Here is a 55,543-nt window from a genome sequence, read left to right as displayed (position 1 = left end):
CCGGACCATGACAGGCAGATTTGCAGGAGACAAAAGATGACCGAAACGGTTCGGGTGGCGCTGGGTGCGCGGTCCTATGATGTGCGGATCGCTGCGGGCCTGATCGCCCGCGCGGGCGCCGAAATCGCGCCGCTGCTGCGTCGCCCGAAGGTGGCGGTGCTGACCGATGAAACGGTCGCGGCGCTGCATCTTGATGCTTTGCGGGCGGGTCTGGCCGAAAGCGGTATCTCGATGGAGGCTCTGGCCCTGCCGCCCGGCGAATCGACCAAATGCTGGGAACAACTGTCCCGTGCCGTTGACTGGCTTTTGGCGGCGCAGGTCGAACGGGGCGATGTCGTGGTGGCCTTTGGCGGCGGCGTGATCGGCGATCTGGCGGGGTTTGCTGCGGCGATCCTGCGGCGCGGCGTGCGGTTTGTGCAGATCCCGACATCTTTGCTGGCGCAGGTTGACAGTTCGGTCGGCGGCAAGACCGGGATAAATGCGGGCGCGGGCAAGAACCTGATAGGTGCGTTTCACCAGCCCTCGCTGGTTCTGGCCGACATTTCAGTGCTCGACACACTGACGGGGCGCGAATTCCTGTCTGGCTATGGCGAGGTGGTGAAATACGGACTGCTGGGGGATGAGGCATTTTTCAGCTGGCTTGAACAGAACGGACCTGCGCTGGCCCGGGGCGATACGGCTCTGCGCGCCGAGGCGGTGCGCCGGTCGGTGCAGATGAAGGCCGATATCGTTGCCCGTGACGAAACCGAACAGGGCGAGCGTGCGCTGTTGAACCTTGGCCACACCTTTTGTCACGCGCTGGAAACCGCCACCGGGTATTCCGACCGGCTGCTGCACGGTGAAGGTGTGGCGATTGGCTGTGCGCTGGCTTTTGACGTGTCGGCGCGGCTGGGGTTGTGCCCGCAAGAGGATCCGGGCCGGGTGCGCGCGCATCTGCGCGGCATGGGGATGAAAACCGATCTGTCGGACATCCCCGGCGATCTGGCGGACAGTGATGCTTTGATCGCGCTGATGGCGCAGGACAAAAAGGTCGTGGACGGGCAGTTGCGCTTTGTGATGGCGCGCCGCATCGGGGACAGTTTCGTCACCGGTGACGTTCCGGCAGATGTGGTGCGGGCCGCACTGGACGACGCGCGCAACTGATCCGTCCTTCCGACACCGTTTCAGGTGACCCGCTGGCCCTGACAACCGGCCCGTCTGTCGATTGCACTTGGCAAGACGGGGGGTGTTCGGCCTAGTATCGGGCAACAGGGGGGGCACGGATGGCGGTTCTGAAATCACAGGTGTCGCCACGCTCCGAAACGTTTGCCGCCAATATGGCCGCCCATACGGCCGGGCTGGATGAGGTGGCCAAGGCCGCCGGAGACGCCATGGCAGGCGGTGGCGATACCTCCCGAGCACGGCATCTGGCGCGCGGCAAGCTGTTGCCCCGCGACCGGGTGGCGGCATTGCTTGACCCCGGATCGCCGTTTCTTGAGATCGGAATGTTCGCGGCGCACGGGCTGTACGACGGCGCCGCACCAGGGGCGGGATTGATCGCGGGAGTGGGCCGCGTCACGGGGCGCGAGGTTATGGTGGTCTGTAATGATGCCACCGTGAAGGGCGGCACATATTACCCGATGACCGTCAAGAAACACTTGCGCGCACAGGAAATAGCACAGGCGAACCGGCTGTCCTGCGTCTATCTTGTCGACAGCGGCGGCGCGAACCTGCCCAATCAGGATGAAGTATTTCCTGACCGCGATCACTTCGGGCGGATTTTTTACAATCAGGCGCAGATGTCGGCGGCAGGGATTGCGCAGATTGCCGTGGTCATGGGGTCGTGCACCGCCGGGGGGGCCTATGTGCCCGCAATGTCGGATGTGACGATCATCGTTCGCGGTCAGGGCACGATCTTTCTCGCCGGTCCGCCCTTGGTCAAGGCGGCAACCGGCGAAGTGGTCAGCGCCGAGGATCTGGGTGGCGGCGATGTGCACACCCGTCTTTCGGGCGTGGCGGATCATCTGGCCGAATCCGACAGTCACGCGCTGGCGCTTGCACGGCAGGCGGTGGCGTCTTTGGGTCGGGGCGGGGCGATGCCCGCGCCGGATGGCGGCGACCCACCGCTTTACGATCCGTGCGAAATTCCCGGCGTCGTGCCTACCGATCTGAAGACCCCCTATGACATCCGCGAGGTGATCGCGCGCACCGTCGACGGCAGTCGGTTTGATGAATTCAAGGCGCGCTATGGTGCCACGCTTGTCTGTGGCTTTGCCCATGTGATGGGGATGCCGGTGGGCATCGTCGCCAACAATGGCGTGTTGTTCTCGGAATCCGCACTGAAGGGGGCGCATTTCGTCGAATTGTGCAGTCAGCGCAAAATCCCGCTGGTGTTCCTGCAAAACATCACCGGTTTCATGGTGGGCCGGAAATACGAGGCAGGCGGCATCGCGAAGGACGGGGCCAAGCTGGTGACGGCGGTGGCGACAACCTCGGTGCCGAAAATCACGCTGTTGGTGGGCGGATCGTTTGGTGCGGGCAATTACGGCATGTGCGGACGAGCGTTTTCACCGCGGTTCCTGTGGACCTGGCCTAATTCGCGGATCTCGGTGATGGGCGGCGAACAGGCGGCAGGGGTTTTGGCCTCGGTGCGCCGAGACGGGATCGAACGCAAAGGCGGAACATGGTCAGCGGAGGAGGAAGCGGCGTTCAAAGAGCCCACAACCCGGATGTTCGAGGAACAGTCGCATCCGCTCTATGCCAGCGCGCGGCTGTGGGACGACGGGATCATTGATCCGCGCAAGACCCGCGACGTGCTGGCGCTGTCGCTGGCCACGACGCGCAATGCGCCGATCGCGGACACGCGGTTTGGCGTGTTCCGGATGTGAGGGCGGTGATGAAACAGGGCGCGATGAAACCGGGTGAAGTAAACCACGGGAATAAAACAGCGGCGGGGCGCAGATGATGTTCCACACCATCCTTGTTGCCAACCGGGGCGAAATCGCCTGTCGCGTGATTGCCACGGCACGGGCCATGGGGATTCGCACCGTGGCGGTGTATTCCGATGCCGATGCAGGCGCGCTGCATGTCACCATGGCGGATCTGTCGCTCAGAATCGGCCCGGCGCCCGTGGCCGAAAGCTACCTGCGGGGTGATGCGATCATCGCCGCGGCTTTGGCAACCGGCGCACAGGCGATCCATCCGGGATACGGGTTCCTGTCGGAAAACCCCGATTTTGTCGCGGCGGTTGCGGCGGCGGGTCTGGTGTTTGTCGGGCCACCTGAAGCGGCCATCCGGGCGATGGGGCTGAAGGATGCGGCAAAGGCGCTGATGGAAAAGGCCGGCGTGCCGGTGGTGCCGGGGTATCACGGGGCCGGGCAGGGTGACGATCTGTTGGCGCAAGAGGCCGAACAGATCGGATATCCCGTGCTGATCAAGGCGCGGGCAGGCGGCGGCGGCAAGGGTATGCGGCTGGTCGAGAAGCCCGGCGATTTCAAGGCGTCGCTGGACAGTGCCCGACGCGAGGCGCTGGCAAGTTTCGGTGATCCGGCGGTTCTGATCGAACGCTATGTCACCACGCCGCGCCACGTCGAGATTCAGATTTTCGCCGACTCTCACGGCAATGTCGTACATCTGTTTGAACGCGACTGTTCCCTGCAACGCCGCCACCAGAAGGTGATCGAGGAAGCTCCGGCGCCAGGTATGCCCGAAGAGGTCCGTGCTGCCATGGGCGCCGCTGCGGTCGAGGCGGCGCGTGCAGCGGGGTACGTCGGTGCCGGAACGGTTGAGTTCATTGCCGACGGATCACGCGGGCTGCGTGCTGACGGGTTCTGGTTCATGGAGATGAACACGCGGCTGCAGGTGGAACATCCGGTGTCCGAAGCGATCACCGGGCTTGATTTCGTCGAGCTGCAATTCAGGATCGCGGCGGGAGAACCCCTGCCATTTGCGCAGGGTGATCTGCGCATCGACGGCCATGCGATCGAAGCTCGGGTCTATGCCGAAGATGTGCCAAAGGGGTTTCTGCCCGCCACAGGAACGCTCCACCATCTGGCCTTTCCGCCGGCATCTGCCTTTCAACGCGGCCCGGTGCGGATCGACAGCGGAGTGCGGCAGGGCGATGTCATCAGCCCGTGGTATGACCCGATGATCGCCAAGGTGATCGTGCATGCACCGACCCGCACCGAGGCGCTGAACCGGCTGGCGCAGGCGCTGGGCGGGTGCCATGTGGCGGGGGCAGTCACCAATCTGGAATTTCTCGGCGCCTTGGCGCGGGATAGCGATTTTGCGGCCGGGCGCGTCGATACCGGGCTGATCGCGCGCAATCTTGAAACACTCACGGCTGGCGTTGAACCTAACGGCGCGGAAACTGTCATTGCCGCTCTGGCGGCTCTGGGGCTATTGACAGCGCGGACCGGGGGCGACCCATGGGATCTGTTGACCGGCTGGCGGCAATGGGGCGAGGCGCGGCAATCTGTGGTCCTGATCCGGGGGGATGAGCGGATTGAGGTTTCGGTCGCGATTGCCGGGCAGGGACGGTTCACCAGTGATATCAACGGCGAAACCTGCGACCTTCATGTGGTGACAGGTGACGGAACCCGGGTTGTGATGACCTGCGGTGGTATGACCCGGACGTTGGATGTGGTGCGCATGGGCGAACGGGTGACGGTTTTTACCGGGGCGCGCAGCCATGTCTTTATGGTGCCAGACGATCTGGAGCATTCCGCAGGCCCCGAGTCGGGGGGCGACCAGATTTCCGCGCCGATGCCGGGGTTGGTAAAGTTGATCATGGCCGAACCGGGGCAGATGGTGCGCCGGGGCGACCCTCTGCTGGTGCTTGAAGCGATGAAGATGGAACACACCCTGACTGCCCCGCGCGATGGCAGGGTGGAAGCGGTGCTGGCCCGTCCCGGCGATCAGGTGGATGACGGAACGATGTTGCTTACTCTGGTGCCCGAGGATGGTTGAGCGGGGGGCGTTATGCAATGTCGGCCCGCGCGACAGGTTGCGAAACACCCCACCCGCTGGATTATCGACAGGATTGCGCTGCTTGATACGCGGTCGGACTGCGCGGGCACCGGGGTGACGGCTTTCACCAGCGCGAAATCGGTGTCGCAGATGGCCGAAGTGGCACAGGTGCTGGCCGTCCGGTTCGCCTTGGATTTGAAGGGGATGGTATGAATTATGAAACTCTGGCGGTCAGCGTCGATAGGCGCGGTGTGGCCGAGGTGGTTCTGAACCTGCCGGAAAAGCGCAATGCGATGTCGGCAGCGATGATCGCCGAACTGACCGACGTGGCGCAAACCCTCGGCGCTGCAACGGATACTCGCGCCATCGTGCTGTCGGGGGCGGGCAAGCTGTTCTGCGCCGGGGGTGATCTGTTGTGGATGCGCGAACAGATCGCCGCCGACCGGGCCGGGCGGATGGCCGCGGCGCGCAGGCTGGCGATGATGCTCAACGCGCTGAACGAAATGCCAACGCCGTTGATCGGGCGGATTCACGGCGGCGCTTATGGTGGCGGTGTCGGGCTCGCCGCGGTTTGTGACGTCGTGGTGGCCGAGGAAGGCGCGATGTTCGGTCTGACGGAAACCCGGCTGGGGCTGATTCCCGCCACCATCGGCCCCTATGTCCTTGCCCGCATGGGCGAGGGGCGGGCGCGCCGCGTGTTCATGTCGGCGCGGCTGTTCGATGCGACCGAGGCGCGCGATCTGGGGCTGGTGGCGCGGATCGGTGCGCTGGACGAACTCGAAGCGCTGGTCGAGGCCGAGGTTGCGCCCTATCTTTGCGTCGCGCCCGGTGCTGTGGGCCGGGCCAAGGCGCTGGCGCGGGCGCTGGGCCCACGAATCGACGCGAGCGTGATCGAGGACACCATCATCCGTCTGGCCGACACATGGGAAGCCGAAGAGGCGGCCCATGGGATCGCTGCATTTCTGGATCGCACGACACCTCGCTGGGGCTGAATCCGGCCGGTCATGAGGCAAGCCATTTTTGCGCCAAGGCCGCGATTTGCGATTTTGCCCTAGAACACCCATTTTTTCTTTGTTACGAGAGCCCGAGTTTGCGCCCGCGCGTACCGCTGGCGTCGTGGAATGATTCCGGCTGAATGCAGCCCGGTCGCACCGACCGGATGTCATACATGTCCGGACCCAGAGAGGAATTGCAATGCAGGTCACTGAAACCCTGAACGAAGGCCTGAAGCGCGCGTATCAGATCACCGTTCCGGCGTCTGAACTGGACGCCAAGGTGAACGAAAAGCTGGAAGAGTCACGCGGCGAGGTCCAGATGAAGGGATTTCGCAAGGGCAAAGTGCCCCTGGCGCTGCTGAAAAAGCAATTCGGTCCCAAGCTTCTGGGCGAGGCGATGCAGGAAACTGTCGATGGCGCCATGTCGAAGCATTTTGAAGACAGCGGCGATCGCCCTGCCATGCAGCCGAAGGTCGAGATGACCAACGCGAACTGGAAAGAGGGCGACGATATTCAGGTCGACATGTCCTATGAGGCATTGCCTGAGATCCCCGATTTCGACGCCTCGGGCCTGAAGCTGGAAAAGATGGTCGTCACACCCGATGACGCCGCCGTCGACGAAGCGCTGGGCCAACTGGCCGAAAGCCGCAAAAGCTATGAGGCACGCGGCCCCAAGGGCAAGGCAAAGAACGACGATCAGGTCGTGATCGATTTTGTCGGCTCGATCGACGGTGAGAAATTCGAAGGCGGAGCAGCCGAAGATTATCCTCTGGTGCTTGGCTCGAATTCTTTCATCCCGGGCTTCGAGGAGCAGCTGGTCGGCGTCAAGACCGCTGACGAGATCGAGGTCAAGGTCAACTTTCCCGACGATTATCAGGCCGAAAACCTGGCGGGCAAAGAGGCAAGCTTTGCTGTCACCGTGAAAGAGGTCAAAAAGCCTGCGGAAACCGTGATCGATGACGAGTTGGCCAAAGGTTTCGGCGCCGAAAGCCTGGATGCGTTGAAAGAGCAGATCCGCGAACGTCTGACGGCGGAATATTCCGGCGCGGCCCGCGCGGTGATGAAACGTGCTTTGCTGGACAGCCTGGACGAGCAGGTCAGCTTTGATTTGCCCCCGAGCCTGGTCGAAGCCGAGGCGAACCAGATCGCGCATCAGCTGTGGCACGAAGACAACCCCGAGGTTCAGGGCCACGATCACCCGGAAGTCACTCCGACCGACGAACACAACAAACTGGCCGAGCGTCGCGTGCGCCTTGGTCTGCTGTTGGCTGAACTGGGCCGCAAGAACGAGATTTCGGTATCTGACGCCGAACTGACCCAAGCGGTGCTGACACAGGCACGGCAGTATCCCGGGCAGGAACGGCAGTTCTTTGAATTTGTTCAGAACAATCCGCAGATGCGCCAGCAGCTTCAGGCGCCAATCTTTGAGGACAAAGTCGTCGACTATGTCTTCGAACTGGCGACTGTGACCGAAAAGTCCGTCACCAAGGACGAACTTCAGGCCGCCGTTGCGGCGCTGGAAGACGAAGAAGCGGAAGCCGTAAACGTCACGGACGCCACGGACGCCTGATTTTCAGGACCGCACCGCAGAAAACAAGGGTCGCCCATAACCGGGCGGCCCTTTTGCGTTTTCCACCCGGGTAATTTCGGGGCGATTTCAACGCCCAAGTCCGCCGCACCCGGCCTGCTGTCTGTGGACCGGTGCAGTTGCGCATGTGGGGCGGCCCGGTCTAGGATCAGGGGTGGTAGCGCAACCGCCCATACCCTTAGGAGCCCTGAGCGACATGTCCCTGGCCTGTGTCCTTGTGTCAGACGTGACCGGCAGCACCCGGTTGTACGAAGCCCTGGGCAGTGGTCCTGCGCTGGCGCGGATCGATGCGGTTCTGATGCGGATGCGTGTGCTGATCGAAGCGGCGGGCGGGCATTGCGTCAAGGCGCGGGGTGATGACATCCTGTCGTTCTTTGATCACCCTGACCGGGCGTTTCAGGCGGCCTGGGCGATGATCAACGAACCCTGGCCTGACAATCTTGCCATTCACGCAGGGGGATATTTTGGCGATATCCTCAGCCATGCTGACGACATCTATGGCAATGCGGTGAACACCGCCGCGCGTCTGGCCGGGCTGGCGAAGCCCGGAGAGATCCTGTTCGGGGATCACTGTCACGACGATCTTTCAGCCGACCACCGGGCGCGGTTCGTCGCGGTCGGAGCGCTGCCGCTGCGTGGGAAAGAAGCGCCGACAGCTGTGTTTTCCTGTTCCGTGACCAGCCTTGCCGCGCAGACGGTTGTGTCGGGCGGGGCGCAGGATACGGTTGCGGTGCTGGCGGCGATTTCGCTGGGAACGCGGCACTGGCAGTTGGTCGAGGGCGGGCGGCTGAGCATCGGGCGGGCCGAAGACTGTGACATCGTCGCGGCGCACCCGTCGGTTTCGCGCGATCACGGGTCGCTGGCCATCCGCAGCGGTCAGTTGGAATACTCGGATCACAGCACGGTGGGGTCGGTGGTGCGTATGGGGGACGGACCGGATATGGCGGTCCATCGACGTCGGACGCTTTTGTCCGGCAACGGCGCGATCAGGCTGGGCGCCCCGGGCGAGGACCTGACCGAGTTGTCATTCACCCTAGGCAGGCTGGACGGGCGCTGAGCCATCAACGCAAACGGGCCGCATCATTGTGATGCGGCCCGCAGCTTTTCACATTTGCGAGGATCAGTTGTTGTCGTCGCCGTCGTTGTCGCTGTCCGCACGGGGTGCGGGGCGTTCGTCGTCGCCGAAATCTTCGTTGGCGGCGCCACCGATATCGTCGAACAACTCCTGAATCTCGAACTCAGCCGCTGCTTCTTCTTCGGCGGCCAGTTCTTGAATCGATTTGCCCGATGCCTGAAGCTCGGCTTCTTCGACCGAACGTGCGACGTTCAGCTGAATGGTTGCCTGAACTTCGGGGTGGAGCGTGAACACAACGTCGTGCAGACCCAGATACTTGATCGGGGCAATCAGCGCGACCTGCTTGCGGTCCACGGTAAAGCCCGATTCCTGTGCGGCGTCGGCGGCGTCACGGGTTGTGACGGAGCCATAGAGCGCACCCGAATCGGATGCCGAACGGATCACGACAAACTTTTGCCCGTTCAGCTTTTTGGCCATAGATTCGGCCTCTTTTTTGGACTCGAGGTTATTGGCCTCAAGTTGAGCCTTCTGCTGTTCGAAAGCGGCCAGGTTTGCGGGGGATGCCCACAAGGCTTTTTTCTGTGGCAGCAAGAAGTTGCGCGCATAGCCGGACTTGACGTTCACGACTTCGCCCATCTGGCCAAGTTTGGCCACGCGCTCAAGAAGGATGACTTGCATGGTGTCTCTCCTCAGTTCACTGCATAGGGCAGCAGGGCGAGAAAACGCGCGCGCTTGATGGCGCGGGCCAGTTCACGCTGCTTTTTCGCCGACACGGCGGTGATGCGCGAAGGAACGATCTTGCCGCGCTCGGAGATATACCGTTGCAGCAGACGCGTGTCCTTATAGTCGATCTTTGGTGCATTGTCGCCCGAGAACGGGCAGACCTTGCGGCGGCGGAAAAATGGTTTCGTTGCCATGGTTTATGTCCTTTCCCGGGGCTCAGCGGCGTTCGCGGCGATCGCCGCGGTCACGTTCGTCACGCTTTTGCATCTGGATCGAGGGGCCTTCGGCGTGCTCATCCATCTTGATCGTCAGAACGCGCATCACGTCGTCGTGCAGGCGCATCAGACGCTCCATTTCCTGAACGGCAGGAGCGGGGGCGTCGGTGCGCAAAAAGGCATAGTGCCCCTTGCGGTTCTTGTTGATCTTATAGGCCATCGTCTTGACGCCCCAGTATTCATTCTCGACCACTTTGCCACCGTTGTCGGCAATGACGGTGCTGAAGTGTTCGATCAATCCCTCGGCCTGAGTGTTGCTCAGATCCTGCCGGGAAATGAAGACATGCTCGTAAAGCGGCATGCGGTATCCAGTTCTGTTTACAGGCGCATTTCATAGACCAGCAAGTTACCTTCCGCTGCCGGTCACGAGAGGCTGCGCGGTTTGCAAGACTCTGCGGAAGGATGGGCGCTTTTACGGAGGGGGGCCCGGCGATGCAAGGGCAAGATGCGCGCCTTGTCCTGCCGTTCTGCCTTTATTCCGGCCTATTCGGACCCAAACACCGACAATTTCCCTGCCTAGGGTCGATGCATAGAAAACCCAATGATGAGTTTTGCCATGACCCTAGTTGCCGCCATGACCAAGACAGACACCGCACGGGCCGCCGCCGCAACGCTGTCGATGTTCGACGCTTATGACGGGTATGTCCTGACACAGGGGCGACGGACGCTGGCCCGCGTGGTGGCATGGGAGCGTTCGATGCGCGCTCTGGCAATGCTGATTCTGACCGGGCTTGCGGTGCTCTGGATCAAATCGGATGCGCAAAACTCTGCCGATGTCGTTCTGATCAAACTGGTGCTCAGCGCGGTTTTGGTCGGGTTGGCGACGCGGCTGTTGTGGGTGACGCGGGCCCAGCCGCATTATGAGGCGCGCATAGATCTGATTCACGGACGTCTGCGGCAGGTCGTGCGTACAAATGCGGGGCGCGAACAGGTTCTGTTGTCGGTGCCGTTCGAAAAGATCGACAGCCTGATCATCCGGCACAACCGCGGGACCTGCGATACATCCTGTCTGTATCTGCGGCTGCGCGAGGTTGATGGCGATATCCTTGTCGGTGTTGGCAGCGCAGAGGCGTTGGAACCGATGCGCCGCCGGATCAGTCAGGACATGATCCGCGCGCGCGGATTTGCCCTGAGGGTACAGTCCGGCCCGGCATCCGTCAGTGCTGTGTCCGAGCCGGACAGTGGTGCGATGGGCGAATTGCTGGGCGCCTGAACCCCGCCCGATGCCAGTGCTGTACCGGCGGATAGATCGCTATGGGTTGCGCGAATTGGGCCGTGGAAGCTTCGGTTGCCGCAACTGCCTCGCCCCTTGATCGCACCAAACTGCAATCAAACCTTACGAGACATCGTGACAAACCGCCAAGACGTGCCACGATCAAGCCGGGCCGGGTTTTGGCAAAAATCGCTGGATCAGTCATCGGTCGAGCTGGTCTGTGGCAACCTATCCCAAAGAGATAAGAGCGGGTCCAACCCGATATAAGCGGGCATCTGCGCATCTGCGCGACGCTCGCGTCCCGCAACTCTGCGGGGCTGCCCGGCTGTTGCGCAGGGCTGGTTGGCGCGTTAACGAATGCGCAGGCCCGTCGTCGGGCCCACGATCGAGAGTGACAGAAGAGGTCCGATATGAGCCGCGCATTCGTGTTTCCCGGGCAGGGTGCCCAGACCATCGGCATGGGGCGCGCCCTGGCCGAAACCTGGCCCGAGGCCCGCGCCGTCTTTGACGAGGTGGATGACGCCTTGGGCGAAAAACTCTCGGCGCTGATCTGGGAGGGGACGGCGGATGATCTGACGCTGACCGCCAATGCGCAACCGGCGCTGATGGCAACCTCGATGGCGGCCATGCGGGCGCTTGCCGCCGAAGGTATCACGGTGGACAGCGCGGCCTTTGTGGCGGGGCATTCTCTGGGCGAATATTCGGCACTGGCCGCGACGGGGGCGTTCAGCATCGCCGACGCGGCGCGGCTGTTGCGGCGGCGCGGGCTGGCCATGCAGGCGGCGGTTCCGGTTGGTCAGGGCGCCATGGCGGCGATCCTCGGGCTGGATTTTGCGGCGGTGCAGGCGCTGGCGGCGGATGCCTCTGAGGGTCAGGTGTGTCAGGCCGCCAACGACAATGATCCGGCGCAGGTCGTGATTTCGGGCGATGCGGCGGCCGTGGGCCGCGCGGTGGACCGGGCCAAGGCGGCGGGCGCGAAGCGGGCGCTGATGCTGCCGGTTTCGGCGCCCTTCCATTGTGCCCTGATGGAGCCTGCAGCGCGCGAAATGGCCGAGGCCTTGGCCGATGTGACGATCAACGTGCCCGTGGTGCCGGTGATCAGCAATGTCACCGCCTTGCCGGTGAGCGATCCGGACACGATCCGCGATCTTCTGGTGCGCCAGATCACTGGCGTGGTCCGCTGGCGTGAGAGCGTGGCAGTGATGGAAACCGCAGGGGTCAGCGAATTTTGGGAAATCGGCGCAGGCAAGGCGCTGTCGGGCATGATCCGGCGGATCGCCCGCGAGGCGGACATTGCGGCGGTCGGCACGCCAGACGATGTGCGGGCACGTCTCTGACCGCAGGGAGGCGGGGGTTTCGGACTCCCCTTCGACCGCAAGAGATTAGACGACCAGATTTGCCGTTGGCGCGGCGCAGGATGGCGCAAAGGGCGCCGGAACAACGCAAACAAGGGAGATCGCATGTTCGATCTGACAGGAAAAACGGCATTGATTACGGGCGCATCGGGCGGGCTGGGCGGTGCGATTGCCCGCGCGCTGCATGGTGCGGGGGCGACGGTCGGGCTGTCTGGCACGCGCGAAGCGCCATTGCAGGCGCTGGCCGATGAGCTGGGCGAGCGAGCCTATGTCTTGCCGTGCAATCTGTCTGACCGGGCGGCGGTCGAGGCGCTGCCGAAGCAGGCAGTGGATGCCATGGGTTCGGTCGATATTCTGGTCAACAACGCGGGTATCACCGCCGACGGCCTGATGCTGCGTATGAGTGATGATCAGTGGGACCGCGTGTTGGAGGTCAACCTGACGGCGGTGATGAAACTGTCCAAGGGCGTGTTGCGCGGCATGATGAAGGCGCGGTGGGGGCGGATCGTCAACATCTCGTCGATCGTCGGTTCTGCCGGCAATCCGGGGCAGGCAAATTATGCGGCGAGCAAGGCCGGAATGGTCGGATTTTCGAAATCCCTCGCGCTGGAAGTGGCCAGCCGGGGAATCACCGTGAATTCGGTGGCACCGGGCTTCATCGTGTCGGACATGACGGCAGGACTGAACGACGACCAGAAAACCGCACTGCTGGGTCAGGTGCCGATTGGCCGTATGGGCGAGGCGGATGAAATCGCCGCCGCCGTCCTGTATCTGGCAAGTAAAGAGAGCGGCTATGTCACCGGCGCAACCTTGCACGTGAACGGCGGAATGGCGATGCTTTGACGGGCTGGCGGTGACGCGGTAAGACCTGCCGCTCGCCCTCCACAGCATGGCGAAACCGTTTGCACGGCAACGGCGATATGCTATAGGCGGCGCACAAATTTCGGGGGAGCCTTGGCGAACCCGCAATTGCCTGTCATATGAACAGGACGAGTGGCCCAAGTGGTCGTATAGACAACGGGGGCCATACCCCGAGAACCTGAGAGGGAAAGATATGAGCGACATCGCACCGCGCGTGAAGAAGATCGTCGTCGAGCATCTGGGCGTTGAAGAAGCAAAGGTCACCGAGAACGCTTCGTTCATCGATGATCTGGGCGCCGACAGCCTGGACACGGTCGAATTGGTGATGGCGTTCGAGGAAGAGTTCGGGATCGAGATCCCCGACGACGCCGCCGAAACCATCCAGACATTTGGCGACGCGGTGAAGTTCATTACCGAAGCGTCCTGATTCCTGAACCCTCAGGGGTAGGAATAACTACATGAGAGCAGGCGGTGTTTCCGGTCGGATGCGCCGCTTTTTCCTTTTTCGGGGCCGGGTTCGGGCGGAACCATGCCAGCCCGATACGGGTTGCACTTTGCGCCCGGGTACCGAGAGTGTATCAGGCCCCTGAAACCATCGAGAGGATGAACATGCGGCGAGTTGTTGTCACCGGTCTTGGAATGGTCACTCCGTTGGCCGCGGGGGTCGAGGAAACCTGGAAGCGTTTGCTGGACGGGCAATCCGGTGCGGGCACGATCACCCGGTTCGATGCATCGCATCTGGCCACCGGATATGCCTGTGAAGTTCCGCGCGGCGATGGCAGCGACGGCACGTTCAATCCCAATCTGTTCATGGAACCCAAGGAACAGCGCAAGGTCGACGACTTTATTCTGTATGGTATGGCGGCTGCGAAAATGGCGGTCGAGGATTCGGGATGGATGCCCGAGGACGAAGAAGACCGCCTGCGCACCGGCGTGATGATCGGCAGCGGGATCGGCGGTTTGCAAAGTATCGCTGAAACCGCCGTTTTGCTGAAAGAGCGCGGGCCGCGCAGGGTTTCACCGTTCTTCATCCCCGGCGCTCTGATCAATCTGGTCAGCGGTCAGGTGTCGATCCGGTATGGCTTCAAAGGTCCGAACCATGCGGTTGTCACCGCCTGTTCAACCGGCGCCCATGCCATCGGTGATGCCGCCCGGCTGATTCAGTGGGGCGACGCCGAGGTGATGATCGCCGGGGGGACCGAGAGCCCGATTTGCGAAATCGGCATTGCCGGATTCAACGCTTGCAAGGCGCTGAGCACCCAGCGGGCCGATGATCCGACCAAGGCTTCACGCCCCTATGACGTTGACCGGGATGGGTTTGTCATGGGCGAGGGCGCAGGTGTCGTCGTGCTGGAGGAATACGAACATGCTATGGCGCGTGGGGCAAAGATCTATGCCGAGGTGATCGGTTACGGACTGTCCGGCGATGCCTATCACATTACTGCTCCTTCTGAGGACGGCAATGGTGGGTTTCGGGCCATGAAGGCGGCGTTGGACAGGGCCGGGTTGGAACCTGCCGATATCGACTATATCAACGCTCACGGCACCAGCACCATGGCCGACACCATCGAGTTGGGCGCGGTCGAGCGGTTGCTTGGCGATGCGGCGGGCAATGCGGTGATGTCTTCGACGAAATCAAGCATTGGGCACCTTTTGGGGGCGGCCGGCGCTGTCGAGGCCATATTCTGTATCCTGGCGATGCGTGACAATGTGGCGCCGCCAACGATCAATCTGGACAACCCGGCGGTGACGCCAAAGCTGAACCTTGCTGCGAACGCAAAAGTTGAACGGAAGATTGATGTGGCCCTGAGCAACTCGTTCGGATTTGGCGGCACCAATGCTTCACTGGTCCTGCGACGGGTTCAAAGCTGATGTGGCGGCATATTGCCTCGAATTTTCTGACCATTTCCGTCCTGATACTGGCGGCAGCGGGGGGAATCGTGGCTTGGGGCAAGGCGCAGTATTCGGCCGAGGGACCCTTGGCTCAGGCGATCTGTGTGCAGGTCGAAGCAGGTTCGAACATGAACCGGGTTTCCGCTGATCTGGCCGGTCAGGGTGCGATTTCCAGCCCGCAGATCTTTCGCATCGGTGCCGATTATTCCGACAAGGCAGAGGCGCTGAAGGCAGGAAGCTTTCTGGTGCCAGAACGCGCGTCGATGGCCGAAATTGTGGATATCGTCACACGCGGCGGGGCGAGCACCTGCGGCACGGCGGTGGTTCTGAACATCGGCGTAACTGCGCTGAACCTGCGGGTGCGCGAATTGGACCCGGCGACCAACCGGTTTGAAAACAAGGCAGAATTCGATCCCACCACCGATGAGGGACCGGAAGAATACCTTGCGGTGCGCGACAAGGCCGATACGCGGTTCTCGATCGCGATGGCGGAAGGTGTGACCAGCTGGCAGGTGATCGAAGGGTTGAAGGCTGCCGAATTTCTGACCGGTGAGGTGTCAGAGATTCCGGTAGAAGGATCGCTTGCGCCCGACAATTACGAGGTAAAGCCGGGCGCCGACCGAGGTGCGCTGGTGGCCCTGATGCAGACCGCGCAGCAGGATCGGGTGGCCGAAATCTGGCGCAACCGGGCCGATGATCTGCCGGTGACAACGCCTGAGGAGGCGCTGATCCTTGCCTCGCTGATCGAAAAGGAAACCGGCGTTCCTGAGGAACGTGGAGAGGTGGCGGCAGTGTTCGTCAACCGTCTGCGTCAGGGGATGCGGTTGCAGACCGACCCGGCGGTTATCTATGGCGTCACCAATGGGCAGGGCGTGTTGGGCCGGGGTCTGCGGCGCAGCGAGTTGGACCGCGAAACGCCTTATAATACCTATCGCATTGACGGGTTGCCGCCGACGCCGATTGCCAACCCCGGGTTGGCCAGTTTGCAGGCGGCGGTGAACCCCGTGGACAGTGAATTTCTGTTCTTCGTGGCCGATGGTACGGGTGGTCACGCCTTTGCCAAAACCCTTGCCGAGCATAACGACAACGTTGCCAAATGGCGCCGGATCGAGGCAGAGCGGGCGAACCCCTGAAACGGGGCCATTAGGATTTTGTTAATGGTACCGGGCGGTTACATGGCAGAACCGGGCGGGATTTCTTGACTTTCCCTCGGTTCTGAGTTACCGTCAAGTCACAGCAGGAATGCAATCGAGAGCGACCAGGGCCATTGGCCTTTGGTCGCTTTTTTTGTGTTCGAAGGGCGGAGGGGTCCATCTGGCGGCAGCGGAGTTTCCGGTGAATGACAAAGAACGACATAGCCGACAAGGTCGGCAGTGCAACGCTTTTGGGCGAGGCAGAGCAGCATTATGCCGGCGCATTGGAAGACATGATGGTGATGCGTCGATATTTCCGGGACCGGACTGATATTTCCGAGGCCGAGATCAAGCGGGTATCGGGAAACTATATCCGCGCGACGCAGACCCTTTTTGACGAAAGGAAAAAGGTTGAAGAGCTTAGCAGGCGCAATGCCGGTATCCACCATGATCACGCCATCGACTTTGACAGCGTGCGGAGTGAAATCGGGGGCCTCCTTGATCGCCTCCGCGCCGTCCGAGGTCCAGTGTGAGTTTCTGGAATCGCTCAGCCCCGAGGCGGTGGTCGGGCTGCCCTATCTGTTCGATTTCTGGGCGATGCCGCACCAGTTGCCCCCAGTGGGCGACTGGCGGACATGGGTGATCATGGGCGGGCGCGGTGCCGGTAAAACACGCGCGGGGGCTGAATGGGTGCGATCCGAGGTTGAAGGCGCGCGACCACTGGACAGGGGGCGGTCGCAGCGCGTCGCGCTGGTTGGCGAAACCTTCGATCAGGTGCGCGAGGTGATGATTTTTGGCGACTCGGGGATATTGGCCTGTTGCCCGCCTGATCGCCGTCCGGCATGGGAGTCGACGCGCAGGCGGCTGGTCTGGCCAAACGGTGCGGTGGCGCAGGCGTTTTCCGCGCACGAGCCCGAAGCGCTGCGCGGGCCGCAGTTCGATGCCGCATGGGTGGACGAGTTGGCCAAGTGGAAGCGCGGCGAAGAGGCCTGGGACATGTTGCAATTTGCGCTGAGGCTGGGTGAACATCCGCGCCAATGCGTGACAACGACGCCGAAAAATGTGGCGGTTCTGAAATCGGTTCTGGCCAATCCCTCGACGGTGCAAACCCATGCGTCGACAAGTGCAAACCGGGCCAATCTGGCGCGCTCGTTCTTGGACGAAGTGATCGCACGCTATAAAAACACGCGGCTGGGCCGACAAGAGTTGGACGGGTTGTTGCTCGAGGATGCCGAGGGCGCATTGTGGTCGATGCAGGCGCTGGAGGCGGCGCGGGTGGCCGAACCCGGCCCACTGAGCCGGATTGTCGTTGCGGTCGATCCGCCGGTGAGCGGCACGAAAACCTCGGATGAATGCGGGATCCTGGTGGTCGGCGCAGTGATGGAGGGCGATCCGCGGGATTGGCGCGCAGTGGTTCTGGAGGATGCGAGCGTCGCCGCGGCGTCGCCCCATAAATGGGCAACAGCGGCGGTGGCGGCGATGGAGCGTTGGGGCGCTGACCGGTTGGTGGCCGAGGTGAATCAGGGCGGCGATCTGGTGGAGTCCGTGGTGCGGCAGGTCGATCCTCTGGTGTCCTATCGCGGGGTCCATGCGTCGCGCGGCAAGATCGCCCGCGCCGAACCCGTGGCGGCACTGTACGAACAGGGGCGGGTGGCGCATCTGCCGGGCCTTGGCGTGCTTGAGGAGCAGATGTGCCGCATGACCACCGCCGGATACGCGGGCGGACGCAGCCCAGACCGCGTCGATGCATTGGTCTGGGCGATCCATGATCTGATTCTGGAGCCAAGGGCGTTGCGCGCCGCGCCCAAGGTGCGTTCGCTGAGGTAGCCGCATGTTACCGGGTTCGTGGCAAAGTGTTTCCATCGACCCAGCGGCGCCCCCCGTCTCCTGACGTCGCCCGAAAGTGGGCTGGACGGGATCGGACGGGGGGCAAGGGAAAATGAGGCAGAGTAACGGCTTTTTCCGGTGCGTCCCATGGGCGGCCAACGGGAAAGACGTGCCTGCCGGACGGAATGAAGGAGCGGCATGGTGTTCGATTTTCTGAAACGCAGTGCAACGGCGCCCGAGGTGAAGGCCAGCGCCAGCGGCCCGGTCATCGCTTGGGGCGGCACGGGGCGGATCGCTTGGACGCCGCGCGACACGGCATCTCTGGTGAGGAACGGATTTACCGGCAATCCGGTGGGGTTTCGCTGTGTGAAACTGATCGCCGAGGCGGCGGCGGCAGTGCCTTTGGTGTTGCAGGATGCTGAACGCCGGTATGACGTGCATCCCCTGTTGTCGCTGATTGCGCGACCCAATGGCGGGCAGGGCCGGGCCGAAATGTTCGAGGCGCTGTTCGGGCAGATCCTGCTGACCGGCAATGGATATGTCGAGGCGGTGGGCGAGGGTGGTTTGCCGGGCGAACTGCATATCCTGCGCTCAGACCGGATGAGCCTGGTGCCGGGTGCTGATGGCTGGCCTGTTGGCTATGACTATTCCGTTGGCGGCAAGACGCATCGGTTTCATGTGGATGGCGGGCTTTCACCGGTGCTGCATGTGAAATCCTTTCACCCGCAGGACGATCATTATGGCCTGTCGCCGATGCAGGCGGCGGCGCAGGCGCTGGACGTTCATACCTCGGCATCGCGTTGGTCAAAGGCGCTGTTGGACAATGCCGCGCGGCCCTCGGGCGCCATCGTATATGGGGGGGCGGATGGTGCCGCACTGACCGCCGATCAGTACGACCGGTTGGTGAATGAGATGGAGATGCATCACCAGGGCGCACGCAATGCCGGGCGACCGATGCTGCTGGAAGGCGGGCTTGACTGGAAACCGATGGGGTTTTCGCCGTCGGACATGGAATTCCAGAAAACCAAGGAGTCCGCGGCGCGGGAAATCGCGCTGGCCTTCGGGGTGCCGCCGATGCTGTTGGGCATTCCCGGAGACGCAACCTATGCCAATTATGCCGAGGCGCACCGGGCGTTTTACCGCCTGACCGTGCTGCCTCTTGCCGGGCGGGTCGTGGCGGCAGTGTCGCATTGGCTGGCCGGATTTACCGGCGAAGCGGTGGAGCTGAAATGCGATCCCGATCAGGTGCCGGCGCTTGCGGGTGAACGGGATCAGCAATGGGCGCGGGTCACGGCGGCGACATTCCTGTCGGATGGAGAAAAGCGCGCATTGTTGGGGTTGCCGAAACTGGAGAGCGGGGAATGACCATGGACACCCACAAGCAAGACGGCTTTGGAAACGGATTCGGTCTGGAACACAAATTCTGCCGTCTGGGCGGTGATGTTGCGGTGATCGACGGCTCGGTGATCGAAGGCTACGCCAGTCTGTTTGGCGCCAAGGATCAGGGCGGCGACGTGGTTTCGGCGGGTGCTTACGGCGCGTCTCTGGCGGCGCTTTCGGCCCGGGGCGGCAAGGTCAAGATGTTGTGGCAGCACGATCCGACCCAACCGATCGGGGTCTGGGACGAAGTCCGCGAGGATGCGCGCGGGCTTTTCGTCAAGGGTCGTATTCTGGCGGATGTCACAAAAGGCCGCGAGGCGATTGCGCTGATCGGTGCGGGCGCCATCGACGGGCTGTCGATCGGATATCGCACCAAAAAGGCGGCAAAGGATGGCAGGGGCCAGAGATTGTTGCACGAGCTGGAGCTGTGGGAGGTGTCTTTGGTCACGTTCCCAATGCTTTCCGAAGCGCGGGTCGGGGCCAAGGGCAATGCGCCCGCGGATGACGCCATGCGCAGTTTGGCGGCGGCCATTGAGGGCGCGCGCGGACTGCTGAACCGGGGCTGACCCCGGAAGAGCACGAACACTCACGAAAAAGGACGGGCGATGAGCAAGACCGAGACGATGTCCGGTGCCGGGGAAGATCTGCCGCAAGCGCAGGTGTCCCGGGCATTGAGCGGGCTGGTGGGCGACCTGAAGCGGTTTCAGGACGGCATCGAGACGAAATTGAAACACACTGAGGAGCGCATGAACATGCTGGATCGCAAGACACTGATGGTGGGCCGTCCGGCCCTGGCCCGCACGACCGAGACCGAAGCGCCGCATCAAAAGGCGTTTGAGGCCTATGTGCGTTCGGGCGATGACGACGCCCTACGCGGGCTGGAGCTGGACAGCAAGGCGCTGAGCACCGCGGTGGCGGGTGACGGGGGATATCTGGTGGATCACCAGACCAGTGCGATGGTGCATTCCGTCCTGCGTTCGGCCGCGTCGATCCGAGCCATTGCCAGCGTGGTGAACGTCGAGGCGACCTCGTATGACGTGCTGGTCGACACCACTGATATCGGCGCTGGCTGGGCGAGCGAGGTGGGTCCGCAGGCAGAAACCGGGACGCCGACCGTTGATCGGATCGTCATACCCCTGCACGAGCTGAGCGCGCTGCCAAAGGCATCGCAGCGGCTTTTGGACGATGCCGCGTTCGATATCGAAACCTGGCTGGCGACCCGCATCGCCGACAAATTCGCCCGCAGTGAGGCGGCGGCATTCGTCAGTGGCAACGGCGTGGACAAGCCCAAGGGGTTCCTGACCAAGCCTGTCATCGCCAACGGGGTCTGGGCCTGGGGATCGCTGGGGTATGTCCCCACCGGTTCGGCGGGTGCGTTCAACGGGCCGGATTCTCTGGTCGATCTGGTGTATGGGCTGGGCGCAAGATACCGCGCCAACGGCAGCTTTGTGATGAACTCCAAGACTGCGGGCGTTGTGCGCAAGATGAAGGATGCGGACGGGCGGTTCCTTTGGTCTGACGGGTTGGCTGCGGGTGAACCAGCGCGCCTGCTGGGCTATTCCGTGCTGATCGCCGAGGACATGCCCGATATCGCGGCCAATGCCTTTGCCATCGCGTTCGGTGACTTCGCAGCCGGATACACAATTGCCGAACGTCCCGATCTGCGCATCCTGCGCGATCCGTTCAGCGCCAAGCCGCATGTGCTGTTCTATGCGACCAAGCGTGTCGGGGGCGATGTCAGCGACTTTGCGGCGATCAAGCTGCTCAAGTTCTCGGCCACGTAAGGGCCGGGACAGGTCGGCGGGCAATCCGCCGGCCTGAACGGGCGCGCGTCAGATCACCCGCGGTGACCGGCTGATCCCCTCCGTCTGTGTTTCGCGGGGGCGTGCGCCCACCTGTCGGGTCATGGGTGCTGAATTTTCGGAGATATTTGATGGAACTGATAGAGACCGCCCCGATTGCGACGGCTGCGCTTCCCTTGGCCGCGTTCCGCGATCACCTGCGGCTGGGCACCGGGTTTGGCGATGACACGCTTCAGGACGGGGTGCTGGAGACCTGTCTTCGCGCGGCGATTGCACGGGTCGAGGGGCATTGCGGCAAGGCAGTTCTGGCGCGCCCTTACCGCCTGACGCTGGGGGAATGGCGCGATCTGTCACGGCTGGTGTTGCCGCTGGCGCCGGTTGCGGCGGTGACGCGGCTGGCGATTTTCGACCGGGCCGGCGCTGAAACGGTGATCGCCCCGGCCCAATACCGGCTGATCTGCGACGACCACCGGCCATTGCTGATTTCCTCGGGATACAACCTGCCGCAGATTCCACTGACCGGTCGCGCAGAGGTCAATTTTGACGCCGGATTTGCCGGTTGGGCAGTGGTTCCGGGCGACATGGCGCAAGCTGTACTGCTGTTGGCGGCGGGTATTTATGAAGACCGCGATGGTCAGGCGGGCGGCGGAATGCCGGTGCTGGTTTCTGGGCTTTTAGCGCGGTTCCGGGTGTTGCGCATCGGCGGGGGATTTTCGGAATGAGCGGTGTGCAGCTGAGCCGCCGTCTGGTGCTGGAGGGTGCGGTTCGGATCGCCGACGGGGCCGGGGGTTTTACCGAGACATGGACACCGCTTGGCGTGTTGTGGGCCGATCTGCGGCCCGGCACGGGGCGCGAGAAGACCGGACAAGACGTCGCGCTGTCGCGGCTGACCTACCGGATCACGGTGCGAGGCGCGCCGCAGGGTGCGGCATCGCGTCCGTCGCCGGGTCAGCGATTTCGAGACGGCGCCCGGGTATTCACGATCCATGGGGTGACCGAGGTGGTGCCGGGCGGAACCTATCTGACCTGTTTCGCGGACGAAGAGGTGGCGCTGTGAGTTATGGTGTTACGGCGGCTCTGCAGGCAGCTATTTTTCAGCGTTTGCAGGCAGATACGGCTTTGAAGGCCGTCGTGGGCGATGCGATCTATGACGCGGTGCCGTCGGGAAGCCTGCCCGCCACATATGTGACCTTGGGCGAAGAAACGACGCGCGACCGATCCGACCAAGACGGCGGCGGTGCCTGGCACGACCTGATCATCAGCGTGATTTCTGAAAGCTCTGGTTTTGCCATCGCCAAGGCAGCGGCGGTGGCGGTGTCGGACGCAATGCTGGACACGCCTCCGGTTCTGACACGCGGACGCATTGTCGGGCTGTGGTTTCAGCGGGCACAGGCGCGGCGTGTGGGCAGTGGCGATCAACGGCGGATCGACCTGCGGTTTCGGGCGCAGACGGAAGACAACTGAACACCAACGACGGAGTGACGGATATGGCGGCACAGAACGGTAAGGACCTGTTGATCAAGATCGACCTGACGGGCGCGGGACAATTCGAAACCATCGCGGGGCTGCGTGCCACGCGGATTTCGTTCAACGCCGAAAGTGTCGATGTCACATCGCTGGAATCACAGGGCGGTTGGCGCGAGTTGCTGAGCGGGGCGGGCGTGAAATCGGCCAGCATTTCCGGCTCGGGGATCTTCAAGGATGCCAATACGGACGAAAGGGCACGGGCGATCTTTTTTGACGGGCTGACACCGCGGTTTCAGGTGATCATCCCCGATTTCGGCATCGTCGCGGGGCCGTTTCAGGTGACATCGCTGGAATATGCCGGGTCGCACAATGGTGAGGCGAACTATGAGATCTCGCTTTCGTCGGCGGGTGCTCTGGACTTCACCGCGCTGTGAGGGGGGCTGAAATGGGGCCGGAGATCGGGGCAGGGTTGGGCAACCCCTGGGCGGGCGAAGTCGTGTTGATGCTGAATGGTGAGCCGCAGGTGGCCAAGCTGACGCTGGGCGCACTGGCCGAACTGGAGGCTTCAATGGGCACCGACACTCTGGTCGCGCTGGTCGAGCGGTTCGAGCAGGGACAATTCTCGACCCGCGATGTGCTCGCGCTGGTCGTTGCGGGGCTGCGTGGCGGGGGCTGGCGTGGCTCGATGGGTGACCTGCTGTCGGCGGATATTGGCGGCGGTCCTGTCGGTGCGGCGCGGGTGGCCGGTGCGCTGCTTGCGCGGGCCTTCGCGTTGCCGGGGGATGCCGATGCCCGCACCTGAGCGGTCTTTCGACTGGCCGGGGCTGATGCGGGCCGGGATCAACGGGCGTGGGCTGTGCCCGACTGAATTCTGGGCGCTGACACCCGCCGAACTGATGCTGATGCTGGGGCGCGGCAGTGCTGCGCCCCTGAGCCGGGCGGGTCTGGCTGCCCTGGCGGCAGCGTGGCCCGATGAACAGGAGATTGGTGATGGAAAGTCAGCAGATCGAGGCGCTTGAGGATCAAATCCTGACGCTGGAACAGACCCTTGGCGGTGCGGGGGCAATGGCCGCCGCGTTTGACAGCGAGTTGCGGCGGATGCAATCGACCATCGCCGACACAGGTCGCGAGGTGAACGTGCTGAGCAGCGGAATTACCCGTGGGCTGCGCCGGTCGTTCGACGGGTTGATCTTTGATGGGATGAAGCTGTCGGATGCGTTGAAAGGCGTGGCGCAAAGCATGGTCGATGCCGCCTATAGCGCCGCGATCCGGCCTGTGGCGGGGCATTTCGGCGGCCTGCTGGCGTCGGGGGTCGAAGGGTTGGTGAATGGGTTAATGCCGTTCGAAAAGGGCGGTGCGATGTCCCAGGGCCGGGTGATGCCCTTTGCCCGGGGCGGTGTCGTGTCTTCGCCCACCACCTTTCCCATGCGCGGCGGCACCGGTCTGATGGGCGAGGCGGGCCCCGAGGCGATCATGCCGCTGGCCCGCGGCGCCGATGGACGGCTGGGCGTGCGTGCCGCCGGTCAGGGGCCGGTGACGGTGGTGATGAATATCCAGACCCCCGATGTGCAGGGATTCCAGAGATCCCAGAGCCAGATCGCCGCCCGTATGGGGCGCGCTCTGGGGCAGGGACAGCGCAACCGCTGAGGAGCGAGACATGGCATTTCACGACATACGTTTTCCCGCCAACCTGTCCTTTGGATCAATTGGCGGTCCCGAACGGCGGACCGAGATCGTCACGCTGGCCAACGGGTTTGAGGAACGCAACACCCCCTGGGCGCATTCCCGGCGCCGGTACGATGCGGGGCTTGGGCTGCGGTCACTGGATGATGTGGAACTATTGCTGGCCTTCTTCGAGGCGCGGCGTGGGCAGTTGCATGGGTTCCGTTGGAAGGACTGGGCCGATTTCAAATCCTGCGCTGCGTCGCGCCTGCCCGATTTCAACGATCAGGTGATTGCCCATGGTGATGGGACTTCGGCGGTTTTCCAATTGTTGAAAAGCTATGACGCGGGGGTGAATCCCTATCACCGCCCGGTGGTCAAGCCAGTTGCAGGCACTGTCACACTGGGGCTTGAGGGCGATCTTCTGCGCGAGGGTGTGCATTTCGATCTGGCGACCGGGACCGGTTTGGTCACGCTGTACGAGGTGCCGCCAAAAGGCGCGGAAATTACCGCCGGATATGAATTCGATGTTCCAGTGCGGTTCGACACCGATTTGATTCAGGTCTCTGTTGCCAGCTTCAAGGCCGGTGACGTGCCCAATGTCCCGATTATCGAGGTGCGGATCTGATGGGTATTTCCGAAGAGTTTCAAAGTCATCTGGACAGTGGTTCAACCACTCTGTGTCGGTGCTGGCGCGTCCTGCGCCGCGACGGCGTGGCGTTCGGGTTCACCGACCATGACGAACCCGTTCGGTTCGAGAGCATGGTGTTTCTGGCGTCCGAAGGCATGTCGGCGCGGGCGCTGGAGCAGACGACCGGGCTGGCCGTGGACAATTCCGAGGCCATCGGCGCGCTGTCGGACGAGAGCGTGACCGAAGCCGATATTCTTGCCGGGCGGTTCGATGGGGCCGGGGTGCTGGCCTGGCTGGTCAACTGGGCCGCGCCGGAACAGCGGGTGTTGCAGTTTCGTGGAACGCTGGGCGAAATTCAACGCTCGGCGGGGGCATTCCGGGCCGAATTGCGCGGTATGACCGAGGCGCTGAACCAGCCGCAGGGGCGGGTGTTTCAGGCACCGTGTTCGGCGGTTCTGGGGGATTCCCTGTGCCGGTTCGATCTGTCCTTGCCGGGGTACGCCACCGAACTGGCGGTCGAGAGCGTCGAGGGGCACAAATTCTTTCGCTTTGCCGCGCTGGATGGGTTCGATGACCGGTGGTTTGAGCGCGGGCGGCTGATTGTTCTGAGCGGCGCTTCGGCTGGTATCGTTTCGGTGATCAAGAATGACCGTCTGTCCGGCGCGGGCCGGGTGATCGAAACATGGGAGGCTCTGCGGGGTGGGATCGTGCCCGGCGACGTGATCAGGCTGGAGGCCGGATGCGACAAGCGGGTGGCAACATGCCGGTTGAAGTTCGACAACATCCTGAACTTTCGCGGCTTTCCCGATATCCCGGGCGAGGATTGGCTAATGGCCTATCCCAGTTCGAAGAACGACAATTCGGGCGGGTCGCTGCGCGCCCGTGACGGCGGATGACTGGCTTGCGGATTGCGGATCTGGCGCGGGGCTGGATCGGCACGCCTTATCTGCATCAGGCATCGGTGCGCGGAGCTGGGGCGGATTGTCTGGGCCTGATCCGCGGTGTGTGGCGCGAGTTGCACGGAACCGAGCCTGAACCGGTGCCCGCCTATACCGCCGACTGGTCAGAGGTTCAGCGCGACGAACGGCTGTGGCGCGCGGCAGAAAGGCATCTGCGCCATTTGCCGCCGGGAGAGCCTTCGGTGGGCGACGTCGTGCTGTTTCGGATGCGGGACGGCAGCGTGGCCAAGCACCTTGGTATTGTTGGTCAGGGTGAGGGCGAAATGACGTTCATCCATGCCTATACCGGCCACGGTGTGGTCGAAAGCCCACTGAGCGCGCCATGGCGGCGGCGCATCGTGGCGCGGTTTGAATTTCCTGACAGGAGGCTTTGATGGCCACTATCGTTCTTTCAGCGGTTGGCGCGGCGATCGGCGGATCGGTGGGCGGCGGCATTCTTGGCCTGTCGTCCGTGGTGATCGGACGTGCGGTGGGGGCCACCCTTGGCCGTGTGATCGACCAGAGCATTCTGGGTGCGGGCAGTCAGGCAGTTGAGACCGGCAAGGTCGAACGCTTTCGCCTGACCGGCGCCAGCGAAGGATCGCCGGTCAATCAGGTGTTCGGACGCACACGGATTTCCGGGCAGGTGATCTGGGCGACGCGGTTCCGCGAAACTACCACGACCACGGACGGCTCGGGCAAGGGGGTTGGCAAAGGGCCGAAGACCACCGGCTATTCCTATTCCGTCAGTCTGGCGATTGCGCTTTGCGAGGGTGAGATCTCGAGGGTCGGTCGGGTGTGGATCGATGGGACCGAGGCGGTGCTGGATGATCTGAATCTGCGTATCTATCCCGGGTCGGAAGACCAGTTGCCCGATCCTAAGATCTCTGCTGTCGAAGGGGCAGGATTGGCCCCTGCCTATCGCGGAATCGCCTATGTGGTGATCGAGGATCTGGAACTTGGGCCATTCGGCAACCGGGTGCCGCAGTTCAGTTTCGAAGTCATGCGCCCTGAACCGCTGATCGCTGGTCAAGCGCCGCAGGATCTGGCGCGATCTGTGCAGGGCGTGGCGATGATGCCGGGCACGGGGGAATATGCGCTGGCAACGACGCCGGTCCGGTTTCAGCAGGAGCCGGGGGTGTCGCAATTCATCAACATAAATTCGCCTCTCGGAAAGACCGATTTCGCGGCTTCTCTGGACGCGTTGACCGGGGAATTGCCCAACTGCGGTGCGACATCTCTGGTCGTGTCATGGTTTGGCGATGATCTGCGCTGTGGTTCGTGCAGGATCGCGCCCAAGGTCGAGCAGCGTGAATTCGAGGGCGTGGAGATGCCTTGGACTGTGACCGGGCTGGGCCGGGCGAGCGCGGAAGTGCACCCCGAGGTCGACGGCAAGGTGGTCTATGGCGGCACCCCGACGGATCAGTCGGTGAAAGAAGCCATCGTCGCTTTGCGTGACGCAGGGCAGGCGGTGATGTTCTATCCGTTTATCCTGATGGAACAGTTGATCGGCAACGGGTTGCCAGACCCTTATTCCGAGGCCACCGACCAGCCGGTTCTGCCATGGCGCGGGCGCATCACGTTGAGCCGCGCACCGGGTCATGCGGGGTCGCCCGACGGAACAGCGGTGGCCGGGGCCGAGGTGGCGGCATTTTTTGGCCAGGCTGCCGTGGGCGATTTCAAAGTGACGGCAGATGGGGTCGGGTATTCGGGCCCTGACGAATTTTCGTACCGGCGGTTCATTCTGCACTATGCACATCTGTGCGCGGCGGCGGGGGGTGTTTCATCCTTTTGTATCGGATCGGAAATGCGCGGGCTGACGCAGATACGCGGGGCCAGCAACAGCTTTCCTGCGGTTGCGGCAATGCGTGCGCTGGCGTCTGATGTGCGCCTGATCCTTGGGCCGGATGTAAAGATCGGCTATGCGGCCGACTGGACCGAATACTTTGGCTTTCACCCGCAAGATGGATCGGGAGACGTGTTCTTTCACCTCGATCCGCTGTGGGCCGATCCGGCGATCGATTTCATCGGTATTGACAACTATATGCCGATTGCAGACTGGCGCCCGGGATTCGATCACGCGGATTCCGACTGGGGTTCAGTGTACCGGTTGGAGTATCTCAAGGCCAATATCATGGGCGGCGAGGGGTATGAGTGGTATTATCACGCCCCTGAGGCCGAGGCGATCCAACTGCGCACGCCGATCACCGACGGAGCTTATGGGGAACCATGGGTGTTTCGGTACAAGGATCTGAAAAACTGGTGGTCGCACAGCCATTTCAACCGGTTGGGTGGCGTCCGTCAGGAGGTTCCGACTGAATGGGAGCCACAAAGCAAGCCCATATGGTTTACCGAGTACGGCTGTGCCGCCATCGATAAGGGTGCCAACGAGCCGAACAAGTTTCTTGACCCGAAGTCGAGCGAATCCAGCATCCCCAAACACTCGACCGGACGCCGCGACGACCTGATGCAGTTGCAGTATCTCAAGGCAGTGTCCGAGTTCTGGAGCGACCCTGTCAACAATCCGGTGTCGCTGGAATATGATGCGCCCATGATCGATATGTCGCGGGCCCATGTCTGGGCCTGGGATGCGCGGCCCTATCCGTTTTTCCCGGGCAACCGCGAATTGTGGACTGACGGCGACAATTATGCGCGCGGGCACTGGATCACCGGGCGGGCCACGTCGCGGGCTCTGGCATCGGTGGTGGCCGAAATTTGTGCCGGTTCAGGGGTGCCGGACGTGGATGTATCGCGGCTGTACGATGTCGTGCGCGGCTATGTTCTGGGTGAAATCAGCGGGGCGCGGGCGAAATTGCAGCCGCTGATGATGGCTTATGGCTTTGACGCGTTGGAACGCGACGGGCGGCTGATCTTTCAAACCCGGGATGGGCGAAGCATCGGGATCATTGACCCGGCGCAAGTGGCGGTCAGTGAAGATCTGTCCGGGGACATTGACATGGTCCGCAGCCCCGAAGCGGAAACGGTCGGACGGTTGCGGCTGAACTTTGTCGGCGCGGACGGTGATTTCGACATTCAGGCGGCCGAAGCGATCTTTCCCGATGAACGCTCGTTTGCCGTGTCCCAGTCTGAGTTTCCGCTGGTTCTGACCCGGTCCGAAGCAACGGGGATCGTCGAACGCTGGCTGGCCGAGGCCCGTGTGGCGCGCGACCGGGTGCGGCTGTCATTGCCACTGTCGCGGTTGTCGCTTGGGGCAGGCGACGTGGTTGAGGTGAGGGACGGGTTGTACCGGATCGATCACGTGGAGCAATCCGGTCAACAGTTGATCGAGGCGGTGCGCATCGAGCGCGAATTGTATCAGCCGAGCGACTCTGTGGAAACCGCCGTGCGTCTGGCACCCTTCGTGGCGCCGGTGCCTGTCCTGCCGGTGTTTTTGGACCTGCCGCTTTTGACCGGTGGCGAAGTGAGCCATGCACCCCATGTCGCGGTGACTGCGCGGCCATGGCCCGGATCGGTTGCCGTATATGATTCGGCTTCGGACGAAGGCTATGAGTTGAACCGGCTGTTGTCATCGGCGGCAGTGATCGGCACGACCGAATCCGTTTTGTTTCCGGCCAGTCCGGGGCTGATCGACAGCGGACCACCCTTGCGGGTGCGACTTTTGGGCGGAGCACTGGAGTCGATTACCCCGGCACGCTTGCTGGCCGGGGCCAATGCGATGGCAATTGGCAGTGGGCACGATGACATCTGGGAAGTGTTTCAGTTTGGCCAGGCAGATCTGGTGGCTAACGGTATCTATGATCTGACCCGGCGGTTGCGCGGTCAGCTGGGAACCGATGCCCTGATCCCGGCGGAATGGCCGATTGGCAGCCGGGTTGTCCTGTTAAACGCAGCCGTCGAACAGATCGAGCTTGCTTCGTCCAATCGTGGATTGGCGCGATATTATCGCATCGGGCCGGGTGGGCGGGCTGTCGACGATCCGGTCTTTGCCGAAACGCAGCGCGCATTTGATGGAGTTGGTCTGCGCCCCTATGCGCCGGTGCATCTGCGGCTGGCCAAGGGGCCAGGCGGAATTGCGGCCAGTTGGGTGCGCCGGACCCGGATCGACGGCGATCTCTGGGGCGACGTCGATGTGCCTTTGGGTGAGACGGGAGAGGTGTATTCCGTTCGTGTGATGCAGAACGGGATGGTCTTGCGACAGGTAAATGTGGCGACGGCGAACTGGATCTATTCGCCCGCTCAGCAAGCGGCGGATGGGGCGGTTGCGCCCTTTGCGGTCGAGGTCGCGCAGGTGTCGGACCGGTTCGGACCCGGGCCATACCGGCGGGCGGTTCATGGTGGCTGACATCTGGCTTGGCGACGCTTCGGCCATGGCGCGGGTATTGATGCGCTGCCCGCCCGCCCGTCGACAATGGGTGCTGTGCCGGATGCTGACCGAGGCCAAGCGCGCCGCTGCATACCGCATCCGGCGGGGCACGGCACACCCGATCTGGGGCAACGGCAGTGTCATGGCGGTGGCCCTGCGCCGTCCTCGTGCGCCTGAACCGTCTTTGGGCAGCCCCGAATTCACGGGATGTCTGATGATGGTTCTGCAAGGGATCTCCGGGCCTTGCCGCCCATGACACGGATTTGACCGGTTTCACATTGGCCATTGCGCCCCAAATGTTGTAATTTGGTGATCAGCCAAAAGGACGCCCCATGCGAGAACCGAAAGACAAGTTGGTCCAGATCGATCCGGTCTGGTCACAAATCCGGGAAGAAGCGCATAAAGCAGTGCGCGACGAGCCGTTGTTGGGCGGCCTGATCCATTCCAGCATCCTGCATCACAAAACGCTCGAGCGCGCGCTTGCTTATCGCATATCTCTGAAACTGGCGTCGGCTGAAATGTCGGAACAGTTCTTGCGTGAGATCGCAGACGAGGGATTTTTGGTCGATCCAAGCCTCGGAGAAGCGGCGCGCGCCGATATGGTGGCCATTCTTGACCGTGATCCGGCCTCCCAGAGATTGTTGCAACCATTGCTGTATTTCAAGGGATTTCAAGCAGTTCAGGCTTACCGGCTGGGGCATTGGCTGTGGCACCAAGGGCGTCGCGATCTGGCGTATTTCATGCAGATGCGGGTGTCAGAAGTGTTCGGGATCGACATTCATCCGGCAGCGCGATTGGGACGTGGCATTATGATTGACCACGCCCATTCCATCGTGATCGGTGAAACTGCGGTGGTTGGTGACAACGTTTCGATGCTCCATTCCGTGACATTGGGTGGAACGGGCAAGGCGGACGGCGACCGGCATCCGAAAATCGGTGACGGCGTGCTGATCGGTGCAGGTGCCAAGGTTCTGGGCAACATCAGTGTCGGTCGCTGTTCGCGGATCGCGGCCGGGTCGGTCGTGTTGGAGGACGTGCCACCGATGAAGACGGTGGCCGGTGTTCCGGCGCGCATCGTGGGCGAAGCGGGATGTGCGCAACCCTCGCTCACCATGGATCATTTGCTGGCCCGGGGGGTATGACCGCCGCACGAATCGGTGCGGTGGCCTGTCTGGGGCGTTATAACTTGCCACGTCAGACCGGTTTCGGATTGCGCTGTCCCTTGGTGATGTTCGGACAGGTTTTACAATAGGCTGTGTTGCGGCTCAAATTCGAATGGTTCAAGCAAGCATGGCCATCGGCGATTCCAGATTGTCCTTGATTGCGTTCAATAATTCGGCGCCAAGCGTGCCGTCTATCACGCGATGATCAACCGATAGGGTCACCGACATCATCGTTGCCACGACGATTGCGCCATCGTCGTCGACCACGGGTTTCCTAGAGCCTGCACCGACGGCCAGAATGGCGCCATGGGGCGGGTTGATGACCGCATCGAAATTGTCGATTCCGAACATTCCAAGGTTCGAGATGGCAAAACTGCCGCCCTGATATTCGCCGGGCGCCAATTTCCGGGCGCGTGCGCGTGTTGCAAGGTCTTTCATTTCGCCTGACAACTGGCCAAGTGTCTTGGTGTCGGCGTCGCGGATCACCGGGGTGAACAACCCGCCCTCAACGGCCACGGCGACGGCCACGTCCGATGGTTTGAGTTGCAGGATGCGGTCACCGGCCCAGACGGCATTGGCGGCGGGCACCTGTTGCAACGCCAGCGCACAGGCTTTGATGATAAAATCGTTGACCGAGAGTTTGATGCCGCGCCTCTCCAACTGCCGGTTGAGGTCGGCACGGAATTTCATCAGCGGATCCAGACAGATGTCACGCCTGAGATAGAAATGCGGGATCGTCTGTTTCGCCTCGGTCAGACGGGCAGCGATGGTCTTGCGCATCCCGTCCAGCGGAATTTCAATAGTTTCTCGGTCGGCATAAAGTGCGGCGATCCTTTCGGCGGAAACCGCAGGCGGGGCCTTTTTGGGTCCGTCTGTATCCAAGGATTGCGCGGCGGGCCGGGCGGATTCAACATCAACCCTGACGATCCGCCCACGCGGGCCGCTGCCGCTGATCGTTGCAAGATCCAGACCGCGTTCGGCTGCGATCCGGCGGGCGAGGGGGGATGCAAAAATCCGTTCGGTTTCAGAAGGCTTCGGCTGCTTCGCGGGATCCGTGGGGGTGGTTTCAATCGGTTTGGTTGACGGGGCATCGATTAACTCTGCCTTCGCAGGGGCCACCAGGCGTTCCGCCACATCACCGATCGATTCACCATCGACAAGAAGTATGGCGATCGGGCTGTTCACTTTGACGCCCGTGCTGCCCTCGGCCACCAGAAGTTTGCCGATCACGCCTTCGTCTACAGCCTCGAACTCCATGATCACCTTGTCGGTTTCGATCTCGGCGATCAGATCGCCAGAGCTTACTGTGTCGCCTTCCTTGACCAGCCAGCGGGCAAGAGTGCCGTCCTCCATCGTCGGGGACAGGGCAGGCATCAGAATTTCGGTCGGCATGTCAGTCTCCCGTGTTCAGGGGTGGCCCGGGCGTCGGGGCGGTCGCGCAGAACTGCGGCCACCGGTCCGCACGCTCAGCGATAAGTCACCGCTCGCGCCGCTTCGACCACTTCGGCGGTCGTCACCAATGCGAGTTTTTCCAGATTTGCCGCATAGGGCATCGGCACGTCCTTGCCGGTGCAATTGATCACCGGGGCATCGAGATAGTCGAACGCCTGCTGCATCAGCACCGAACTGATGTAGCTACCGACCGATCCCTGCGGAAACCCTTCTTCGATTGTCACGCAACGGTTGGTCTTTTTCACGCTTTCGATGATTGCCTCGGTGTCCATCGGGCGCAGGGTGCGCAGGTCGATCACTTCGGCCTCGATCCCGTCTTTGGCAAGTATTTCAGCGGCCTCCAAGGCGTAAGTCATGCCGATGCCAAAACTGACAAGGGTCACATCGGTCCCGGTACGCCAGATCCGCGCCTTGCCGAAAGGGACCGTGTGATCCTCAATATCGGGGACATCGAAACTCCGGCCATAGAGGATCTCGTTTTCCAGAAAAATCACCGGATTGGGATCGCGGATCGCCGTTTTCAACAGACCCAGCGCATCATCGGCGGCATAGGGCATCACGACTTTCAACCCCGGAATCTGGGAATACCACGCGGCAAAGTCGTTCGAATGCTGCGCTCCGACCCGCGCCGCCGCGCCGTTGGGGCCGCGAAATACGATAGGGCAGCCCATCTGGCCGCCGGACATATACAGGGTCTTGGCCGCAGAGTTTACAATCTGATCCATCGCTTGCATGGCAAAGTTGAACGTCATGAACTCGACAATCGGGTTCAGCCCGCCAAAGGCCGCGCCGACGCCAATGCCGGCAAATCCGTGTTCCGTGATCGGCGTGTCGATCACCCGGCGGGCGCCAAATTCCTCAAGCAGACCTTGGCTGATCTTATAGGCGCCCTGATATTCGCCCACTTCTTCACCCATAAGGAACACCCGGTCGTTGCGGCGCATTTCCTCGGCCATGGCATCGCGCAGAGCCTCGCGGACGGTCATTTTTTTCGTCTTGGTGCCTTTGGGCAGATCGGATTGTGCCGGAGTTGCCGGGGCAGGGTGCTCGCGCGTTTCGGCGGGCGTTTCCTCGGAACTGGGCGGTGTGCCCTTCAGCGGTGGCTGGGCCGAGCTGTCAACCTCGGCGCTTTCGCCCTCGCCGATCAGGATCGCGATGGGGGTGTTGACGGCGATGCCTTCGGTCCCTTCGGCAACCAGCAGCCTGCCCATGGTGCCGTCGTCAATCGCCTCGAATTCCATCGTTGCCTTGTCGGTTTCGATCTCGGCCAGAATATCGCCTGATTTGACGGTATCGCCTTCCTTGACCAGCCATTTGGCCAGTGTTCCCTGCTCCATTGTGGGCGACAGGGCGGGCATCAGCAGTTCGGTGGCCATCGCTCAGACCTCGGCGTAAATGTCGGTGAAAAGTTCGTCTGCCGAAGGCTCGGGGCTTTCCTTGGCGAACTCTGCGCTGGCGTTGACGATCTCTTTGATTTCCTTGTCGATCGTCTTTAACTCGGCTTCGGATGCGTGCTCTCCGGTCAGCAGCAACTGGCGGACGTGTTCGATGGCGTCGCGTTCGTCGCGCATCTTTTGCACTTCGTCGCGGGTGCGGTATTTTGCCGGATCGCTCATGGAATGGCCGCGATACCGGTATGTCTTGATCTCAAGGATATAGGGGCCGTTGCCCGCGCGGCAGTGCGCCACCGCCTTGTCGCCAGCGGCTTTGACGGCCAGCACATCCATGCCGTCCACCTCTTCGCCGGGGATGCCATAGGCGGCGCCGCGTTCCCAGTAAGATGGCGATTTGGTGGATCGCGCGGTCGAAGTGCCCATGGCGTATTGGTTGTTCTCGATCACGAAGATCACCGGCAGATCCCAGAGTTCGGCCATGTTGTAAGTCTCGTAAACCTGGCCCTGATTTGCGGCGCCATCGCCGAAATAGGCGAATGTCACGCGGTCGTTGCCCAGATATTTGTCGGCAAAAGCCAGCCCGGCACCGATTGGCACCTGCGCCCCGACGATCCCGTGACCGCCATAGAAATGGCGCTCTTTCGAGAACATGTGCATGCTGCCACCCTTGCCGCGCGAATACCCGCCCGCGCGTCCGGTCAGTTCGGCCATCACGCCGTTCGGGTCCATCCCACTGGCCAGCATGTGCCCGTGATCGCGGTAACTGGTGACGCGTTTGTCGCCCTCGGCAGCTGCCGCCTCAAGCCCGACAACCACGGCCTCCTGACCGATGTAGAGATGGCAGAAACCACCGATCAGCCCCATTCCATAAAGCTGTCCTGCCTTCTCTTCGAAGCGGCGGATCAGCAGCATTTCACGATAGAAATGCAGCAAGAGTTCGCGGTCGACATTGGATGCGGCAGGCGATTTTCGGGTGGCCATCGGCGCGGTCCCTCCCAAGGATGCGGAGCTTTTGCCGACTATTCCACGGCACTGCGCAAAGGCAAAGCGAAAATGCCGCGGGACTCAGCGCAGGACAATTTCGTCCGCCCGCACAAGACCCAGCACGTCGCGCGCCTGTTCGTCCAGCAGATCGAGATCGAGATAGGCGTCGGACAGCCGGTGCGTCTTGTTGCGCAGGCCGGCAAGTTCGTGGTCCAGTTCGGCAAGATCTTCGGTCAGGGTTCGCGCCTCGGCATCGATCTGAATCCGGCGGAATAACCCATAGTCACCCTGAACACTGGCAAAGGTGAAATACATGCCAAGAACAAACGTCAGGGAAAAATAGACGACAACGCCGATGGCGGGCCGGGTGCGCGGGTGGGACATGCTGTGCCTCTCGGTGGCCCTCTGACGGGGCGTTTGACGCAATATGGCATGGCGCGGGGGCGTTGTGAATCCCCCGCGTGTGCTTGCCCGCCGGAAAATCCCGGCCCTTGAGTGGCGTTATATGGTGGCTATTCAGTTCCCTTATAGATCGCGACCAGCTTGTTCAGCATGGCAAGCGCGTCTTCGCGGCTGCGCTGGAACGAGTTGCGGCCAATGATCGATCCGTTGCCCCCACCGTCGCGGATCGCGCGGGCATCGTCGTAGACCGAGTTCTCGCCCTTCTTGGCACCGCCGGAAAAGACGATGATCCGCCGCCCGTCAAACGCAGACTGAACGCAATGTTTCACCCGCGCGGCCTGTGTGGCGATGTCGATCTTCTGATCTTCATACACCTTCTTCGCTTCGGGGAGCATCAGGTGGTCGGTGCCCAGCTTGATCTTGATGATATGTGCACCCAGCAGGGCGGCCATATGGGCGGCATAGGCGGCCACGTCGATGGCGGTCTCACCGTCCTTGGTGATGCCCTCACCGCGCGGATAGGACCAGATCACGGTCGCGATCCCCTTGGATGCCGCCTCTTTGCGCATCGCCACGATTTCTTCCATCATATCGATGCCGTTGTCTGACCCCGGATAGATCGTGAAGCCGATCGCCGAACATCCCAGACGCAGTGCATCGTCCACCGACGCGGTCACCGCCTGATTCTTGCCTGATGTCCCGCTCATCAGCGAATTGGCGCTGTTGACCTTGAGGATTGTCGGGATCTGGCCGGCGAACGTGTCGGCACCTGCCTCAAGCGGCCCAAGCGGAGCGGCATAGGCGTTCAGCCCGGCGTCGATGGCCAGACGATAGTGATAGTGCGGATCATAGGCTTCGGCGTTCACCGCAAAACTGCGGGCGGGGCCATGTTCAAAGCCCTGATCGACCGGCAGGATGATCATTTTGCCGGTTCCGCGCAGCTTGCCGTGCATCAGCATCTGGCACAGCTTGCCTTTTACACCGGGCGTTTCGCCTTCGTAGCGGGCAAGAATGTTCTGGACAATGCGCGAGCTTTTCATGGTGGTTCCCTGCAAATGACAATTGACGTTATGGCAGTGCATTAGGGGGCAGTGCGCGGCCTTGCAATGTTGATGGCGCTAACAAGCGGAAACGGAACGCAAATCGCTTTTTATCCCCGCTACAGACACAGATTTGTCACCGGCGGCGGGGAAAGGACCCATTACCCGGCAAACCGCGCGGGCAGATTCTGTCCGGTCCAGGCCTTCGTGGCCAGTTCGCTGGCCGCCGTTTCGATCTGGGACCATGCGGCCTGACCCTCGGGGCCGGTTATCCGGACGCGTTCGTCGACAGGATATTAGCACTTTCAGCATCACCCGCCGCCGCACCCCCATCAAGGTCCAGAGTGCCGCAACAGAATCCTCACCCGCCTGACACCAGAAATCCGCCCCATCGCTACGTCTCGGATCAGCGCGCCAAGCAGATATTCGGTATCGCCGACCACCCGGGTCTGAATCTCGAGCACTTCGGCAAAGGGTAGCGCACGTTCCAGCCAATCCAGCCGCACCCGTCTGATTTGCCGCCCCCGCCAACAGCGGCCAGCCGCTGCATGTCAGGTGGGGCGCGCCTGACCTCGCCCGGAAACCGCCTGACTATACCATCAGCGCCGCGACTCCGGGCAGGGTCTTGCCCTCCATCCACTCGAGAAATGCGCCGCCTGCGGTCGAGATATAGGTGAAATCATCGGCCACGCCCGCCTTGTTCAGGGCCGCAACAGTATCGCCGCCGCCCGCAACCGAGATCAGATTGCCCGCGCTTGTCTGATCCGCCGCAACCCGCGCCGCGGCATTCGTGGCCATGTCGAAAGGCGGAATTTCGAAGGCACCCAAGGGGCCGTTCCAGATCAGCGTGCGGCACTCTGCAAAGATCTCGGCGATCCGCGCGACGGTTTCGGGACCGGCGTCCAGAATCATCGCATCGGCGGGGCAGGCGTCGGCGGGCACGGTTTCGCTGTCGGCTCCGGCGCGGAATTCACGGGCGACCACCACATCGGTGGGCAGGTGGATGGCACAGGCGACTTCTTCGGCCTTTGCGATGATTTCGCGGGCCGTTTCGGTCATGTCATGTTCAGCCAGCGATTTGCCCACATCGATGCCCTGGGCGGCGAGAAACGTGTTTGCCATGCCGCCACCGATCACCAGATGATCGACCTTGCGCACCAGATTGCCCAACAGTTCAAGCTTGGTTGAAACCTTGGCGCCCCCCACCACGGCGACCACCGGGCGTTTGGGCTGACCCAGCGCCTTGTCCAGCGCCGACAATTCCATCTCCATCAAACGCCCCGCGCAGGACGGCAGCAGTTTGGCGATGCCCTCTGTCGATCCATGAGCGCGGTGGGCGGCGGAAAACGCATCGTTGCAATAGATTTCGCCCAAGGCAGCCAGCGAGGCGGCGAACATCGGTGCGTTTGCTTCTTCGCCCGCATGAAAACGGGTGTTCTCGAGCAACAGAACCTCTCCATCGGGCAGGGCGGCCACGGCTGTCTTGGCGGCAAGACCGATACAATCCGTCGCAAAGCGTACGGGCACGCCGAACGCGGTTTCCAATGCGCCGGTCAGCGGCTCAAGCGACAGTTCGGGCACGACCTCGCCCTTGGGCCGTCCATAATGGGCCAACAGAACCGGCTTGCCACCCCGGGCGAGAATGTCGCGTACGGTGGGCACGATACGGTCAATCCGTGTGGCATCAGTGACGCGTCCGTCCTGCATGGGCACATTGATGTCCACCCGGGTCAGCACGATCTTTCCGGCAATGTCGAGGTCGTCGAGGGTTTTCCAGGCCATGGAGCGGCTCCTGATGAGGTTTGCAGCTCTTGTCGCGTCCTGTCAGGCAATCGTCAACTGCAACCGAGGGAATTACCCTTTTGCTTGAGCCTCCCGCGCACTACATAGATTCGGGAAAACGTATGAAGGAACCTGATATGGCCGAGATCAAAGACCCCGAAAACACGATCCTGATGGAGCTGAAGGGTGGCACCGTCACAATCGAGCTGTTGCCCGACGTGGCACCGAAACATTGCGAGCGGATGAAGGAACTGGCGCGTTCCGGCGCCTATGACAACGTTGTATTCCACCGGGTGATCGACGGTTTCATGGCCCAGACCGGCGATGTGTCGCACGGCAATGCCGAATCCGATTTCAACATCCGGCTTGCGGGGACAGGCGGTTCGGACATGCCGGATCTGCCAGCTGAATTCTCCAAGCTGCCCCATGACCGCGGATCCATCGGCGCTGCCCGCTCCTCGAACCCGAACAGCGCAAATTCGCAGTTCTTCGTCAATTTCAAGGACAACAGCTTTCTGAACGGGCAATATACCGTTTATGGCCGGGTGATTTCCGGGATGGAACATGTCGATGCTCTTGGCCGGGGCGAGCCGCCTGCAAACCCTGACCGGATGATCAGCGTGAAAGTGGCCGCAGATGCGTAAGTACTTGTTGGCCCTGATGGTTCTGGCGGCATCGCCCGCTGCCGCGACCGGGCTGAAAATCGAGGTTGGCGGTCAAGCGAATGGCACCGTCACCATCGACCTGTTCGAAGACGTCGCCCCCGCCCATGTGGCGCGGATCACCGAACTGGCGCGTTCCGGAGCCTATGATAACGTGGTGTTTCACCGGGTGATCGAAGGCTTCATGGCCCAGACCGGCGATGTGCAGTTCGGCAAGGTCGACGGCGATCTGCGCCGTGCGGGCACCGGCGGGTCGGACAAACCCGACCTCCCATCCGAGTTCTCGTCGCAGGACTTTGAACGGGGTGTGCTTGGCATGGCACGTTCGGCCGATCCGAACAGCGCAAATTCGCAGTTCTTCATCATGTTCGCCCCGGCGACGCATCTGAACGGCCAATACACTGTCGTCGGCAAGGTCACGGATGGCATGGATGTGGTCGACCAGATCAAACGCGGCTCGGGGCAGTCGGGCGCGGTTTCGGGCAAGCCCGATGTGATGAGCAAGGTTACCGTCACCCCTTGAAACACCGATTCCCCCCTCCGTCACGGCGGGGGGAACCACGCAGGCTGGGCTTTCGCCCGCACAACATTCTGATAGGTGCCCGGGGCCGACCTATGCGCGTTGCCGTGGGTGCCGAACCGGATGACACCGGCGCAGCGCTGTTCCGGGCGGGGAGACTGCTTTGTACCGGCGAAGAGCGCTGGATATTCCGGGGCGGCGGCGCTGACCGGCTTGCTTTTCTCATTGCGTTCAATCAAGTGGCGATCAAGATCGGCAACGATGGGTTACAACTGGTGTTTGCCGCCGCCCTTGGCTTCGGCCCTGTGGGGCGATCCGGTGCGGCCACCATTGCTGTTTGCGCTGGCGTTGACTGCGGCCGGGCTGTTGCTGATGAACCGCCCGGCGAACGGGTTCAGGTTCCGCAGAAGGTCTGTTTGATGCGCTGACCCTCGGTCGGCGGGCTGGCCAGATCAGGATGTTCGGCAAATGGCGTCTGCAAAGCCTCGGTCAGGGTATGGAACGGCGCGAGATCGCCGGTAAGTCCTGCCTGAATCGCCTCCTCAACCCGATGATTGCGGGGAATGATCGCCGGATTGACTGCCTGCATCGCGGCGCGCCGGGTATCGGGTGTGGCATCTTCGCGTGCCAACCGGGCAATCCAGACCTCGGCCCAGGTGTCATAACCGGCGGGATCGGCGAACTGTTCGCGCGCCGATTGCGTGCCAAGGGCGCGGAACGTGTTGGTGAAATCCGCCTGACCATGGGCCATCCGGTCAAGCAGCGACTGGATCAGGTCGGGGTCGTCCCGCTCGGACGTCACCAGCCCCAGTTTGGCGCGATAGCGGGCCAACCAATGATCGGCGTAAACTTGCGGAAAGCGGTTCACTGCCTCGGTCGCGGCTTCGATGGCGGCATCCCTTTCGCCCATCAGCGGCAACAGAGAAGTGGCCAGTTGCGCCAGATTCCAAACCGCAATTTCTGGTTGTCGCGCAAAGGCATAGCGCCCAAAGCTGTCAATTGAGCTGAACACCCTGTCGGGGTGGTAGTCATCCATAAAGGCGCAGGGGCCATAGTCGATGGTTTCACCTGCCACCGACATGTTGTCAGTGTTCATCACCCCGTGGATAAACCCGACCGACATCCAGCCGGCAATCAAGGCAGCCTGCGCATCGATCACCGCATTCAACAGGCCAAGTGCACCGTCCACTCCGGGATAATGCCGCGCGATTACGTGATCGGTCAGCACCTGCAACGCTTCGCTGTCGCCTCGCGAGACGAAGTATTGAAACGTACCGACGCGGATATGGCTTTTCGCAATCCGGGTCAGCACCGCACCGGGGTATCTCCGTTCGCGGATCACGGTTTCGCCGGTCGTCACGGCCGCCAAAGCGCGCGTCGTGGGCAGGCCAAGGGCATACATTGCTTCGGACAGAAGATATTCCCGCAAAACCGGCCCGAGCCATGCACGTCCATCGCCCATACGGGAATAGGGCGTGGGGCCTGATCCCTTTAACTGCATGTCGTAGCGCCCTGAAGGGGCTTTGATTTCCCCGATCAGTAGCGCGCGCCCATCGCCCAGTTGCGGCGACCATCCACCGAATTGGTGCCCGGCATACACTTGCGCCAGCGGAGCCGCCCCGTCGGGCACCGCGTTGCCCGCCAAGACGGACAATCCGTCTGGAGAGGCTAGGGCGGCGGGGTCGATCCCAAGCTCGCGGGCCAGCGTTTCGTTGATGCGGATCAGGCCGGGCTGTGCGACAGGCGTCGGCTCCATCGGGCTGAAGAACCGGTCGGGCAGTCGGGCATAGCTGTTGTCGAAGGTGATGTTCAGGGTCATTTTGTGTCCTTTGACCCTATTTGGGGGTGCAGAGCGGATGGTTAAAGGGTGCGGGTCAGCAGCTTGGTGTCCGTGCGTTCATCAAATCCCAACCGGCGACAGAATACCTTGGCGCGCGGATTGGCGTCAGAGGCTTCCATATGCAGCGCGCACACGCCATGGCCGTGCAGCGCATGCGCCAGCGTCGCCACCGCGTCGCTTCCCATACCGCGACCGCGCACGGCGGCCCGGATGTATAATTCGCCAATGGTGGCGGTGACTCCGCCCGCGCTCAGGTCGAAACCGAACGCGATCAGCATATAACCAACCGGCGATTTGGGCGGCCCGATCAGATAGAGCGTGGCGGCGGGCAGCCCGTCAAGCAACCGGTCCAGCGCCGCGGTGCGGGTGGCATCAGCGCCATCCTCTGCGTGCGACATCTGTTCTGCGCAAAAGGCCGTGAGCATCGGCAGGACAAGGGGCCGGTCAACGGCGGCGGCGATGCGCAGGGAAACTGTCACAACCGGCCAAGACGCTCGGTCAGCAACTTGAAAAATCCATCGGCGTCGAGATCACCGATGAACAGCGCATTTTCAGGCCGGTCGGTCACGCCCCACCAGTCGGCGACGGTCATTCCCAGCGTCAGATCAGACATCGTTTCGATCTCAACGTTGATCCGGCGCCCGGTGAACAGATCTGGCGCGATAAGATAGGCGGTGACGCAGGGATCGTGCAGTGGTGCGCCTTCGCCGCCGTATTTCTCTTTGTCGAAACGCTCAAAGAAATCGGTCATCTCGGCGACCGCGATGCCCACCGGCGTGCCCAGAGCGCGAAACGCGGCGGTGCGCTGTGCGGTGACCAGTGCCTTATGCGTGACGTCGAGCGGAACGGCAACTATATCCATTCCGGATTTAAACACGATATCAGCGGCTTCTGGGTCGACATAAATGTTGAATTCGGCAGTGGGCGTGATGTTTCCCACTTCGAAATAGGCACCACCCATAAGGACGATCTGCTGCACACGTTCGGCAATGTCGGGCGCACGTTGCAAGGCGGTGGCGATGTTGGTCAACGGCCCCAGCGCGCAGAGCGTTACCGTGCCTGAGGGTTCGGCGCGCAGGGTGTCGATGATGAAATCGACTGCGTGCCCGTCCTGTAATGGCATCGTGGGCTCGGGCAGGACGGGTCCGTCCAGCCCGGTCTTGCCATGCACATGTTCGGCCGTCACCAATCGGCGGGCAAGCGGCGCATCACATCCGGCAAAGACCGGAATGTCACGCCGCCCGGCCAATTCGCAGATCATCCGCGCGTTTTTTTCGGTCAGCGCCAGCGGCACGTTGCCGGCGACGGCGGTCAGCCCCAGAACCACAAGCTCGGGCGAAGCGAGAGCCAGCAGGATCGCGACGGCGTCGTCCTGTCCGGGGTCGGTGTCGATGATGATCTTGCGCGCCATGGTTTCTCCTGGCTGGGGCTCCTCGCTTCCTTGCGGTCGCTCCTCGCGAGGAGCGACGTCAGGACCGAGGAGCGTCGGTCAGCGTGAAAGAGCCTGAAGAATTCGCGCCCAGCTGCGGATGCCCCGGTGAAAGCTGATCAGGTCATATTTCTCGTTCGGTGAGTGGATCTGGTCATCGTCCTTGGCGAAACCGATCAGCATGGAATCCATCCCCAGAATCGACTTGAAATATCCGGCAACCGGGATCGATCCGCCCGCGCCGACATAGGCGGCGGGATTGGGCCATTCGGGTGTCAGCGCGTGGCGGGCCAGATCGAAGGCGGGGTCGTCGATGCTCATCACGCTTGCGGGCGATGCTCCGTGATCCTTCCAATCGACCGTGCAATCGGCTGGAAGTTGGTCTTCCACCATGGCGCGGAAGGCGCGCCGGATTTCCAGCGGATCCTGCGTGCCGACCAGGCGAAAACTGATCTTGGCATGGGCCTGTGACGGCAACACCGTCTTGAAGCCGTCGCCCTGATAACCGCTCCACAGACCGTTCACTTCGCAGGTCGGGCGCGACCAGACCATTTCCAGCGGCGTGCGGCCCTGTTCGCCCGCAGGTTCCGACAATCCGACGCTGCTCAGGAATCCGTCGGCATCGAAGCCCAGATTGTCCCACTGGCTGCGCAACTGTCCCGGCAATTCGGCCACCCCGTCATAGAAACCGGGCACGGTGATCCGCCCCGTTTCGTCGTGAAGTCCGGCGATGATCCGCGCCAGTACCCGGGCCGGATTGATTGCGGCGCCGCCATAAAACCCCGAATGCAGATCGCGGTCGGGGCCGGTGATTGTCAGTTCTTCCTGCAGCATTCCACGCAGCATGGTGACGATACCGGGCGTGTCCGCGTCGAACAGCCCGGTGTCGCAAATCAGTGCGATATCCGCCGTCAATTCCTTGGAGTTTTCCTCCATGAACGGCACAAGTGAGGGCGAGCCGGATTCTTCTTCGCCCTCGAAGAAAAACGTCAGCTGGACGGGCAGGGTGCCATGCACCGCTTTCCAGGCGCGACAGGCTTCGACAAAGGTCATCAATTGGCCCTTGTCGTCAGAGGCACCACGGCCGCGGATCACCTTTCCCTTCGGGGTGTCTTCGATCACCGGGTCGAACGGATCGTGGTGCCAAAGTGAAATCGGATCAACGGGTTGCACGTCGTAGTGGCCATAGAAAAGCAGATGGCGGCCATCGCCGGGGTGGTGGCCGGTGACCATCGGATGGCCGGGCGTCGGGCGTTTCGCGGCATCGATCCCGATGCTGGCCAGATCGGCAACAAGCCAGTCGGCCGCGGCGTCGCAATCGGCTGCATAGGCCGGATCGGTCGAGATTGACCGGATGCGCAACAGCTCCATCAACCGCTCTGTCGCCGCCGGAAGATCGGCGTCGATGCGGGACAGCACGTCTTCAAGGCTCATCCATCAGTCCTTTCGAGGGGAAATCGAGGGTATCGGGGGTATTTTCGCGAGCCTAACAGGCTCGTCGTGGGTGTCCAGTGACCCTGCCGCCAATACCAGAGTAACATGCGTGCCAAAGGGGTGGTCAAACACTATCTTGGGGCGTATGGTTCCACCTCATCCGGAAACTGGGTATAGTGCTGTATGCTTTTGTTTTGCAACAATTCCTCCTTATTTTTTCTGACCGCCGGTCAGGTTTCCGCCAAAGCCAGCCTGCCTTTGATGGCTGGCCAGTTGCCGGCCGGATACACTGTTCGCCGGGCCGGTGATTGCCCCGCTGCCGCGCAGTCGCGATTGCGCCTGCCTTTTCGCCCGGTACCGGCAGATGATGTGTCACAAGCGGTATTTCCGACCACCGATCATGCGGGCCGCGAGGTGCAATTCACCGCGCCACGATTGTCCGGGGAATTCACTCGGGCAACTGCCCTAGCTGCCAATTCCAACGTCGGACATTTCGATATTTCGCAGACATCAAAACGTCGGCCAATGAAGCCCTTTGTTTCTCCACAAAAAACTTTTGCAAGCCGCCTGAATTTGCGCAGAAATACGCCCAAGCAGGTGCTTGGCGAGTTTTCCGCATGTGCATAGGCAAGTACCCTATGCTACCTTTCCAAGAAATCGGTCTGTCGATGCGAATCGCACAAGATACGGGATATGGGGCAGTGCAAGTTTGGTGGGAAAAATGATCCGACGTTTTCGGGCTCCCGAGGTGGTGGAAGAGGAGGGCCCGCGCGGGTTCGACGATTTCGACGTACGTCTTGGAGATGTGATGCGCGGCGAACGCGCAACACTGGGCAAGTCGCTTCTTGACGTTCAGCGCGAACTCAAGATCCGTGCCACCTATATTGCCGCTATCGAAAATGCCGATCCTCAGGCGTTTGAAACGCCGGGGTTCATTGCGGGCTATGTCCGGTCCTATGCGCGTTATCTCGGGCTTGATCCCGAATGGGCTTACCGCGCGTTTTGTGCCGAGGGTAATTTTGAAACCGCGCACGGGATGTCTTCTGCCGCCTCGTCAAAACGCGCCGAAGCGCGCGGCTCTGCCTCGGGGCGCAGCGATCCGTTTTCCGAATCGACCGTGTTCTTCGCCCCGTCATCGCCCGGTCTTTTGTCGCACATCGAACCCGGGGCGATTGGGTCCATTGCCGTGCTCGTCGCGTTGATCGGAGTTTTGGGCTACGGCGGATACTCGGTGCTGAACGAGGTGCAGAAGGTGCATTTTGTTCCGGTTGACCAGACCCCCGGCGTCATTTCCGATCTTGACCCGCTGATCGGTGTCGGCGCCACGATGCCCGTCGGCGCTGATGCTCTTGCCGGTGTGGAATCCAACGAAGGCGAAGGTTTCGACCGGATCTATCGCCCACAGGCGCTGGACGTGCCGGTGATGGTCGCCCGTGACGGGCCAATCGCCGCGCTGAACCCGCGCCGTGCCGCTTCGGACTCCACGGATTCGCCCGCCGGGCTCGACGCAGCAAGGCTTGCCGCGCTGGCAGTGCCCGGTGCCGGTTCGGCCCTGAACGGCGAGACGACGGAACCCGACGGCCTGCGCGTGGTGGCCGAGATGGTGCCTGAAGTCGTGTTGTTCGCCGTGCGCGAAAGCTGGGTCCGGGTGCGGGCCGCCGACGGCACGGTGATCTATGAGAATATCATGAACAAAGGTGATCGGTTCGTTCTGCCCAAGACGGAAGAGTCGGCGACCCTGCTGACCGGCGAATCCGGCGCGATCTATTTTGCGCTGAACGGCGATGCTTATGGTCCCGCCGGGCGCAATGGTCAGGTCACCAAGAATCTCAGCCTGGCCGCCGAAAGCCTGCGGGGTCAGTACAAGGTCGCCGATCTGGAAAACGACGGCGATCTGGCAACCGTGGTGGCAGATGCATCGCTTTTGGCCCCGGTCGAAGAATAGGCTTGCGGTTGCGCCCGGGCCCGCGCTGACCTACCTGTCAGACAAGCCCTGACCTGTTGAGAGAGCCGCTTTCATGTCGCTGAACCACATCCGCCCGTGGCGCAACATCGACCGCAGAACGTCGCGCCAAATCATGGTCGGCAACGTTCCCGTCGGGGGCGGTGCGCCGATTACCGTGCAGACGATGACCAACACGCCCACAACCGATGTGCGTGCCACTGTGGCGCAGATTCAGGCCGCAGCCGAGGCGGGGGCAGACATCGTGCGCGTGTCCGTCCCGGATCAGGACAGCGCCAAGGCGCTGAAGCAGATCGTCCGCGAATCGCCGGTGCCTTTGGTTGCCGACATCCACTTTCACTACAAACGCGGGATCGAAGCCGCCGAGGCTGGCGCGGCCTGCCTGCGGATCAACCCCGGAAACATCGGTGATGAGCGTCGGGTCAAAGAGGTGATCAAGGCGGCAAGGGACAACAATTGTTCCATACGCATTGGCGTGAACGCCGGTTCGCTGGAGCGTCATCTGCTGGAAAAATATGGCGAACCATGCCCCGACGCGATGGTCGAATCCGGGCTGGACCATATTAAATTGTTGCAGGACAACGATTTTCACGAATTCAAGATCTCGTGCAAGGCGTCGGACGTGTTCATGGCCGCAGCCGCCTATCAAAAGCTGTCCGAGGCGACGGATGCACCGATCCACCTTGGCATCACCGAGGCTGGCGGGTTGACCAGTGGAACGATCAAATCGGCCATCGGCATGGGCAACCTTCTGTGGATGGGGATCGGCGACACGATCCGCGTCTCTTTGTCCGCCGATCCGGTGGCCGAGGTGAAGGTCGGATTCGAGATTCTGAAATCCCTGGGCCTGCGGCACCGGGGGGTGAATATCATCAGCTGCCCGTCCTGCGCGCGGCAGGGCTTTGACGTTATCAAGACCGTGGAAATTCTGGAGCAGCGGCTGGAGCATATCAAGACGCCGATGTCCCTGTCGATCATCGGCTGTGTGGTCAACGGGCCGGGCGAGGCCCTGATGACCGACATTGGCTTTACCGGCGGCGGTGCCGGATCGGGAATGGTCTATCTGGCCGGTAAGCAGTCCCACAAGCTGGGCAATGATGCGATGGTAGAGCACATCGTCGAGCAGGTGGAAAAACGTGCCGCCGAGATCGAGGCTGGATTGGTCACCGAACAAGCGCAGGTGGCGGAATAGTTTCTGCGTTGTGATTTGAGTATTTGTGCAAAGAAGAAACAGCCGGTTGCGAGCCACTATTGAGGCTGTTCTTCAAATCATCTTTAGATGGCCAAGCGAAGTCTGCGGGTTCGGCCGCCCAGAGCGGCGGTGAACAGGCGGGTGCCGCCTGTTTCCTTTGCGCTTGGGGAGATCGCCAATAGGCTCGCGAAACGGCTGGCTGCGGGAAAGCCGAGCCAGCCTCGCGCTTATCCCTCGCGGGCGGCAGCGACGATCTGTTGCATTGCGTCAAGCGGCACATAGCCGCGCACCATCTGGTCGTCGAACACAAAGCTGGGCGTGCCGTTGATCTTTAGCCGCTGACCCAAGGCACGGGTTTCATCGATGACCCGCGTCACTTCCGGATCGTTCATCCGGGCGACGATGGCATCGGAATCCAACCCCTGTGCATCGGCGGCCGCGCGCAGCGAGGCTTCGGTCACGGCACCGCGCATCAGCATCAATTCATCGTGCAGCTCGCCATAGGCGTCGTCGCCCGCGACCATCTTGGCCGCGATGGCAAAGCGTGAGGCCATCACCGATTCATCGCCGAGGATCGGGAATTCCTTGACGATCAGCCGGATGTTGCCGTCTTGCGCCAAAAGCTCGGTCACTTCGGGATGCGCCTTCTTGCAGTATCCGCAGCGGTAATCGAGAAATTCGACAATCGTGATGTCGCCGTCGGGGTTGCCGCCGACCCAGGAATATCCGTCATTGACCAGCGCATCCATGTTGTCGGCCAACAGTTGTGCATCGCCCATTTCGGCATCCGCCGCCTGGCGCTGTTCCAGAACGCCGATCGCCTCCATCAGCACCTCGGGGTGTTCGAGAAGATAGGCGCGCACTTCCTCGCGCAATTCGCTGCGTTCAGCTTCGTTCATTTCAGCCGCGGCGGGCAGGGGTAATAGGGCCAGCGTGCCCAGCATGAGCGCGGCCAAGGCGGGGCGGAAATGGGCGGGGCGGAGATGAGCGGAGCGGATCATGGCGGTTCCTTCAAATTTGTTGCGGCGCAGCATGGCAGACAGAGGCGCGTTGGCAAGGGGGCAGGGGCGCAGCCCGCTCACGTAACCGTGACGGGACGGTTGACGGGGGCGCCGGGGCGCGGCATCGACAGGCAACATCGGAGGAAACTATGCGCAGATCGGCACGGGGCGACGTGGACCCCTTCATCGTCATGGATGTGATGGAACAGGCCCGACAGGCCGAAGCGGCGGGCCGCCACATCATCCATATGGAAGTTGGCCAGCCCGGCACACCGGCACCTGCCGCCGCCCGCGCCGCACTGGTGCGCGCGATGGAGCAAAGCGCGCTGGGATATACCGTGGCGCTGGGGTTGCCGGAACTGCGCGCCCGAATCGCCCGATTGTATCGCGACTGGTATGGCGTCGATCTGAACCCCGACCGGGTTGTCGTCACTTCGGGGTCATCGGCGGGATTCCTTCTGGCCTTCACCGCGCTGTTTGACGCGGGCGAGCGGGTGGCCCTCGGCAACCCCGGCTATCCGTCCTATCGCCAGATCCTCAAGGCGCTGAGCCTGACGCCCGTCGGTATCGACACCTCGCCCGAGGACCGGTTTCAACCGACGCCTGAAACCTTACCCGATGACATTGCCGGGCTGATCGTCGCCTCACCCGCCAATCCGTCGGGCACCATGCTGGACCGTCCCGCATTGGCGGCTCTGATTGGCGCGGCGCAGGAACGGGGCGCGGCCTTTGTTTCGGATGAGATTTATCATGGGGTCGGATACGACCGGCGGGCGGTCAGCGCGCTGGAGATCAGCGACGACGTTTATGTGATCAATTCGTTCTCGAAATACTTCAGCATGACCGGCTGGCGAATCGGCTGGATGGTGGTTCCTGAATCGCACATCCGCACGGTAGAGCGTCTGGCGCAGAACATGTTCATCTGCGCCCCCCATGCCAGTCAGGTTGCCGCGCTGGCGGCGATGGATTGCGACGATGAACTTCAGGCGAATCTGTCGGTCTATTCCGCCAACCGGGCGTTGCTGCTGGACGGGTTGCCGGGGGCAGGTCTGAGCCGGTTCGCACCGCCCGACGGCGCGTTCTATGTCTATGCCGATGTGGCCGACCTGACCGGGGACAGTCGCGCGCTGGCCTCGGACATACTGGCCCGCGCCGGTGTTGCGGTGACGCCGGGGTTGGATTTTGACCCGTTGCGCGGTGCAAAGACCCTACGCCTGTCTTACGCGCGGGCCACGGCAGACATCGCCGAGGGGCTGGAGCGGTTGACGGAATATCTGCGGCTGGGCTGACAACGGGGCTGTTCAAAAGGTGGGATCTTTTTTCATCAGGCGGCGTTTTTTGCGTTCCGTAATTGGCAGATCTCGGCTAATATTCGCCTAACGGCCGAAAACAGGCCGATTTTTTTGGCAGAGCAGATGCCCATGATCCGACCTTTCGTTCTGGCCCTTTGGGGCCTGTTCCCGCTTGCCGACGGCGCTTTTGCGCAGGGCCCGCTGAATGCGCTGGCCCGGCCTGATTTGTCACGTTCGGAAATTGTCGATCTGGGGGCGAACCTGCAGATCACGCTGACGCTGTCCCAGCCGGTTCCGTGGCGGATCTTTACCGTCGACAATCCACCGCGCCTTGTTGTGGATTTCAGTCAGGTCGACTGGACCGGGCAGTCGATTGGCGATGTCGTGCGCTCGGATGTCGTGACCGACATTCGCACCGGCGCGACGCAACGTGACTGGTCGCGGCTGGTGCTGTCTCTGGCCGAGCCGATGGCTCTGGAAACTGCGGGTCTGGGCACTGGCGGAAACAGCGGGCAAGCGGTGCTGAAGGTGCAGATGGCGCCGGTCGATGCTGTGACATTCGCCAAGACCGCAGGCCCACCCCCCGGCGTATTTGCGGGCAGCGACGGACCCGAAGCGATCGCCGATGGCCGGGGCCGCCAGACAGGCGAGCGGCCTTTGGTCGTCGTTCTTGACCCCGGACATGGCGGTGTTGATCCGGGGGCCGAGGCCGATGGCGTCGTCGAGGCTGACCTGATGCTGACCTTTGCCAAGGATCTGCGGCGGGTGCTTGAGGAAAGCGGACGTTTCAGCGTGGTCATGACGCGCGAGGAAGACGTGTTCGTGCCGCTGGAATCCCGGCTGACCGTGGCGCGCACGGCGGGGGCCGATGTGTTCCTGTCGCTTCATGCCGATGCTCTGGCCGAGGGGCGGGCATCGGGAGCGACGATCTATACCCTGTCCTCCGAGGCAAGTGATGATGCGGCGCGTGTCCTTTCCGAACGTCACCAGCGCACCGATCTGCTGGGTGGCGTCGATCTGAGCGAACATGACGATGTGATTGCCGGTGTCCTGATGAACATGGCCCGGTTGAACACGACACCCCGCGCCGAACGTCTGGCCGGAAAGCTGGTGACGGGACTGTCTGAACGCACGGGTGATTTGCACAAACGTCCGCGTTTGCGCGCCGGGTTTTCGGTGCTCAAGGCGCCGGATATCCCGTCGGCGCTGATCGAACTGGGATTCCTGTCCAGCGCGCGTGACCGTGACCGGCTGACCGATGCGGGTTGGCGGCGCAAGGCGGCTCTGGGTATTCGCGACGCCCTGCTTGTCTGGTCGCAAGAGGATGCAGACGAAGCGCGGCTGCTGAACCGCTAGATGCCACTGCAATCCCGAAAACGTGACGCCACATGGCGGGAAAGTGCCGCGCTGATGGAACGTGTGTTTTGACCATGCCGCGCGGCCCCGGTATAAACGCCCTGTCGTTTGTGGGAGTCTGAGTCATGGTCCGTTTCATCCTGTCGTTCTTAGGAGCGATTTTCAGCTGGGTGACGATTGCCGTCATGTTTGCGGCGCTGACCATTGGCGCGATTTTCTGGATGTATTCCCGCGATTTGCCGAACACAGATCAGTTGGCCCAGTATACTCCGCCGACGATCAGCCGGATCTATTCCCGCGAGGGGCGGATCATCGACGAGTTCGCCGAGGAACGTCGCCTGTTCGCCGCAGCCGCTGACATTCCTGATCTGGTCAAGGGTGCGTTCATTTCGGCGGAAGACAAGAATTTCTATACCCACAAGGGGTACGATCCGCGCGGCATGATTGCCGCTGCCATCGATGCCGCAAGGGGCGGCGCGCTGCGCGGTGCGTCGACCATCACCCAGCAGGTGATGAAGAATTTCCTGTTGGGCGGCGAACGCAGCGCCGAGCGCAAGGTCAAGGAACTGATTCTGGCCAGCCGGATCGAAGACACCCTGGACAAAGAGAAGATCCTTGAGCTGTACCTGAACGAAATTTTCCTTGGTCAGAACAGTTTTGGCGTCGCCGCCGCCAGCCAGACCTATTTCAACAAATCGCTTGCCGAACTGGCCCCCGAAGAGGCCGCCTATCTGGCGGTCCTGCCCAAGGCGCCGTCGCGATATCACCCGGTGCGCGACAAAGAGCGGTCGATCGAACGGCGCAACTTTGTCCTGCGCGAGATGTTCGAAAACGGCTATCTGGACGAAGAACAATATCGTACGGCGCGCGAAGCCCCCCTGCGCAGTGTCCAGAACGGCGACTTCGAGAGCTTCAGGGCCTCGCTGCCGCCTCGCGATTATTTCACCGATGAAATCCGCCGCCAGCTGAGTGGTGAATTCGGTGAGGGCGAGTTTTTCTCGGGTGGGATGTCGGTCCGCGCAACGCTCGACCCCGAGTTGCAAGAGGTCGCCGCCGAGGCTCTGCGCCGGCAGTTGGAAAGCTATGACCGTTCGACAGGCATCTGGCGCGGCACGGGCAAGACGATTGAAACTGCCTTGTTGAGCAGTGAAGAAAGCTGGCGTGGCGCGCTTTCCAATGTTGCCGTGTCGCGGGACGTGGACCTTGAAAGCCCCTGGCATCCTGCGGTTGTCCTGTCGGTTGGCGAGACCAGCGCACGTATCGGGATCGAAGATGTGCCCGAAGACGATGACGGTCACTGGATCGAAGCCAAGGATGTGCAATGGGCGCGCAAGCGCAACTCCGATGGATCACTGGGTCGCAAGGCCCAGGTGGCGGGCGATCTTCTGGAAACCGGCGATGTGGTTCTGGTGCGCATGATGACTCAGGACAGCGACGGCAGTTTTATCCGCTGGACCCTGCGCCAGATCCCCGAGGTGCAGGGCGCCTTTACCGCGATGGATGTGAATACCGGTCGAGTTCTGGCGATGCAGGGCGGGTTCAGCTATCAGCATTCGGTGTTTAACCGCGCCACACAGGCGACGCGCCAGCCGGGATCAAGCTTTAAACCCTTCGTTTATGCCGCGGCACTCGATTCAGGGTTCAGCCCGGCCACTGTGGTTGTTGACGCCCCGATCGAGATCAACACGCCGCAGGGTCTGTGGCGGCCCAAAAACTATGCCGACCGGTTCTATGGCCCGGCACCGCTGCGCACCGGGATCGAACAGTCGCGCAACCTGATGACCGTGCGTCTGGCCGAAGAGGTCGGCATGGACACCGTCGCCCGCTATGCCGAGAAATTCGGGGTTTATGACCGGATGGGACGGTTTCTGGCCAACTCTCTGGGGGCTGAGGAAACCACGCTTTACAAGATGGTCGCGGCCTATGCGATGTTTGCCAATGGTGGCGAACGGGTCGAACCGACGCTGGTCGACCGGGTACAGGACCGTTATGGCGCAACGGTTTACCGCCACGATCAGCGCACCTGCCCGCAATGCGAGCTTGCCTCACTGGACCCCGACGTTGCGCCTGCAATCAACTCGAACCGTGAACGGGTGATGGACGCGATCACCGCCTATCAGTTGACGTCGATGATGCAGGGTGTGGTCGAACGCGGGACAGCCAAGGGCAAAGTAAACCTGGGTGTGCCCACGGCAGGCAAGACCGGCACGACCAACGACGAAAAAGACGCCTGGTTTGTTGGCTTTACCAGCACCATCGCGGCAGGCTGTTACATCGGCTATGATCGGCCACGCACCATGGGCAGGTCCGGAACGGGTGGTGGGTTGTGTGCGCCGGTGTTCGACCAGTTCATGCGCGAAGCGGTCAAGAAATACGGCGGCGGCCCGTTCGAGGTTCCGCCGGGCGGCGAATTCATCAAGATCGACCGTTTCACCGGTGCCCGTCTGTCAAACGATGCATCCGGGCCGAACGTTGTGGCCGAATATTTCCGCATTGGCGAAGAACCGGTGTTCGGCGTGGCCTTCGATGGCGGCTGGTCGATGGGCAGCAACCTGCCGCTGTTTTCCGCGGGCGAGGGGTCCGAAGAGGGATCGAAGGTGCGCACCTCGTCGGGCGGTGTTGTCGTGATTCCAAACAAGCGGGCCACTTTCGGCACGCTTTCATCGGGCGGGTTGTATTAAGCGGCTGCCTTGCCGTTCGGCCCCGGCGTTGTTATCAGCAAGGCTGACACGACAAGGGACGGGGCGATGGGCGCAGAGACACAGAACACGGTCGAATCGATCCGGAAATCCCTGATCCTTCTGGGCCAGCGGATGAACCGCGAAACAGCGGGCCACCGGCTTGAGGAATTCAACGCCATGGTCGAGGCGCCGGGGCTTTGGGACGATCCTGAAAAGGCGCAAAAACTCATGCGCGACCGGCAGTCGCTGGTCGATGCTCTGGCGCGTCACGACGGGATGCAGCAAGAGCTGTCTGACAACCTCGAGCTGATCGAAATGGGCGACGCCGAAGACGACGAAGACATCGTGGCCGAGGCAGAGGCCGCGCTGAAATCGCTGAAAGCCCGCGCCGCCGAAGCCGAACTTGAGGCGCTGCTGAACGGCGAAGCTGACGGCAACGACACATTCCTTGAAATCAACAGCGGCGCAGGCGGCACCGAAAGCTGTGACTGGGCGTCGATGCTGGCACGGATGTATGTCCGTTGGGCCGAGAAAAAGGGCTATACTGTCGAGTTGCAGTCGGAAACGTCGGGCGACGAGGCGGGGATCAAATCCGCTGCCTACAAGATTTCCGGGCCAAATGCCTATGGTTGGCTGAAGGGCGAATCGGGAGTGCACCGGCTGGTGCGGATTTCACCCTATGACAGTGCTGCGCGGCGCCACACATCGTTTTCTTCGGTCTGGGTCTATCCCGTGGTCGATGACAATATCGAGATCGAAGTCGCGGCCAACGATATCCGCATCGACACCTACCGGTCGTCGGGCGCGGGCGGACAGCACGTGAACACCACCGATTCGGCAGTGCGTATCACCCACATGCCCACGGGGATCGTGGTTACGAGTTCCGAGAAATCCCAGCACCAGAACCGCGACATCGCCATGAAGGCGCTGAAATCGCGGCTGTATCAACAAGAGCTGGACCGGCGGAACTCGGCGATCAACGAAGCGCATGACGCCAAGGGCGACGCGGGCTGGGGCAATCAGATCCGGTCCTATGTGCTGCATCCCTATCAGATGGTTAAAGACCTGCGCACGAACTATGAAACCTCTGATACGCAGGGGGTGCTGGACGGCGCGCTGGACGGGCTGATGGCGGCAACGCTTGCGCAGGACGTGACTGGTAAATCCCGTGCCGAGGCCCACGCCGACGACTGATCGCGCCCTGGCAGCGCTGCTGGCTTAAGCTGAAATCCCGAACTCCGAGTTTTTCACAGACTGGGGCGTCATGCCCTGGTCTGTCCTGTGGGTGCGCCTCCGGTCGTAGGCTGGTCAGTAAATATCGGCGATCGCGCGAACCAACCGATCCTCCACCAACCCGTCAAACAAAAAGGGCACCCCGAGGGGTGCCCTTTGCCCAGAAATCAGATCTGGTCAGGATTTGGGAGGCTCGCCACCCAAGGGCGGGCGGGGCGTGCTTTGTCCGGAGGGATTCAATGGGTCGTCGCGCCGCTGAACCGAGCCTTCGAAATGCGCGCCGGATTCGATTGCGATGGTCTTGTGGATGATATCACCCTCGACTTTCGCGGTCGACGTCAGCCGGACCTTGAGCCCGCGAACCCGACCGACGACGCGGCCATTGACCACGACGTCATCGGCCATCACTTCGCCTTTGACAGTGGCACCTTCGCCAACGGTCAGAAGATGGGCACGAATGTCACCCTCGACAGTGCCTTCAATCTGGATGTCGCCCGTGGTCTTCAGGTTGCCCTTGATGATCAGATCCGCCGAGAGAACGGATGCAGGGGGCTTTGCCTTCGGCGCCGACGGGGTAAAGTCGGTGGACGTGCGGGGCGCACTTGCACCTTCCGACGGTGTGCTGGCGGATGGT

At 62.1% G+C, this 55,543-nt stretch carries 57 protein-coding genes (1 of these 57 only partly in view); 41 read left to right on the top strand and 16 right to left on the bottom strand.

Annotated elements, in window-relative coordinates:
- Positions 1 to 36 precede the first annotated feature (36 nt).
- From aroB to FQ320_RS06750, 7 genes are all read left to right on the top strand, one after another.
- Positions 37 to 1,143: a 3-dehydroquinate synthase gene (gene aroB, locus FQ320_RS06780; RefSeq protein WP_148470953.1), complete on the top strand. Its 1,107-nt coding sequence runs from the start codon at positions 37 to 39 to the stop codon at positions 1,141 to 1,143.
- A gap of 119 nt (positions 1,144 to 1,262) precedes the next feature.
- The gene (locus FQ320_RS06775) at positions 1,263 to 2,867 is read left to right on the top strand and encodes a carboxyl transferase domain-containing protein (RefSeq protein WP_148470952.1); all 1,605 of its coding nucleotides are present in this window, start codon (positions 1,263 to 1,265) and stop codon (positions 2,865 to 2,867) included.
- Between the two features lie 76 nt (positions 2,868 to 2,943).
- Positions 2,944 to 4,947 carry an acetyl/propionyl/methylcrotonyl-CoA carboxylase subunit alpha gene (locus FQ320_RS06770; protein WP_148470951.1) on the top strand — a complete coding sequence of 668 codons (2,004 nt, stop codon included), beginning with the start codon at positions 2,944 to 2,946 and terminating at the stop codon, positions 4,945 to 4,947.
- Between the two features lie 12 nt (positions 4,948 to 4,959).
- Positions 4,960 to 5,160, top strand: coding sequence for a hypothetical protein (locus tag FQ320_RS06765; RefSeq protein WP_148470950.1), 201 nt, complete (start codon positions 4,960 to 4,962; stop codon positions 5,158 to 5,160).
- Complete coding sequence (locus FQ320_RS06760) at positions 5,157 to 5,939, top strand: crotonase/enoyl-CoA hydratase family protein (RefSeq protein WP_148470949.1); 783 nt, start codon at positions 5,157 to 5,159, stop codon at positions 5,937 to 5,939. The genes FQ320_RS06765 and FQ320_RS06760 overlap by 4 nt, the downstream gene beginning before the upstream one ends.
- A 202-nt stretch (positions 5,940 to 6,141) precedes the next feature.
- Entirely contained in the window at positions 6,142 to 7,512 is a 1,371-nt protein-coding gene (gene tig, locus FQ320_RS06755; RefSeq protein WP_148470948.1) for a trigger factor, read from the top strand.
- Between the two features lie 214 nt (positions 7,513 to 7,726).
- Positions 7,727 to 8,587: an adenylate/guanylate cyclase domain-containing protein gene (locus tag FQ320_RS06750; RefSeq protein WP_148470947.1), complete on the top strand. Its 861-nt coding sequence runs from the start codon at positions 7,727 to 7,729 to the stop codon at positions 8,585 to 8,587.
- A 63-nt stretch (positions 8,588 to 8,650) separates the two neighbouring features.
- Here the strand turns inward: FQ320_RS06750 and rplI are convergent, their stop codons facing one another.
- Genes rplI through rpsF form a run of 3 tightly spaced genes read right to left on the bottom strand, consistent with a single transcriptional unit; the run spans position 8,651 to position 9,904 of the window.
- Positions 8,651 to 9,283 carry a 50S ribosomal protein L9 gene (gene rplI / locus FQ320_RS06745; protein ID WP_148470946.1) on the bottom strand — a complete coding sequence of 211 codons (633 nt, stop codon included), beginning with the start codon at positions 9,281 to 9,283 and terminating at the stop codon, positions 8,651 to 8,653.
- Between the two features lie 11 nt (positions 9,284 to 9,294).
- Complete coding sequence (rpsR, locus tag FQ320_RS06740) at positions 9,295 to 9,522, bottom strand: 30S ribosomal protein S18 (protein WP_099823931.1); 228 nt, start codon at positions 9,520 to 9,522, stop codon at positions 9,295 to 9,297.
- Positions 9,523 to 9,544: 22 nt separating this feature from the next.
- Positions 9,545 to 9,904: a 30S ribosomal protein S6 gene (gene rpsF, locus FQ320_RS06735; RefSeq protein ID WP_148470945.1), complete on the bottom strand. Its 360-nt coding sequence runs from the start codon at positions 9,902 to 9,904 to the stop codon at positions 9,545 to 9,547.
- A 255-nt stretch (positions 9,905 to 10,159) separates the two neighbouring features.
- On the opposite strand from rpsF, the gene FQ320_RS06730 reads away from it, so the two are divergent.
- The 24 genes from FQ320_RS06730 (at position 10,160) to cysE (ending at position 31,231) form a co-directional block, all read left to right on the top strand.
- Positions 10,160 to 10,816 carry a hypothetical protein gene (locus FQ320_RS06730; RefSeq protein WP_148470944.1) on the top strand — a complete coding sequence of 219 codons (657 nt, stop codon included), beginning with the start codon at positions 10,160 to 10,162 and terminating at the stop codon, positions 10,814 to 10,816.
- Between the two features lie 410 nt (positions 10,817 to 11,226).
- Complete coding sequence (gene fabD / locus FQ320_RS06725; RefSeq protein ID WP_148470943.1) at positions 11,227 to 12,153, top strand: ACP S-malonyltransferase; 927 nt, start codon at positions 11,227 to 11,229, stop codon at positions 12,151 to 12,153.
- A 123-nt stretch (positions 12,154 to 12,276) separates the two neighbouring features.
- Positions 12,277 to 13,014 (top strand): 3-oxoacyl-[acyl-carrier-protein] reductase, encoded by a 738-nt coding sequence (gene fabG, locus FQ320_RS06720; RefSeq protein ID WP_148470942.1) that lies wholly within the window; start codon positions 12,277 to 12,279, stop codon positions 13,012 to 13,014.
- Between the two features lie 211 nt (positions 13,015 to 13,225).
- Positions 13,226 to 13,459: an acyl carrier protein gene (locus FQ320_RS06715; RefSeq protein ID WP_148470941.1), complete on the top strand. Its 234-nt coding sequence runs from the start codon at positions 13,226 to 13,228 to the stop codon at positions 13,457 to 13,459.
- 182 nt (positions 13,460 to 13,641) lie between these two features.
- Complete coding sequence (gene fabF, locus FQ320_RS06710) at positions 13,642 to 14,904, top strand: beta-ketoacyl-ACP synthase II (RefSeq protein WP_148470940.1); 1,263 nt, start codon at positions 13,642 to 13,644, stop codon at positions 14,902 to 14,904.
- Positions 14,904 to 16,058 carry an endolytic transglycosylase MltG gene (mltG, locus tag FQ320_RS06705; protein ID WP_148470939.1) on the top strand — a complete coding sequence of 385 codons (1,155 nt, stop codon included), beginning with the start codon at positions 14,904 to 14,906 and terminating at the stop codon, positions 16,056 to 16,058. The genes fabF and mltG overlap by 1 nt, the downstream gene beginning before the upstream one ends.
- A 206-nt stretch (positions 16,059 to 16,264) precedes the next feature.
- Positions 16,265 to 16,591, top strand: coding sequence for a hypothetical protein (locus FQ320_RS25565; RefSeq protein WP_187393796.1), 327 nt, complete (start codon positions 16,265 to 16,267; stop codon positions 16,589 to 16,591).
- Positions 16,506 to 17,885, top strand: a complete 1,380-nt coding sequence (locus FQ320_RS06695) for a DNA-packaging protein (protein WP_148470937.1) — start codon at positions 16,506 to 16,508, stop codon at positions 17,883 to 17,885. The genes FQ320_RS25565 and FQ320_RS06695 overlap by 86 nt, the downstream gene beginning before the upstream one ends.
- Before the next feature lie 198 nt (positions 17,886 to 18,083).
- Positions 18,084 to 19,250 carry a phage portal protein gene (locus FQ320_RS06690; RefSeq protein WP_148470936.1) on the top strand — a complete coding sequence of 389 codons (1,167 nt, stop codon included), beginning with the start codon at positions 18,084 to 18,086 and terminating at the stop codon, positions 19,248 to 19,250.
- On the top strand, positions 19,247 to 19,831 hold the full coding sequence (locus tag FQ320_RS06685; protein WP_255509394.1) for an HK97 family phage prohead protease: 585 nt from the start codon (positions 19,247 to 19,249) through the stop codon (positions 19,829 to 19,831). The genes FQ320_RS06690 and FQ320_RS06685 overlap by 4 nt, the downstream gene beginning before the upstream one ends.
- Before the next feature lie 39 nt (positions 19,832 to 19,870).
- Positions 19,871 to 21,049: a phage major capsid protein gene (locus tag FQ320_RS06680; RefSeq protein WP_148470935.1), complete on the top strand. Its 1,179-nt coding sequence runs from the start codon at positions 19,871 to 19,873 to the stop codon at positions 21,047 to 21,049.
- A gap of 149 nt (positions 21,050 to 21,198) precedes the next feature.
- Positions 21,199 to 21,789: a hypothetical protein gene (locus FQ320_RS06675; RefSeq protein ID WP_148470934.1), complete on the top strand. Its 591-nt coding sequence runs from the start codon at positions 21,199 to 21,201 to the stop codon at positions 21,787 to 21,789.
- Positions 21,786 to 22,124 carry a head-tail adaptor protein gene (locus FQ320_RS06670; protein ID WP_148470933.1) on the top strand — a complete coding sequence of 113 codons (339 nt, stop codon included), beginning with the start codon at positions 21,786 to 21,788 and terminating at the stop codon, positions 22,122 to 22,124. The genes FQ320_RS06675 and FQ320_RS06670 overlap by 4 nt, the downstream gene beginning before the upstream one ends.
- Positions 22,121 to 22,531: a DUF3168 domain-containing protein gene (locus FQ320_RS06665; protein ID WP_148470932.1), complete on the top strand. Its 411-nt coding sequence runs from the start codon at positions 22,121 to 22,123 to the stop codon at positions 22,529 to 22,531. The genes FQ320_RS06670 and FQ320_RS06665 overlap by 4 nt, the downstream gene beginning before the upstream one ends.
- A gap of 23 nt (positions 22,532 to 22,554) precedes the next feature.
- Complete coding sequence (locus tag FQ320_RS06660; protein ID WP_148470931.1) at positions 22,555 to 22,968, top strand: phage major tail protein, TP901-1 family; 414 nt, start codon at positions 22,555 to 22,557, stop codon at positions 22,966 to 22,968.
- Between the two features lie 35 nt (positions 22,969 to 23,003).
- Positions 23,004 to 23,336, top strand: a complete 333-nt coding sequence (locus FQ320_RS06655; RefSeq protein WP_148471109.1) for a gene transfer agent family protein — start codon at positions 23,004 to 23,006, stop codon at positions 23,334 to 23,336.
- A complete protein-coding gene (locus tag FQ320_RS06650; RefSeq protein ID WP_148470930.1) occupies positions 23,323 to 23,553 on the top strand; it encodes a rcc01693 family protein in 231 nt (76 codons plus the stop codon). The genes FQ320_RS06655 and FQ320_RS06650 overlap by 14 nt, the downstream gene beginning before the upstream one ends.
- Positions 23,525 to 24,181, top strand: a complete 657-nt coding sequence (locus FQ320_RS06645) for a phage tail tape measure protein (protein ID WP_148470929.1) — start codon at positions 23,525 to 23,527, stop codon at positions 24,179 to 24,181. The genes FQ320_RS06650 and FQ320_RS06645 overlap by 29 nt, the downstream gene beginning before the upstream one ends.
- Before the next feature lie 10 nt (positions 24,182 to 24,191).
- Entirely contained in the window at positions 24,192 to 24,824 is a 633-nt protein-coding gene (locus FQ320_RS06640; RefSeq protein WP_148470928.1) for a DUF2460 domain-containing protein, read from the top strand.
- Positions 24,824 to 25,723, top strand: coding sequence for a DUF2163 domain-containing protein (locus FQ320_RS06635; RefSeq protein WP_148470927.1), 900 nt, complete (start codon positions 24,824 to 24,826; stop codon positions 25,721 to 25,723). Before FQ320_RS06640 ends, FQ320_RS06635 begins: the two co-directional genes overlap by 1 nt.
- Positions 25,720 to 26,160 carry an NlpC/P60 family protein gene (locus FQ320_RS06630; protein ID WP_148470926.1) on the top strand — a complete coding sequence of 147 codons (441 nt, stop codon included), beginning with the start codon at positions 25,720 to 25,722 and terminating at the stop codon, positions 26,158 to 26,160. Before FQ320_RS06635 ends, FQ320_RS06630 begins: the two co-directional genes overlap by 4 nt.
- A complete protein-coding gene (locus FQ320_RS06625) occupies positions 26,160 to 30,068 on the top strand; it encodes a glycoside hydrolase TIM-barrel-like domain-containing protein (RefSeq protein WP_148470925.1) in 3,909 nt (1,302 codons plus the stop codon). Before FQ320_RS06630 ends, FQ320_RS06625 begins: the two co-directional genes overlap by 1 nt.
- Positions 30,058 to 30,345, top strand: coding sequence for a hypothetical protein (locus FQ320_RS06620; protein WP_148470924.1), 288 nt, complete (start codon positions 30,058 to 30,060; stop codon positions 30,343 to 30,345). The genes FQ320_RS06625 and FQ320_RS06620 overlap by 11 nt, the downstream gene beginning before the upstream one ends.
- A 76-nt stretch (positions 30,346 to 30,421) precedes the next feature.
- Entirely contained in the window at positions 30,422 to 31,231 is an 810-nt protein-coding gene (cysE, locus tag FQ320_RS06615; RefSeq protein WP_148470923.1) for a serine O-acetyltransferase, read from the top strand.
- 138 nt (positions 31,232 to 31,369) lie between these two features.
- Here cysE and FQ320_RS06610 read toward each other — a convergent pair whose 3' ends face one another.
- From FQ320_RS06610 to pgk, 7 genes are all read right to left on the bottom strand, one after another.
- Complete coding sequence (locus tag FQ320_RS06610; RefSeq protein ID WP_148470922.1) at positions 31,370 to 32,644, bottom strand: pyruvate dehydrogenase complex dihydrolipoamide acetyltransferase; 1,275 nt, start codon at positions 32,642 to 32,644, stop codon at positions 31,370 to 31,372.
- 74 nt (positions 32,645 to 32,718) lie between these two features.
- Positions 32,719 to 34,080: a pyruvate dehydrogenase complex E1 component subunit beta gene (locus FQ320_RS06605; RefSeq protein ID WP_148470921.1), complete on the bottom strand. Its 1,362-nt coding sequence runs from the start codon at positions 34,078 to 34,080 to the stop codon at positions 32,719 to 32,721.
- A 3-nt stretch (positions 34,081 to 34,083) separates the two neighbouring features.
- Entirely contained in the window at positions 34,084 to 35,079 is a 996-nt protein-coding gene (pdhA, locus tag FQ320_RS06600) for a pyruvate dehydrogenase (acetyl-transferring) E1 component subunit alpha (protein WP_148470920.1), read from the bottom strand.
- An 84-nt stretch (positions 35,080 to 35,163) separates the two neighbouring features.
- Positions 35,164 to 35,466: a septum formation initiator family protein gene (locus FQ320_RS06595; RefSeq protein WP_148470919.1), complete on the bottom strand. Its 303-nt coding sequence runs from the start codon at positions 35,464 to 35,466 to the stop codon at positions 35,164 to 35,166.
- Between the two features lie 128 nt (positions 35,467 to 35,594).
- On the bottom strand, positions 35,595 to 36,524 hold the full coding sequence (locus FQ320_RS06590) for a class I fructose-bisphosphate aldolase (protein WP_148470918.1): 930 nt from the start codon (positions 36,522 to 36,524) through the stop codon (positions 35,595 to 35,597).
- Positions 36,525 to 36,856: 332 nt separating this feature from the next.
- Positions 36,857 to 37,030 (bottom strand): hypothetical protein, encoded by a 174-nt coding sequence (locus FQ320_RS25560; protein WP_187393795.1) that lies wholly within the window; start codon positions 37,028 to 37,030, stop codon positions 36,857 to 36,859.
- Positions 37,031 to 37,115: 85 nt separating this feature from the next.
- Entirely contained in the window at positions 37,116 to 38,306 is a 1,191-nt protein-coding gene (pgk, locus tag FQ320_RS06585; protein WP_148470917.1) for a phosphoglycerate kinase, read from the bottom strand.
- A gap of 137 nt (positions 38,307 to 38,443) precedes the next feature.
- Here pgk and FQ320_RS06580 point away from each other — a divergent pair, with 137 nt between their 5' ends.
- From FQ320_RS06580 to FQ320_RS06570, 3 genes are all read left to right on the top strand, one after another.
- Entirely contained in the window at positions 38,444 to 38,950 is a 507-nt protein-coding gene (locus FQ320_RS06580; protein ID WP_148471108.1) for a peptidylprolyl isomerase, read from the top strand.
- The gene (locus tag FQ320_RS06575; protein ID WP_148470916.1) at positions 38,943 to 39,491 is read left to right on the top strand and encodes a peptidylprolyl isomerase; all 549 of its coding nucleotides are present in this window, start codon (positions 38,943 to 38,945) and stop codon (positions 39,489 to 39,491) included. Before FQ320_RS06580 ends, FQ320_RS06575 begins: the two co-directional genes overlap by 8 nt.
- A gap of 92 nt (positions 39,492 to 39,583) precedes the next feature.
- Positions 39,584 to 39,916 carry a hypothetical protein gene (locus FQ320_RS06570; protein ID WP_148470915.1) on the top strand — a complete coding sequence of 111 codons (333 nt, stop codon included), beginning with the start codon at positions 39,584 to 39,586 and terminating at the stop codon, positions 39,914 to 39,916.
- Here FQ320_RS06570 and FQ320_RS06565 read toward each other — a convergent pair.
- The 4 genes from FQ320_RS06565 to FQ320_RS06550 all read right to left on the bottom strand — a co-directional run bounded on the left by FQ320_RS06565 (position 39,883) and on the right by FQ320_RS06550 (position 44,191).
- Positions 39,883 to 41,307, bottom strand: coding sequence for a YdiU family protein (locus tag FQ320_RS06565; RefSeq protein WP_148470914.1), 1,425 nt, complete (start codon positions 41,305 to 41,307; stop codon positions 39,883 to 39,885). The genes FQ320_RS06570 and FQ320_RS06565 overlap by 34 nt on opposite strands.
- A 41-nt stretch (positions 41,308 to 41,348) precedes the next feature.
- Complete coding sequence (locus FQ320_RS06560) at positions 41,349 to 41,807, bottom strand: N-acetyltransferase (RefSeq protein WP_148470913.1); 459 nt, start codon at positions 41,805 to 41,807, stop codon at positions 41,349 to 41,351.
- Positions 41,804 to 42,739: a nucleoside hydrolase gene (locus FQ320_RS06555; RefSeq protein ID WP_148470912.1), complete on the bottom strand. Its 936-nt coding sequence runs from the start codon at positions 42,737 to 42,739 to the stop codon at positions 41,804 to 41,806. Before FQ320_RS06555 ends, FQ320_RS06560 begins: the two co-directional genes overlap by 4 nt.
- Positions 42,740 to 42,817: 78 nt before the next feature.
- Positions 42,818 to 44,191, bottom strand: coding sequence for a M20/M25/M40 family metallo-hydrolase (locus tag FQ320_RS06550; RefSeq protein ID WP_148470911.1), 1,374 nt, complete (start codon positions 44,189 to 44,191; stop codon positions 42,818 to 42,820).
- 183 nt (positions 44,192 to 44,374) lie between these two features.
- On the opposite strand from FQ320_RS06550, the gene FQ320_RS06545 reads away from it, so the two are divergent.
- From FQ320_RS06545 to ispG, 3 genes are all read left to right on the top strand, one after another.
- Positions 44,375 to 44,818, top strand: coding sequence for a hypothetical protein (locus FQ320_RS06545; protein ID WP_148470910.1), 444 nt, complete (start codon positions 44,375 to 44,377; stop codon positions 44,816 to 44,818).
- A gap of 94 nt (positions 44,819 to 44,912) precedes the next feature.
- A complete protein-coding gene (locus tag FQ320_RS06540) occupies positions 44,913 to 46,136 on the top strand; it encodes a helix-turn-helix domain-containing protein (protein ID WP_148470909.1) in 1,224 nt (407 codons plus the stop codon).
- Positions 46,137 to 46,209: 73 nt separating this feature from the next.
- Positions 46,210 to 47,346: a flavodoxin-dependent (E)-4-hydroxy-3-methylbut-2-enyl-diphosphate synthase gene (gene ispG / locus FQ320_RS06535; RefSeq protein ID WP_148470908.1), complete on the top strand. Its 1,137-nt coding sequence runs from the start codon at positions 46,210 to 46,212 to the stop codon at positions 47,344 to 47,346.
- Positions 47,347 to 47,573: 227 nt separating this feature from the next.
- Here the strand turns inward: ispG and FQ320_RS06530 are convergent, their stop codons facing one another.
- The gene (locus tag FQ320_RS06530) at positions 47,574 to 48,347 is read right to left on the bottom strand and encodes a DsbA family protein (RefSeq protein WP_370513027.1); all 774 of its coding nucleotides are present in this window, start codon (positions 48,345 to 48,347) and stop codon (positions 47,574 to 47,576) included.
- Between the two features lie 149 nt (positions 48,348 to 48,496).
- Here FQ320_RS06530 and FQ320_RS06525 point away from each other — a divergent pair, with 149 nt between their 5' ends.
- The 4 genes from FQ320_RS06525 (at position 48,497) to prfB (ending at position 54,870) form a co-directional block, all read left to right on the top strand.
- The gene (locus FQ320_RS06525; RefSeq protein ID WP_148470907.1) at positions 48,497 to 49,636 is read left to right on the top strand and encodes a pyridoxal phosphate-dependent aminotransferase; all 1,140 of its coding nucleotides are present in this window, start codon (positions 48,497 to 48,499) and stop codon (positions 49,634 to 49,636) included.
- A gap of 132 nt (positions 49,637 to 49,768) precedes the next feature.
- Positions 49,769 to 50,995 (top strand): N-acetylmuramoyl-L-alanine amidase, encoded by a 1,227-nt coding sequence (locus FQ320_RS06520; RefSeq protein ID WP_148470906.1) that lies wholly within the window; start codon positions 49,769 to 49,771, stop codon positions 50,993 to 50,995.
- 125 nt (positions 50,996 to 51,120) lie between these two features.
- Entirely contained in the window at positions 51,121 to 53,676 is a 2,556-nt protein-coding gene (locus tag FQ320_RS06515) for a penicillin-binding protein 1A (RefSeq protein WP_148470905.1), read from the top strand.
- 66 nt (positions 53,677 to 53,742) lie between these two features.
- Positions 53,743 to 54,870 (top strand): peptide chain release factor 2, encoded by a 1,128-nt coding sequence (gene prfB / locus FQ320_RS06510; RefSeq protein ID WP_148470904.1) that lies wholly within the window; start codon positions 53,743 to 53,745, stop codon positions 54,868 to 54,870.
- A gap of 216 nt (positions 54,871 to 55,086) precedes the next feature.
- On the opposite strand, the gene FQ320_RS06505 is transcribed toward prfB, so the two are convergent.
- A protein-coding gene (locus FQ320_RS06505; protein ID WP_148470903.1) for a polymer-forming cytoskeletal protein crosses the window boundary here: on the bottom strand, positions 55,087 to 55,543 show its 3' portion. 59 nt of this gene lie beyond the right edge of the window; 457 of the gene's 516 nt are visible here — the last part of the coding sequence; its start codon lies off the right edge, out of view — the gene reads right to left on this strand; its stop codon occupies positions 55,087 to 55,089.

This window comes from Oceaniovalibus sp. ACAM 378, assembly GCF_008085915.1.
In the GTDB taxonomy this organism is placed as follows: domain Bacteria; phylum Pseudomonadota; class Alphaproteobacteria; order Rhodobacterales; family Rhodobacteraceae; genus Oceaniglobus.
Note: the sequence above shows the minus strand (reverse complement) of the source record. Positions and strands in the feature narration are given on the sequence as shown.

Excerpts from the sequence above, each read along its gene's own strand:
- aroB (WP_148470953.1), top strand. The coding sequence starts at position 37 with ATGACCGAAACGGTTCGGGTGGCGCTGGGTGCGCGGTCCTATGATGTG.
- FQ320_RS06775 (WP_148470952.1), top strand. The coding sequence starts at position 1,263 with ATGGCGGTTCTGAAATCACAGGTGTCGCCACGCTCCGAAACGTTTGCC.
- FQ320_RS06770 (WP_148470951.1), top strand. The coding sequence starts at position 2,944 with ATGTTCCACACCATCCTTGTTGCCAACCGGGGCGAAATCGCCTGTCGC.
- FQ320_RS06765 (WP_148470950.1), top strand. The coding sequence starts at position 4,960 with ATGCAATGTCGGCCCGCGCGACAGGTTGCGAAACACCCCACCCGCTGG.
- FQ320_RS06760 (WP_148470949.1), top strand. The coding sequence starts at position 5,157 with ATGAATTATGAAACTCTGGCGGTCAGCGTCGATAGGCGCGGTGTGGCC.
- tig (WP_148470948.1), top strand. The coding sequence starts at position 6,142 with ATGCAGGTCACTGAAACCCTGAACGAAGGCCTGAAGCGCGCGTATCAG.
- FQ320_RS06750 (WP_148470947.1), top strand. The coding sequence starts at position 7,727 with ATGTCCCTGGCCTGTGTCCTTGTGTCAGACGTGACCGGCAGCACCCGG.
- rplI (WP_148470946.1), bottom strand. The coding sequence starts at position 9,283 with ATGCAAGTCATCCTTCTTGAGCGCGTGGCCAAACTTGGCCAGATGGGC.
- rpsR (WP_099823931.1), bottom strand. The coding sequence starts at position 9,522 with ATGGCAACGAAACCATTTTTCCGCCGCCGCAAGGTCTGCCCGTTCTCG.
- rpsF (WP_148470945.1), bottom strand. The coding sequence starts at position 9,904 with ATGCCGCTTTACGAGCATGTCTTCATTTCCCGGCAGGATCTGAGCAAC.
- FQ320_RS06730 (WP_148470944.1), top strand. The coding sequence starts at position 10,160 with ATGACCCTAGTTGCCGCCATGACCAAGACAGACACCGCACGGGCCGCC.
- fabD (WP_148470943.1), top strand. The coding sequence starts at position 11,227 with ATGAGCCGCGCATTCGTGTTTCCCGGGCAGGGTGCCCAGACCATCGGC.
- fabG (WP_148470942.1), top strand. The coding sequence starts at position 12,277 with ATGTTCGATCTGACAGGAAAAACGGCATTGATTACGGGCGCATCGGGC.
- FQ320_RS06715 (WP_148470941.1), top strand. The coding sequence starts at position 13,226 with ATGAGCGACATCGCACCGCGCGTGAAGAAGATCGTCGTCGAGCATCTG.
- fabF (WP_148470940.1), top strand. The coding sequence starts at position 13,642 with ATGCGGCGAGTTGTTGTCACCGGTCTTGGAATGGTCACTCCGTTGGCC.
- mltG (WP_148470939.1), top strand. The coding sequence starts at position 14,904 with ATGTGGCGGCATATTGCCTCGAATTTTCTGACCATTTCCGTCCTGATA.
- FQ320_RS25565 (WP_187393796.1), top strand. The coding sequence starts at position 16,265 with ATGACAAAGAACGACATAGCCGACAAGGTCGGCAGTGCAACGCTTTTG.
- FQ320_RS06695 (WP_148470937.1), top strand. The coding sequence starts at position 16,506 with ATGATCACGCCATCGACTTTGACAGCGTGCGGAGTGAAATCGGGGGCC.
- FQ320_RS06690 (WP_148470936.1), top strand. The coding sequence starts at position 18,084 with ATGGTGTTCGATTTTCTGAAACGCAGTGCAACGGCGCCCGAGGTGAAG.
- FQ320_RS06685 (WP_255509394.1), top strand. The coding sequence starts at position 19,247 with ATGACCATGGACACCCACAAGCAAGACGGCTTTGGAAACGGATTCGGT.
- FQ320_RS06680 (WP_148470935.1), top strand. The coding sequence starts at position 19,871 with ATGAGCAAGACCGAGACGATGTCCGGTGCCGGGGAAGATCTGCCGCAA.
- FQ320_RS06675 (WP_148470934.1), top strand. The coding sequence starts at position 21,199 with ATGGAACTGATAGAGACCGCCCCGATTGCGACGGCTGCGCTTCCCTTG.
- FQ320_RS06670 (WP_148470933.1), top strand. The coding sequence starts at position 21,786 with ATGAGCGGTGTGCAGCTGAGCCGCCGTCTGGTGCTGGAGGGTGCGGTT.
- FQ320_RS06660 (WP_148470931.1), top strand. The coding sequence starts at position 22,555 with ATGGCGGCACAGAACGGTAAGGACCTGTTGATCAAGATCGACCTGACG.
- FQ320_RS06650 (WP_148470930.1), top strand. The coding sequence starts at position 23,323 with ATGCCCGCACCTGAGCGGTCTTTCGACTGGCCGGGGCTGATGCGGGCC.
- FQ320_RS06645 (WP_148470929.1), top strand. The coding sequence starts at position 23,525 with ATGGAAAGTCAGCAGATCGAGGCGCTTGAGGATCAAATCCTGACGCTG.
- FQ320_RS06640 (WP_148470928.1), top strand. The coding sequence starts at position 24,192 with ATGGCATTTCACGACATACGTTTTCCCGCCAACCTGTCCTTTGGATCA.
- FQ320_RS06635 (WP_148470927.1), top strand. The coding sequence starts at position 24,824 with ATGGGTATTTCCGAAGAGTTTCAAAGTCATCTGGACAGTGGTTCAACC.
- FQ320_RS06630 (WP_148470926.1), top strand. The coding sequence starts at position 25,720 with ATGACTGGCTTGCGGATTGCGGATCTGGCGCGGGGCTGGATCGGCACG.
- FQ320_RS06625 (WP_148470925.1), top strand. The coding sequence starts at position 26,160 with ATGGCCACTATCGTTCTTTCAGCGGTTGGCGCGGCGATCGGCGGATCG.
- FQ320_RS06620 (WP_148470924.1), top strand. The coding sequence starts at position 30,058 with ATGGTGGCTGACATCTGGCTTGGCGACGCTTCGGCCATGGCGCGGGTA.
- cysE (WP_148470923.1), top strand. The coding sequence starts at position 30,422 with ATGCGAGAACCGAAAGACAAGTTGGTCCAGATCGATCCGGTCTGGTCA.
- FQ320_RS06610 (WP_148470922.1), bottom strand. The coding sequence starts at position 32,644 with ATGCCGACCGAAATTCTGATGCCTGCCCTGTCCCCGACGATGGAGGAC.
- FQ320_RS06605 (WP_148470921.1), bottom strand. The coding sequence starts at position 34,080 with ATGGCCACCGAACTGCTGATGCCCGCCCTGTCGCCCACAATGGAGCAG.
- pdhA (WP_148470920.1), bottom strand. The coding sequence starts at position 35,079 with ATGGCCACCCGAAAATCGCCTGCCGCATCCAATGTCGACCGCGAACTC.
- FQ320_RS06595 (WP_148470919.1), bottom strand. The coding sequence starts at position 35,466 with ATGTCCCACCCGCGCACCCGGCCCGCCATCGGCGTTGTCGTCTATTTT.
- FQ320_RS06590 (WP_148470918.1), bottom strand. The coding sequence starts at position 36,524 with ATGAAAAGCTCGCGCATTGTCCAGAACATTCTTGCCCGCTACGAAGGC.
- pgk (WP_148470917.1), bottom strand. The coding sequence starts at position 38,306 with ATGGCCTGGAAAACCCTCGACGACCTCGACATTGCCGGAAAGATCGTG.
- FQ320_RS06580 (WP_148471108.1), top strand. The coding sequence starts at position 38,444 with ATGGCCGAGATCAAAGACCCCGAAAACACGATCCTGATGGAGCTGAAG.
- FQ320_RS06575 (WP_148470916.1), top strand. The coding sequence starts at position 38,943 with ATGCGTAAGTACTTGTTGGCCCTGATGGTTCTGGCGGCATCGCCCGCT.
- FQ320_RS06570 (WP_148470915.1), top strand. The coding sequence starts at position 39,584 with ATGCGCGTTGCCGTGGGTGCCGAACCGGATGACACCGGCGCAGCGCTG.
- FQ320_RS06565 (WP_148470914.1), bottom strand. The coding sequence starts at position 41,307 with ATGACCCTGAACATCACCTTCGACAACAGCTATGCCCGACTGCCCGAC.
- FQ320_RS06555 (WP_148470912.1), bottom strand. The coding sequence starts at position 42,739 with ATGGCGCGCAAGATCATCATCGACACCGACCCCGGACAGGACGACGCC.
- FQ320_RS06550 (WP_148470911.1), bottom strand. The coding sequence starts at position 44,191 with ATGAGCCTTGAAGACGTGCTGTCCCGCATCGACGCCGATCTTCCGGCG.
- FQ320_RS06545 (WP_148470910.1), top strand. The coding sequence starts at position 44,375 with ATGCTTTTGTTTTGCAACAATTCCTCCTTATTTTTTCTGACCGCCGGT.
- FQ320_RS06540 (WP_148470909.1), top strand. The coding sequence starts at position 44,913 with ATGATCCGACGTTTTCGGGCTCCCGAGGTGGTGGAAGAGGAGGGCCCG.
- ispG (WP_148470908.1), top strand. The coding sequence starts at position 46,210 with ATGTCGCTGAACCACATCCGCCCGTGGCGCAACATCGACCGCAGAACG.
- FQ320_RS06530 (WP_370513027.1), bottom strand. The coding sequence starts at position 48,347 with ATGATCCGCTCCGCTCATCTCCGCCCCGCCCATTTCCGCCCCGCCTTG.
- FQ320_RS06525 (WP_148470907.1), top strand. The coding sequence starts at position 48,497 with ATGCGCAGATCGGCACGGGGCGACGTGGACCCCTTCATCGTCATGGAT.
- FQ320_RS06520 (WP_148470906.1), top strand. The coding sequence starts at position 49,769 with ATGATCCGACCTTTCGTTCTGGCCCTTTGGGGCCTGTTCCCGCTTGCC.
- FQ320_RS06515 (WP_148470905.1), top strand. The coding sequence starts at position 51,121 with ATGGTCCGTTTCATCCTGTCGTTCTTAGGAGCGATTTTCAGCTGGGTG.
- prfB (WP_148470904.1), top strand. The coding sequence starts at position 53,743 with ATGGGCGCAGAGACACAGAACACGGTCGAATCGATCCGGAAATCCCTG.